At 60.2% G+C, this 47,788-nt stretch carries 35 protein-coding genes and 3 pseudogenes (1 of these 38 running past the window's edge); 28 read left to right on the forward strand and 10 right to left on the reverse strand.

From position 1 onward, the window contains the following. Nucleotides 1-216 carry the beginning of an efflux transporter outer membrane subunit gene (locus NLX68_RS17665; protein WP_254285040.1) on the reverse strand. It extends 1,254 nt beyond the left edge of the window, so the window shows 216 of its 1,470 coding nt (coding positions 1-216); it begins with the start codon at nucleotides 214-216; its stop codon lies beyond the left edge, outside the window. Between the two features lie 112 nt (nucleotides 217-328). Between NLX68_RS17665 and NLX68_RS17670 the strand changes: the two genes are divergently transcribed. The 3 genes from NLX68_RS17670 to NLX68_RS17680 all read left to right on the forward strand — a co-directional run bounded on the left by NLX68_RS17670 (nucleotide 329) and on the right by NLX68_RS17680 (nucleotide 4,154). After that, on the forward strand, nucleotides 329-1,225 hold the full coding sequence (locus NLX68_RS17670) for a LysR family transcriptional regulator (protein ID WP_254285041.1): 897 nt from the start codon (nucleotides 329-331) through the stop codon (nucleotides 1,223-1,225). Between the two features lie 261 nt (nucleotides 1,226-1,486). Continuing rightward, entirely contained in the window at nucleotides 1,487-3,019 is a 1,533-nt protein-coding gene (locus NLX68_RS17675; protein ID WP_254285042.1) for a 4-hydroxyphenylacetate 3-hydroxylase family protein, read from the forward strand. 490 nt (nucleotides 3,020-3,509) lie between these two features. Then, a complete protein-coding gene (locus tag NLX68_RS17680) occupies nucleotides 3,510-4,154 on the forward strand; it encodes an acetyltransferase (RefSeq protein ID WP_254285043.1) in 645 nt (214 codons plus the stop codon). A gap of 39 nt (nucleotides 4,155-4,193) precedes the next feature. Here NLX68_RS17680 and NLX68_RS17685 read toward each other — a convergent pair whose 3' ends face one another. Further along, a complete protein-coding gene (locus NLX68_RS17685; RefSeq protein ID WP_254285044.1) occupies nucleotides 4,194-4,712 on the reverse strand; it encodes a DUF1993 family protein in 519 nt (172 codons plus the stop codon). Between the two features lie 196 nt (nucleotides 4,713-4,908). On the opposite strand from NLX68_RS17685, the pseudogene NLX68_RS17690 reads away from it, so the two are divergent. Together NLX68_RS17690 and NLX68_RS17695 are read left to right on the forward strand one after the other, a co-directional pair. After that, nucleotides 4,909-5,052 (forward strand): annotated as a pseudogene (locus NLX68_RS17690) (transposase); the annotation flags it as partial. 271 nt (nucleotides 5,053-5,323) lie between these two features. Continuing rightward, nucleotides 5,324-6,316 carry a hypothetical protein gene (locus NLX68_RS17695; RefSeq protein WP_254285045.1) on the forward strand — a complete coding sequence of 331 codons (993 nt, stop codon included), beginning with the start codon at nucleotides 5,324-5,326 and terminating at the stop codon, nucleotides 6,314-6,316. Nucleotides 6,317-6,642: 326 nt separating this feature from the next. Here NLX68_RS17695 and NLX68_RS17700 read toward each other — a convergent pair whose 3' ends face one another. Next, nucleotides 6,643-6,849 (reverse strand): YceK/YidQ family lipoprotein, encoded by a 207-nt coding sequence (locus NLX68_RS17700; protein ID WP_010225486.1) that lies wholly within the window; start codon nucleotides 6,847-6,849, stop codon nucleotides 6,643-6,645. Nucleotides 6,850-7,029: 180 nt separating this feature from the next. On the opposite strand from NLX68_RS17700, the gene NLX68_RS17705 reads away from it, so the two are divergent. From NLX68_RS17705 to NLX68_RS17715, 3 genes are all read left to right on the forward strand, one after another. Beyond that, nucleotides 7,030-7,284 carry a helix-hairpin-helix domain-containing protein gene (locus NLX68_RS17705; protein WP_254285046.1) on the forward strand — a complete coding sequence of 85 codons (255 nt, stop codon included), beginning with the start codon at nucleotides 7,030-7,032 and terminating at the stop codon, nucleotides 7,282-7,284. Nucleotides 7,285-7,379: 95 nt separating this feature from the next. Beyond that, entirely contained in the window at nucleotides 7,380-7,574 is a 195-nt protein-coding gene (locus NLX68_RS17710) for a hypothetical protein (RefSeq protein WP_254285047.1), read from the forward strand. A gap of 100 nt (nucleotides 7,575-7,674) precedes the next feature. Further along, the gene (locus tag NLX68_RS17715) at nucleotides 7,675-8,082 is read left to right on the forward strand and encodes a MerR family transcriptional regulator (RefSeq protein ID WP_254285048.1); all 408 of its coding nucleotides are present in this window, start codon (nucleotides 7,675-7,677) and stop codon (nucleotides 8,080-8,082) included. Here NLX68_RS17715 and NLX68_RS17720 read toward each other — a convergent pair. Next, the gene (locus tag NLX68_RS17720) at nucleotides 7,997-9,040 is read right to left on the reverse strand and encodes an NAD-dependent epimerase/dehydratase family protein (RefSeq protein ID WP_254285049.1); all 1,044 of its coding nucleotides are present in this window, start codon (nucleotides 9,038-9,040) and stop codon (nucleotides 7,997-7,999) included. The two genes, NLX68_RS17715 and NLX68_RS17720, sit on opposite strands and share 86 nt — an antisense overlap. Before the next feature lie 515 nt (nucleotides 9,041-9,555). On the opposite strand from NLX68_RS17720, the gene NLX68_RS17725 reads away from it, so the two are divergent. From NLX68_RS17725 to NLX68_RS17775, 11 genes are all read left to right on the forward strand, one after another. Further along, nucleotides 9,556-10,884, forward strand: coding sequence for a DUF1302 family protein (locus tag NLX68_RS17725; RefSeq protein WP_254285050.1), 1,329 nt, complete (start codon nucleotides 9,556-9,558; stop codon nucleotides 10,882-10,884). 52 nt (nucleotides 10,885-10,936) lie between these two features. Beyond that, nucleotides 10,937-12,616, forward strand: a complete 1,680-nt coding sequence (locus NLX68_RS17730; RefSeq protein ID WP_254285051.1) for an AMP-binding protein — start codon at nucleotides 10,937-10,939, stop codon at nucleotides 12,614-12,616. A gap of 64 nt (nucleotides 12,617-12,680) precedes the next feature. Continuing rightward, nucleotides 12,681-13,103, forward strand: coding sequence for an acyl carrier protein (locus NLX68_RS17735; protein WP_254285052.1), 423 nt, complete (start codon nucleotides 12,681-12,683; stop codon nucleotides 13,101-13,103). Nucleotides 13,104-13,296: 193 nt separating this feature from the next. Then, nucleotides 13,297-23,298, forward strand: a complete 10,002-nt coding sequence (locus NLX68_RS17740; RefSeq protein WP_254285053.1) for a type I polyketide synthase — start codon at nucleotides 13,297-13,299, stop codon at nucleotides 23,296-23,298. Between the two features lie 34 nt (nucleotides 23,299-23,332). After that, nucleotides 23,333-26,614: a beta-ketoacyl synthase N-terminal-like domain-containing protein gene (locus tag NLX68_RS17745; protein ID WP_254285054.1), complete on the forward strand. Its 3,282-nt coding sequence runs from the start codon at nucleotides 23,333-23,335 to the stop codon at nucleotides 26,612-26,614. A 30-nt stretch (nucleotides 26,615-26,644) separates the two neighbouring features. Then, complete coding sequence (locus tag NLX68_RS17750) at nucleotides 26,645-27,271, forward strand: HAD family hydrolase (RefSeq protein ID WP_254285055.1); 627 nt, start codon at nucleotides 26,645-26,647, stop codon at nucleotides 27,269-27,271. 15 nt (nucleotides 27,272-27,286) lie between these two features. Next, nucleotides 27,287-28,954 (forward strand): FAD-dependent monooxygenase, encoded by a 1,668-nt coding sequence (locus NLX68_RS17755; protein ID WP_254285056.1) that lies wholly within the window; start codon nucleotides 27,287-27,289, stop codon nucleotides 28,952-28,954. 52 nt (nucleotides 28,955-29,006) lie between these two features. After that, nucleotides 29,007-31,547, forward strand: coding sequence for an MMPL family transporter (locus tag NLX68_RS17760; protein WP_254285057.1), 2,541 nt, complete (start codon nucleotides 29,007-29,009; stop codon nucleotides 31,545-31,547). A 46-nt stretch (nucleotides 31,548-31,593) separates the two neighbouring features. Next, nucleotides 31,594-32,325, forward strand: a complete 732-nt coding sequence (locus NLX68_RS17765; protein WP_254285058.1) for a thioesterase II family protein — start codon at nucleotides 31,594-31,596, stop codon at nucleotides 32,323-32,325. Nucleotides 32,326-32,350: 25 nt separating this feature from the next. Beyond that, on the forward strand, nucleotides 32,351-33,178 hold the full coding sequence (locus tag NLX68_RS17770) for an outer membrane lipoprotein-sorting protein (RefSeq protein ID WP_254285059.1): 828 nt from the start codon (nucleotides 32,351-32,353) through the stop codon (nucleotides 33,176-33,178). 185 nt (nucleotides 33,179-33,363) lie between these two features. Continuing rightward, nucleotides 33,364-33,789 carry a DUF3224 domain-containing protein gene (locus NLX68_RS17775; protein ID WP_254285060.1) on the forward strand — a complete coding sequence of 142 codons (426 nt, stop codon included), beginning with the start codon at nucleotides 33,364-33,366 and terminating at the stop codon, nucleotides 33,787-33,789. A gap of 110 nt (nucleotides 33,790-33,899) precedes the next feature. Here NLX68_RS17775 and NLX68_RS17780 read toward each other — a convergent pair whose 3' ends face one another. Beyond that, nucleotides 33,900-36,029, reverse strand: a complete 2,130-nt coding sequence (locus NLX68_RS17780) for a TonB-dependent siderophore receptor (protein ID WP_254285061.1) — start codon at nucleotides 36,027-36,029, stop codon at nucleotides 33,900-33,902. A gap of 454 nt (nucleotides 36,030-36,483) precedes the next feature. Continuing rightward, complete coding sequence (locus NLX68_RS17785) at nucleotides 36,484-37,983, reverse strand: sensor domain-containing diguanylate cyclase (RefSeq protein ID WP_254285062.1); 1,500 nt, start codon at nucleotides 37,981-37,983, stop codon at nucleotides 36,484-36,486. Between the two features lie 296 nt (nucleotides 37,984-38,279). On the opposite strand from NLX68_RS17785, the gene NLX68_RS17790 reads away from it, so the two are divergent. Next, nucleotides 38,280-38,585, forward strand: a complete 306-nt coding sequence (locus tag NLX68_RS17790; protein ID WP_254285063.1) for a hypothetical protein — start codon at nucleotides 38,280-38,282, stop codon at nucleotides 38,583-38,585. A gap of 1,027 nt (nucleotides 38,586-39,612) precedes the next feature. Here the strand turns inward: NLX68_RS17790 and NLX68_RS17795 are convergent. After that, nucleotides 39,613-40,065, reverse strand: coding sequence for a hypothetical protein (locus NLX68_RS17795; RefSeq protein ID WP_254285064.1), 453 nt, complete (start codon nucleotides 40,063-40,065; stop codon nucleotides 39,613-39,615). Nucleotides 40,066-40,171: 106 nt separating this feature from the next. Between NLX68_RS17795 and NLX68_RS17800 the strand changes: the two are divergent. Together NLX68_RS17800 and NLX68_RS17805 are read left to right on the forward strand one after the other, a co-directional pair. Beyond that, a pseudogene (locus NLX68_RS17800) lies at nucleotides 40,172-40,417 on the forward strand (nickel/cobalt efflux protein RcnA); the annotation flags it as partial. Between the two features lie 268 nt (nucleotides 40,418-40,685). Then, on the forward strand, nucleotides 40,686-40,817 hold the full coding sequence (locus NLX68_RS17805; RefSeq protein ID WP_103143276.1) for a YHYH domain-containing protein: 132 nt from the start codon (nucleotides 40,686-40,688) through the stop codon (nucleotides 40,815-40,817). A 124-nt stretch (nucleotides 40,818-40,941) separates the two neighbouring features. Here the strand turns inward: NLX68_RS17805 and NLX68_RS17810 are convergent, their stop codons facing one another. The 3 genes from NLX68_RS17810 to NLX68_RS17820 form a co-directional block, all read right to left on the reverse strand. Beyond that, on the reverse strand, nucleotides 40,942-41,274 hold the full coding sequence (locus tag NLX68_RS17810) for a hypothetical protein (RefSeq protein ID WP_254285065.1): 333 nt from the start codon (nucleotides 41,272-41,274) through the stop codon (nucleotides 40,942-40,944). Nucleotides 41,275-41,492: 218 nt separating this feature from the next. Beyond that, complete coding sequence (locus NLX68_RS17815) at nucleotides 41,493-42,062, reverse strand: DJ-1/PfpI family protein (protein WP_254285066.1); 570 nt, start codon at nucleotides 42,060-42,062, stop codon at nucleotides 41,493-41,495. Nucleotides 42,063-42,370: 308 nt separating this feature from the next. After that, entirely contained in the window at nucleotides 42,371-42,652 is a 282-nt protein-coding gene (locus NLX68_RS17820) for an excalibur calcium-binding domain-containing protein (RefSeq protein ID WP_254285067.1), read from the reverse strand. Between the two features lie 229 nt (nucleotides 42,653-42,881). Here NLX68_RS17820 and NLX68_RS17825 point away from each other — a divergent pair, with 229 nt between their 5' ends. The 6 genes and pseudogenes from NLX68_RS17825 to NLX68_RS17850 all read left to right on the forward strand — a co-directional run. Next, nucleotides 42,882-43,691 carry an isocitrate lyase/phosphoenolpyruvate mutase family protein gene (locus NLX68_RS17825; protein WP_254285068.1) on the forward strand — a complete coding sequence of 270 codons (810 nt, stop codon included), beginning with the start codon at nucleotides 42,882-42,884 and terminating at the stop codon, nucleotides 43,689-43,691. Nucleotides 43,692-43,788: 97 nt separating this feature from the next. Next, nucleotides 43,789-44,085 carry a hypothetical protein gene (locus tag NLX68_RS17830; RefSeq protein WP_254285069.1) on the forward strand — a complete coding sequence of 99 codons (297 nt, stop codon included), beginning with the start codon at nucleotides 43,789-43,791 and terminating at the stop codon, nucleotides 44,083-44,085. Beyond that, complete coding sequence (locus NLX68_RS17835; RefSeq protein ID WP_254285070.1) at nucleotides 44,078-45,232, forward strand: cysteine desulfurase family protein; 1,155 nt, start codon at nucleotides 44,078-44,080, stop codon at nucleotides 45,230-45,232. The genes NLX68_RS17830 and NLX68_RS17835 overlap by 8 nt, the downstream gene beginning before the upstream one ends. A 20-nt stretch (nucleotides 45,233-45,252) precedes the next feature. Continuing rightward, the gene (locus NLX68_RS17840; protein ID WP_254285071.1) at nucleotides 45,253-46,179 is read left to right on the forward strand and encodes a DMT family transporter; all 927 of its coding nucleotides are present in this window, start codon (nucleotides 45,253-45,255) and stop codon (nucleotides 46,177-46,179) included. A gap of 109 nt (nucleotides 46,180-46,288) precedes the next feature. After that, nucleotides 46,289-47,029 carry a LuxR family transcriptional regulator gene (locus tag NLX68_RS17845; RefSeq protein ID WP_254285072.1) on the forward strand — a complete coding sequence of 247 codons (741 nt, stop codon included), beginning with the start codon at nucleotides 46,289-46,291 and terminating at the stop codon, nucleotides 47,027-47,029. Nucleotides 47,030-47,211: 182 nt separating this feature from the next. Further along, nucleotides 47,212-47,467, forward strand: a pseudogene (locus tag NLX68_RS17850) (integrase); the annotation flags it as partial. Between the last annotated feature and the right edge of the window lie 321 nt (nucleotides 47,468-47,788).

Genomic DNA, 47,788 nt, shown 5'->3' on the forward strand with positions numbered 1-47,788 from the left:
GCGATCGAGGTCGGCGTCGTTGAAGCTCAGCCACCAGCGATCATCCGCCTGGGATGCGGGCTGGGTCGCGGCGTGCTCGATGTCCAGACCGGCTTCGAGCTGTTCGGGTGACAAGGGTTTTGGCGGTTCGGGGCTATGCCCAGGGCTGACGCAGCCGGGCAATGCCAACAGCAGACAGACCGCCAGCCAATGCTGAATCGAATGAGAGGGTTCCATCACAACATCCTTGGAGGGTTGGGTTGCAACGGGATGATAGGTAGCCCCTGGCATATTGAAAATTGCAATTAACCGAGACTAGACTTGCGTTTCTTGCAACAAGGAGCGTGCAATGAACCTACCTGATCTGAACCTGCTACTGACCTTCGATTCGATGCTGCGCGAAGGCAGCGTCACCGGCGCCGCCGAGCGCATGAACCTGAGCATCCCGGCCATGAGCCGGCGCCTGTCGAACCTGCGCGAGGCCATGGGCGACCCGCTGTTCGTGCTTGCCGGACGCCGCCTTGTGCCCACCCCCCTGGCACTGGAATTGGCGCCTCAGGTGCACAACCTGCTCGAAGAGGCGCGCAATGTGCTGGGCACCAAACAGAAGCTCAACCTGGGCACGGTAAAGCGAGTATTCACCCTGCGCACCGAGGACGGCTTCACCGGTGCCTGGGCCCTGCGCCTGAGCCAACGGGTGGCGCAACAGGCCCCGCATGTGACCTTGAGTTTCATGTCCCAGGGCAACGAGGATGTCGCCGCCTTGCGCGACGGCCTGATCGACCTCGACATCGGCATCGCCGGCCCCCTGGGGCCCGAGGTCTACAAGCAGCGCCTGTACATCGACACCTTCGTCGGCGTGGTCAACAACCAACACCCCCTCGCGCGCCAGAGCAGCGTCAGCGCCGCGGACCTGGTGGCCTTCCCTCACCTGTCGGTGTCACGCCGCGGCCGCACCCGCGGGCCGCTGGACCTGGAGCTGGAAAAGGTCGGCCTGCAACGCAAGGTGCAGTTGGTGGTCCCGGGCTTTCAGGCGGCCATGCAACTGGCCAGTTCCTCGGACATGATTGCGGTGATCCCGCGACGCTTCGTCGAATGGTCGCTGCCGCTGCTGCCGCTGCACATTTTCCCGCTACCGCTGGAGACCCCCGGCGGCGAGTTCTGCCAGGCCTGGCACCCACGCGTGAACAACGACCAGGTACATCGTTGGTTGCGCCAACTGGTGCAGGAGTGCTCCTGCAGCTAAATCGGCTATTCTGCGATGGGCGCCAAATGCGAGCGCCCCGCAGCCACCCCCTCAGACAAAAAAACCGCCCACAGTAGCCAGCGACAAAAAGCGCCCACAACCCCTCCTCCAAGCAATCGTAGATTGCGTGTTTAGAAATTTACATACCGTCACACTTCTCTCTAAGTTGTCGTCCGTGCAAACCAGCATTAACCCCATAACAACGGCGCGCCGCCAATGGGCAACCAGTGCGCGTGGTTTTATTGATACCGGAGCAGACTAATGATGGATCGTAATGGCTTCTCTCTTGATCGTCGGGGCCTTCAAACCTCGCAGGAGTACCTGGCAAGCCTGAGGGATGGCAGGGAAGTCTGGATCAACGGCGAGCGGGTCGAGGATGTCACCGAACACCCTGCGTTTCGCAACGCGGCGCTGATGAATGCGCGCTTCTACGATGCGCTGCATGACCCCAAGCTGCGCGACAAACTCACCATTGAGATCGATGGTGCTCCCGGCCTGCGCTGCCACCGCTTCTTCCAGGCGCCGCGCACGGTCGAAGAACAGGTCGCCGCGCGCGATGCGATCGCCGAAACCGCACGCCTGAGCTATGGCTGGATGGGCCGCACCCCGGATTTCAAAGGCGCCTGGATCGGCACCTTCGGTCCTAACCGCGACCTCTATGGCGAGTACGCCGAGAACGCCACCCGCTGGTACAACTTCAGCCGTGAACGCCTGCCGTTCATCAACCATGCCGTGGTCAACCCGCCGGTGGACCGCAACCAGGACCCGAACACCTCCAACGTCTTCGTACGCGTCGACGAAGAAACCGCGGACGGTCTCTACATCAGCGGCGCCAAGGTGGTGGCCACCGGCGCGGCACTGACCCAGTACACCTTCGTTGCCCACTACAACGTCATGTACCAGGACAAGAAGTACTCGCCGATCTTCATGATCCCCACCGGTGCCAAGGGCGTGAAGCTGATCTGCCGGACCTCCTACGAGCAGGCGGCGAGCAAGAACGGCAGCCCGTTCGACTACCCGCTGTCGAGCCGCATGGACGAGAACGATTGCATCCTGATCTTCGACCGGGCCTTCGTGCCGTGGCAGGACGTGTTCATGTATGGCGTGGAGATGTCCAACAGCTTCATTCAGAAATCCGGCTTCTTCGGCCGCACCCTGATGCACGGCTGCACCCGCCTGGCGGTAAAGATGGACTTCATCTGCGGGCTGTTCCTCAAGGCCGTGGAAATCTGCGGTACCCGTGACTTCCAGGGCGTTCAGGGGGCAGTGGGCGAAGCCATCGCCTTGCGCCACATGCTCTGGGGACTGTCCGACTCCATGGCCTATCGCACCGAAAACTGGAACGAGGAATTCCTGCTGCCCAACCTGGAATCGGCACTGGCCTACCGCGCCACCGCTGGCGATGCCTACAGCCGGGTGATCAACCTGATCCGCAAGACCGTGGCCAGCGGCCTGATCTACCTGCCGTCCCACGCCAAGGACTTCCTCAACCCCGAGGTGCGACCGTTCCTGGACCAGTACGCCCGCGGCTCCAATGGCATCGACGCCGAAGAACGCGCCAAGACCCTCAAGCTGCTGTGGGACGCGATCGGCACCGAATTCGGTTCGCGCCACGAACTGTACGAGGTCAACTACTCCGGCAGCTACGAGAAGAGCCGCCTCGACACCCTGCACATCGCCAGCCATTCCGGGCGCACCGAGCAAATGCGCGCCCTGGCCGAACAGTGCATGGCCGAGTACGACCTCAATGGCTGGACCGCCCCGGACTTCAAAAAGGCCTACGCGGCACGTTGAGGCCGCCGCGTAACTGAACGTTCGTTGTCGTCGAGGGGCTGCCGCCCACAGGCCAATCCCGCCTGTGGATGCAGCCCCCTCACGCGTGCACCGCACGCTTGAGTGTATGCACACCTCCATGTGTGAATCCTTTCAGCGCTGCTGATGAATACACCTTAGAAGAACATTTCCAGCTTGTCGGCTGCGTTCTGTGCAAAAGTCCATTGCACGGTTGCAGGCGGTGCAACGTAGCGCCTGAACGCCGTCGCTCTCCCTCGCCGCACCCTACCCGCCCTATTGCCATCGACGCCCTGGCCGATAACCCCTCCAGGCCCGACTGCCGTGCAAATTGAACCTGATCGGCGACCTGGCCAGGACGGCTGCCTTGCGCCCGGATGGCGGGCACCGGGTAAAAACCATACAATTTTGCTGGCAGCATCAATAGGCTCATCGCTGATCAAGCAATAACAAACTCCTGTATTTTCTGTTTATACAAATAGAGCAGCAATCCATGCAAAAAATGATTGGTATTTATGGCGCAGGCGGTTTCGGCCGCGAAGTTTTACCCTTGGTTCGCGCGCAATACCCAGATGAGCAACTGTGCTTTATCGTTGACGAAGCAGAAGAACAACAAGCCAACGGCTGCCCGGTCTACACCTACCAAGAATACGTGGACCTGGCCCACACCGGGAAATCTGTAATCCTTGCCATTGGCAGCAGCACCGCCCGTGAAGCGCTCGAAGCCAAGTGCCGGCAAGACCACCTGGACATCGCGTCGGTAACAGCATCCAGCTCAATCATTTTAGATTCGGTCGAGCTGGGCGAAGGCGCAATACTCTGCCACTTCACCCACCTGACCTCCAATATAAAAATAGGCAAGCAATTCCACGCCAACATTTACAGTTATGTGGCGCATGATTGTGTCATCGGCGATTACGTCACCTTTGCCCCAAATGTTCATTGCAATGGCAATGTGCACATCGAAGATCATGCCTACATCGGCACAGGTGCGATCATCAAGCAGGGCACCTCAAGCAAACCGCTGGTTATTGGCAAAGGCGCTATTGTTGGCATGGGTGCCGTTGTGACCAAGAGCGTTGCCGCTGGGGTAACCGTAGTGGGCAATCCGGCCAAACCCTTGCTGAGAACCACCTGAGGCGGTTGATGGATGAGCCTCGCATGGGCAAGGGCGGGGTCACTGTCGCAGGTAGGCGAACATGTGCGGTACGTAATCGGCTTTCCCCAGCGGTACGCCGTTATGACGCAGAATGTTGTATGCCGTGACGAGATGAAAGTAGAACTGTGGCGTGACCCAATTCACTGCGTATTCGTTGCCTGTCATGTCGAACGTGATGCCATTGGCGAGCTCGATAGCGATCGGGCGCTGCGCGCCTGCCTCTACCTGGGCGCGATCCACAGTAGCCAGAGTCACCAGCGTGCGCTCGATCAATGCCTGCGCTGCCGCCATGTTTTCAGGCGTAGCGAGCGCTTCCAGAGGCTGTTGGGTAAGCCGCTGAACCGCCTCCAGCGCTTGAGTACACGCATACTGAACTTGCCGGGCTAGCGTGTGCATATCCGCTGCAAGCCTGGCTTCAAGCAAAATCTGCGGGTCGTAGCCGCGCTCGCCGGCGCAAGCCTCGCCTTTGGACAAAAGCGTTGATAAGGACCGCAACATCTGTGCAAAACAGGGGATGGTTACTGAGTAGACCGACATACCTCTTCCCTAAGTAGTCATTTTCAACGCAGGCTCAAGCGATCAACCTTTCTCACTGCCAGCCAGCGCGTTGAATCCTAGCAGAGGGCTGTGGCTCACGCGCCAGTAGTGGCTGGGTTCTGCATGAAATCCTTTGAAACCTCTGCCGCCGCACCTAAACGCTGAGATTCGTTAGAGTTCGCGCCCATCGAAGGCGATGGTCAAGCGGTACAAAATCCCTGATGCAGCCTGGGAGCTGCTTGCAGATCTCTTCGTGCAGCCCAGGCGCAGCGGACGCCCGAGAGCAGGTGACCGACTGATGCTCAACGGTGTGCTGTGGGTAATTTGCTCCGGTGCCGCATAGCGGGACATGCCCGAGCGTTTCGGGCTCTGGTCAACGGTCTAGCAGCTGTTTTAGTTGGCTTCATTTTAGTGAATACAAAATCAAAAAAGCGTCTATGCTATTTTGAGTGATCGGCTACCAAGTGACACCGTCAGGGAACGGTAGGCGATAGACTGGAAAGCGGATGATGGAGTTTTCCGCTGAACACAGCCAGATAAATTAGTAGTGAAATTGTGATGCAGCCTGTTACGAATTCGTGATACATGGTACTTACTAATAGTGATCGACTATGGCTATTAACGGCATCATCAAGGGCACCAGAGGTATATTGCGAGGCCTATGGGGATTTTTCACCGGGGTAGTGGTGTCGGTCATAGCTTTTGCAGCGAATTTTACGGATTTCAAACAGCCGGACGTGACAGTTGAAATTACGTCTGTCACTACCACTAGTTCTAAACCACTAGACCTGGCAAGAATCCCTGAACTATCTGATCTGGCCGTCGTTCTCGGTATAGATTCAAGTCGTAGTTTTTTCTTTATCAAGCAGGACAATGGAATTGCGGTAGAGGAAATCCAGCGTCAGATGCAAATTCGGAAATCGTCTTTCGCGGCAACGCTGGCCGAAATGGATAGAGTGGAGCGTCAGGTTAATTCGGCTGTCGATTCAGGAACCGACAAGGAAAATGTGTTGAGCAATGCAATAAGACGATATTCGGACATGGATTTCACGCCTTTCCCTGGGGAAGGGGATAAAACTCAGGAGTTGCTCGAAATATTTCGGAAAACGATGAAAGACAATAGGGAGAAGGTGGCTGAATCTATAGCGAGATTTGAGAAAGCCGAAAAGCAGTGGGCTGTATACCAAGACACGACTCTTCCTGACTTGGCGAGGCTTGAAGTTACTGCAGCAATTGGTAACAGAGGCTCTGGTGCGACATCCCTGAAGCCTCAAGGCTTATTGCGCGCAAATCTAGGAGACGGGAATTACTTAGACGTCACGATGAAATTGAGCGGTTATGAAAAGTCAGCAGACATGGCTGAACTTCAATCAAAAACATTTAAAGTGGTGCGCTTTCAATCCGAAGAATTGCAGTCAATGAACCCTGCAGATCGACAGCGATTCAAGACTTTTCTGGGCAACGTATCCCCCGCTACTATTTATGTCGCTGATGTTCGGGGTAAGGCATATTTTTCAAACTCAGTTCCTTTTTCTCCTGGGGTGTATGAGCAGAAGGTATATGATTCCCTGAAGCAATTTGCGACAGAGGTTTCACGTAAATAATATCTATAATAGTGCTGCATGGGTACGGCGCCCCTGATGCAGCCTGCGAATTGGTTGCTGATCGTTTTGGGAAGCATCTGCTGGTCTGTATTTCAAGCATTACAGTCACCTAAGCCGAAGGTAGTTCACACTCCCCCTCGCTCTCCACAAATAACCATACTAAATAATCACTTGACCGAGCCACTATCATTTAAGATAAATGGGTGCGAGTGTGTGCTGAAGAACTCTCACGCAACGATATGCTGGCATCCTCTCCTAGAGTACCTAGTACGCTGCATGAGCCTCTCGAACTGCGCCGACAAGAGGGCCAGGGATGCCCATTGTGATCAGTACCAGCACAGCGGTAGCGAAACGGTATCGGCAACGAAGGTGAACGGCAAATCCAGGAGCACAAGCGGACCAATAAACTGTGCGAGCTGATATTCAACCTCGAGCCCCTCATAGCAGTCATACGAACCGTGGGAAACTGCTGCAGTCCAGGCACAGCCACCCACTTGTGAGATGGCCAAAATCAACATGAGCTTCTGTAGCATGTAATGTCCTTATTACTTTTCCGTTGTCTGTCCTATAGACGCTATCGTGAAAAATTAGTCACCCACCTTGCCCCCCACTGCGCACCCAACGGCAACCAGCGATCCAGACTGCTCGGCTTGAGACAATCTCAAACATAGGGCAGTCTTTCAGAGACTCATGCCCAGAAAAGGATTTCTCAGATGCCATTTCCACCGAGGGAGCGAACCGCACTGCTCGCGCTCAAGGGCGTAGGCCCAACCGTTATTAGCCGCCTCGAGCAAATGGGTATTGAATCGCTGGCAGCGCTCGGCAAAGCGGACGTCAGTGACATCCTGGCTCACGCATCAGCCGCACTAGGCTCGACCTGCTGGAAGAACAGCCCTCAAGCCCGAGCAGCCATTACCGCCGCCGTTGACCTTGCGAGACGCACTCCAGAACACTCGCCCGCCGGTTAGCCTGGTTCGATCATCTGCGCAGGTGCCAACCAGCGCCTTTCCAATGGTGACCAGATAACGTTCAGACGGGGTTATCGACGGTAAAAAGGCAACGCATGGACCTGCAATTCAAGCGACTCAGTGAAATCAGCAGCGCCGATATCATCGATCTCAACAACAACCCCGGTGTCTTGCGCCACATGCCCTTGGGTTTCGCCCTGATGGAGAAGTCGAGGTCGGCGGCACACGCTTCGTTCGCTACCGGCTTCTTGCGAGCGCGCGCGCTTGATTCCAACGACGGTAACGGGTGATTTTCTGCGGCTGATTGCCTATGGATTTTCTCTCCCGTGGGGGCCCCGCCCCCGTGCAAACGGCCGTAGAATCTGCAGTTTCTGACAAAGGAATTATTCGATGTTCATTGGAAGACTCGCCGAATTGACTGGCTGCACACCGAAAGCCATCCGACTGTACGAACAGCTGGGCCTGATCAACGAGCCAGAACGTCAGGGCCGGTACCGCCTGTACAATGCCCATCACCTGGAAATGGTCCATCTCATCCGCAAGGCACAGACCGCCGGGTTCAAGCTGGCAGAGATGAGCCCCCTGATCGCGGCAAAAAACGCACTGAAAACCTTCCCGCTGGCGCTGGCCAACGACGCTGTCGACGCCAAGCGCCAACAGGTCAGTGAGCAGATCGCAACGTTACAGGCGCTGGACCGCCACCTGGTCGAACTCAAAGGCGAGATGAACGCGCTGTTCGGCCAGCAAACCCAGGTATGTCCTCGTACGGCTGGATCGCTCGCCTGCCAAGATAGCTGAACGCCGACCTCAGGCTATCGTCCGGGGACCGCGGGCTGAAGCCCAGTTCCCGGCGCGCCTTCGCGATGCTGTACTCCTGGCGCACATCATGGAACAGGCGTACCTGGCTCAGCAGCAGCTGAGCCGGCCTGCCGGTCAGGCTCGCTATCCGCTCCTGTACCCAGGCGACACACATCAGCAACCAGCGCGGTGCTCGCGGTGGCTGACGATACCCCGGCACCAGGGCATTGGCCGCCTCCAGCAGATCGGCCAGTGACGAGGAGCGCTCGTTCGCGAGGATGTAGCGCTGCCCTGCCCGGCCCTTTTGCGCCGCCAGAATCAAGCCCTGGGCGACGTCACGCACATCGACGAAATTGAAGTGAAACCCCGGGTCCAGTGGCATCTGATGTTGGCGCACGGATTCGAGAAAGTTCATGGTGTCGGTCAGTTGCGTCGCATTGGGCCCGATCATGGCCGAGGGCAAGACCGAGACCATCCACAGGTCCAGTTCCCGGGCAGTCTGCCAGGCCATTCGCTCGGCGAGGATCTTCGACTTGTAGTAAGCGTTTTCGGCCTCGTCGTTCCAGGTGTCCTCATCCAGCGGTTCACCATCATGCCCGATCGCGGCCACCGAGCTGACGTACACGACCCGTTTCACGCCCGAGCGAGACGCTGCCTGCAACGCATTGCGCGTACCCCGCACATTGGGTTCGACGATCTCGGCTTCTGGCCGCCTGGCCCAATGCCTGAAAACCGCAGCCACCTGGAACAGCACCTCGACCCCCGCCATGGCCTTGAGCAGGGACGGTTCATCCTGCAATTCAGCATAGACGAGCTCGCAATCCAGCCCGTCGAAGGGTTCGGTCCTTGTCGTATCGCGCACGCCGGCCCGCACACGGTAGCCCTGGTCGAGCAACGCCCTGACCAGAGTATTCCCCAGATGCCCATTGGCACCTGTCACCAGACACAACTTGCTCACTAAACCTCCTTGTGACGCAACCCTGCCGCATTCAATCGCCACAGCTTAAAGTCTGTCCCTAGGGGCATAGTCAAGCGCCTACTGGGACAGTAGTTCTAACTTCATGCCAAGAAACATTTTGATACATCTACAGTGCAACTTATTTATAAGAGATAATATGAGACGACCGTTCCAAGTAAAAATAAAAGCCATATAAAACAGGGCCTTGAGCATCTGCCCTTAAGGGCAGATGAATGCGGTTTTTCACTAAAACATTTCGAAACACACCGATTGAGTTAAGTCGGCGCCACTGATAGCATTTCGACACAACTCGATTCCCCCTCTCGCTGACTGACAATGCACGGACGCATCAATGGCTTGCCAACCTTATAAACACGTCGATCTTTAGCGCGTCACACGGACGTTCCTACGTCATCCAACAATAATTGCCACACCGCTAGTTTGCGCAGGGTTTCGCTGCGCGGCATCGGCGTGTGCAACATAAAAAGGCAACACTTCGTTCCAAGGCGTGCTTCATGTTAAAAGCATTAACTTTCGCTCTTTCAGCGTTGCCTGTAACTGTGCTCGCTGGAACGCTCGACATCGACTCAAAAATCTCTTACCAGACCGCCGAAAACCTGGCGATGAAAAAACTTTCAAAGTCAGAACTTCGCTTTTACAACGCCCTGTCTTATCAAACCGATAACGATGCCCGCTTTTTTCTTTCCACCCGACTGCGCTGGAACATGAGCGGCCAACTTGAACCGGGAGCACCCGATCAAACAGCACTTTCGCCAATCAGCGACGGCCGTGAAATCTACGACAACTACCCTTTTCAGTTCGAACTGCGCGAGGCCTACTTCAGAGATACGCTAGGCGAAGAAGGCACCCTGACACTTGGCAAGCAGCAAGTGGTGTGGGGTCAGGCGGACGGCGTCACGGTGCTGGACATCGTCAACCCGATGAATTACCGGGAGTTCATCCTGGAGGATCCGGAGGAGGCGCGGATTCCCCTGTGGATGGCCAATGTCGTGGTTCCTGTGGGCCCGTTCGACATGCAGGTCCTGTGGATTCCGGACCAGACCTACACTGACTTTCCGAACTACAACGAAGGCGAATTCGCCATTCGCTCGCGCCGTCTGATCCCCCAAGCGTCTGCTGGCCTGGCGATCCCGGTCAACCGGCGAAAGGCCGAACGTCCCGATCGGCCGTTCAAGGATTCCGACATCGGCCTGGCCCTGACAACCAGCGTCGAGTCATGGGACTTCTCGCTCAACTACATGTATCACTACAACGACGCGCCGTTCTTCGAAACACGCCTGGCCCTGGAGAACATGAGCCCGGTGATCGTTGTGCGCGAACGCTATGAGCGTACCCATACGTTCGGTGCAAGTGCCAGTACGTCGATCAATGACTTTGTCTTGCGCAGTGAACTGGCGCACGCCACCCACCGTTCGGTTATCGACTATGACCCGACCAGTGTCAATGGCCGATTTCGTACCAACGAGACCAGCTACGTAGTGGGCCTGGATTATTACGGGGTCACCGAAAGTGTTCTCAGCGCGCAGTTCTATCAAAGTATCCTCGGCGACCACAACGACGACTTGCCGCGCGATAAAGTCGACAACATCATGACCTTTCTCTACCGCAAGGACTTGATGCACCAACGTGACACGTTCGAAGCACAATGGCTGACCAACATAAATGATGGCGATGGCCTCGTTCGCCTGGAATATGCGTCAAAGTTTTCGAAAAGCTTCAAAGGCACGATTGGCCTGGACATCTTCCATGGCGACCCGAATGGCCTGTTCGGACAATTCCATGACAATGATCGCCTGCAGTTGAAACTCGACTATTTCTTCTAACACCGTTCTCACCTCCCCCTTAGTTTCGGCATCACTGCCTGCGAGCGCAAACATGCATACCATCAACGATACCTTCAAAGATGCGGTTATTCAGAACACAGCGGTGTGGACATTCTGCGACACTAATCGCGCTTACCCGATTGCCGAACTGGACAGCCTGGTCGATACCTGCGCCGCGAAACTGAGTGCTCTGAACCTTGCGCCGCAAAGTCGCGTGGGGCTGGTGTTGAACAACAGCATCGAATTGGTCACTTACCTCTTGGCCTGCTGGCGCCTGAACCTGGTGGCCGTGCCCCTGCGGACCAAGTCGGGCAAGTACCTGAACTACGCCGAGTTCCTTGCCGGTTGTAACCGTTCCTGCACATTCAGCCTGGTGTTGTGCGACGCCAGCATCAACGCCGAAGACATCGCCGCGTGGCGTTCGCAAACCGGCCTGGCCATCCATTCGGAGCCGGCTTTCGACCCACAACGCCCTGCTGGCCGGCCGACACCTGCCCAAGTGCAGCCGACCGATATGGCGATCATCCAGTTCTCGTCGGGCAGTACGGGCTTTCCCAAGGGCGTCATCGTCACCCACGAAATGATCATCAACCAGCTCAGGCATATCGAACGTGCTCACACCGCCAGCCGGGATGGCGTTGCGCTGCGCAATTGCGCCTCATGGACGCCGATCCATCATGACATGGGGCTGTTCACCGGGGTGCTGCTACCCATCTACAGTGCCTGCAACCACCTGCTAGCCACCCCGGATTACTTCATGCGCAACCCGGCGCGCTGGTTCAGGCAGTTGTCCGAGCACCAGGTGGACCTGAGCTTCATCACCAACTCGGCGCTGGTCGCAGCCCTGCGCACGGTCAAGCGCCTGTACGGCGATGAGCAGATCGATCTGTCGCGCCTGCACCTGTACATCTCGGCGGAAAAAATCAGCGCGCAGGTGCTGAAAAAGGTCAAGGAGCGTTTCTCGCCACTGAAGCTGTTGGCAGAGCATGTCCATTCAGCGTATGGCATGGCGGAAAACAGCCTGGGGGCAAGCTGCAGCAAACGCGCCGAGCTGAACATCCTTGCCGTGACGATCGGCGCCAATGGCGATGTTCAACTGACCAGCGCCGGCGCAGAAGGCAGCGTCGAGCTGGTTTCCTCAGGCTTCGCCAACCTGCATCACCGGATCACCGTGCGTGACGCTGACGACCAGCCGCTGCCGGAGCTCAAACTGGGTGAAATCAACATCGAGAGCGATTGCCTGACCCCCGGCTACCTGAACATGCCGCAAGCCACCCAGGCCAAGCTCGCCGGCGGCCGTTTGCGCACAGGCGACCTCGGCTTCTTCCACGAGCAGGAACTCTACTTCTACAGCCGCCTGGACGACCTGATCGTCATCGGTGGTCGCAACATCGTCCCCGACGATATCGAAGAGACCGTGGAGAACTTCGAGTTCGTCCGCGCCTCCGGTAGCGCGCTGTTGTCGATGGAAAACACCCAGAGCGGGTTGATGGAGCTGCACCTGGTGCTCGAAGGCGATGCGAACGACAGCACCGAGGCGCGCGCAGAGATGCAAAAAACCCTCACGCTGGCCGTGCTGGACACCCACGACACCCTGTTGAACCGGATCCATTTCTGCCCCCGCGGCAGTGTCGAGAAAACGTCGAGCGGGAAAAAGCGTCGTCGGGTGATTCGCCAACGCCTGCTCGACCAGCAGCTCGTTCCCTTCGCGGCCCAGGTGCCTGCGTCTTGATCGATCAACGGCTGCCCGCTACCGAGACTTCATTACCAACGCTCACACATGGATCAGTGACCCGATGAACACTTTCGCAATGGCCCCCTTGCCTGCCCTCTCAGCGCTTACCCAGACAACCGTCAGCGAGTGGATTTCCTACTGGTTGGCGGAGCGCGATTACGACGAATACCTGTCGATCTGTGCCGACACACCGTTTTCCGAGATGGGGTTGAGCTCCATCGATGCCGTTGAGCTCGCCACCGAGCTTTCGCACGCCTCGAAGGTTCCGCTGGACGCCACGATCGCCTGGCAGTACCCGACCCCGGCCACACTCGCCGGCTACATCGCCGACGCGGCAGCGTCCCGTCAGCCAGACGACGCCGTGCACACAGCGCCGCCCGCCGTTACCGATAATCCCGCGTTCCAGCACCTGGATGAACAGGCGATGGCCGACCTGCTTGAAAGCCTGCTCAGCCCCGCAGGCAAAGCACTCCAGGTCCGCTAGCAGCGCAATCACCGCCCGGTGTTTCCCGGGCTTTGCGGCTACAGCACTCGAACGCCATCCGCTTTCCACCGGGTGGGCCCCTGACTGCGGCTGATCGCTTGCCGCGGCCGGCCCGTGCTCGCGCCCAGGGGAACACGCATAACGTTCAGCTCGCAGCATTGCGAGTGATGGTTAAATTCTTGAGAGTACAACATTGAAATCGACAGACACTCAGCCTTCGGGCATCAAGGCGCTTCTGGAAAACTCTGTCTCTGAAATCCTCAGCCTGAGGCAGAAAGTCGAGCATTTGCAGACTGGCGTCGACGAGCCGGTCGCCGTCGTCGGCATGGGTTGCCGATTCCCTGGCGGGGCCAATACGCCCGAAGCGTTCTGGCAGTTGCTCAAGGAAGGTGGCTGCGCTGTCCGCGACATGGGCGACGAGCGCTGGTCAACGGCCGATTACTACCATCCGGATGCCGAAGTCGCCGGCAAGCTCTACAGCCAGCATGCCGGTTTGCTCGACCGGGTCGATCATTTCGACGCCCAGCGCTTCAAGCTTCCAGCCCATGAAGCGAACGCGATGGATCCCCAGCAGCGCCTGTTGCTGATGGTCTGCTGGGAAGCCCTGCGTAACGCCAACCTGGACCTGCCCGGGTTGAAAGGCAGCAAGACCGGCGTGTTCCTGGGCATGAGTACCAGCGATTACGCGCGTCTGGCCATCGACCCCCTGGCACCGCAAGATATTGACGCCTATGCGTGCCTCGGCAATGCGCACAGCGTTGCGGCGGGGCGCATTTCCTATCTGTTCGGCTTCCATGGGCCGGCGCTGGCGCTGGACACCTCCTGTTCCTCTTCGTTGCTGTCCGTGCACCTGGCCTGCAAGAGTTTGCGAGCGGGTGAATCGACGATGGCCCTGGCCGGAGGGGTCAATCTGATCCTGTCCCCGGAGAACAGCATCGGCCTGTCCAGAATGCAGGCCTTGTCCCGCCGCGGACTCTGCCGGACCTTCGATGCCGAGGCCGACGGCTACGTGCGCGGCGAAGGCTGTGGTGTGGTCGTGCTCAAGACCCTGAGCCAGGCCCGCCGCGACAATGATCATATCTACGCGGTGATCCGTGGCTCGGCGGTCAACCACGACGGCGCCAGCAATGGCCTGACAGCACCCAACGGGCGCATGCAACAGGAGGTGATCGAGCAGGCACTGAAGCAGGCCCGGCTCAGCCCCGGCGATATTCACTATGTGGAAACCCACGGCACCGGCACGCCCCTGGGCGACCCCATCGAAGTCAATGCCCTGCTCCGTGCCTTGCGCCAGGCACCCGCCGATAATCCACTGGTCATCGGTTCAGTGAAGACCAATATCGGTCACCTCGAATCGGCCGCCGGCATTGCCGCGCTGATCAAGCTCTGCCTTTCGCTCAAGCATCAACTGATCGTGCCGCACCTGCATTTCACCAAGCCCAATCCGCATATCAACTGGGCGGATGACAAGCTGGTGGTGCCCACCCAGTGCTGCGCCTGGCCACGGCAGGATGCCCTCAACCATGCCGGCGTCAGCGCGTTCGGCCTGAGCGGCACCAATGTCCACATGATCCTGTCCTCGGCCGAAGAAAGCGCACAGGCGCCTGCGCCCGGACACTTCCCGGGCCTCCTGACCTTCTGCGCCTCGAGCGCCGAAACCCTGAAGCAGACCAGCGTGCGCTGGAGCGACTTCCTGCGTGACAGCCCCCTGCCCTTTGCCGAAATCTGCAGCAGCAGCAATACCTACCGGCACAACGCCAAGCACCGCTTGAGCGTGGTCGCCGACAGCACACAGGACGCCCAGGCGCTGCTGCAGCGGTTTGCTGCCGGCGAGCGCCCCGCGCAGGTTCATCAGGGGGTAATGCCTGAGGCCAGCGCCGCGCTGTGCATGCTGTTCACCGGCCAGGGCTCACAGTACGCAGGCATGGGCCAGCAGCTCTACGCCACCCAGGCGGTCTTTCGCGAAGCGCTGGAGCAGTGCGATACGCTCTATACCGAGATGCAGGGTCACAGCATCAAGGACATCCTCTGGGGCGAGCGCACCACGGAGCTGACCCAGACCCAGTACACCCAGCCTGCGATTTTCTGCATTCAATATGCCCTGACCCAGCTCTGGGCCAGCCTTGGCATAGCCCCCGCGGCCGTCATCGGGCACAGCCTGGGCGAGTACGCTGCCGCCTGTGCTGCCGGGGTCTTTTCAGTGGACGACGGCCTGCGCCTGATCATCCAGCGCGGCCGGTTGATGCACAGCATGACCGCCGCTGGCAGCATGCTCGCCGTACAAGCCGGGCGACAGACCGTCGAGCAACTGATCGCCCCCTTCGCCGCGCAGGTTTCCATCGCCGCAGACAACGGCCCCAATGACCTGGTCATCTCCGGCAGCACGCCCGTGGTCGAGCAGATCAAAGCCGACCTGGAGCAGCGCGGTATCCGCACGACCGCCCTCGCCGTTTCGCGGGCGTTCCACTCGGCCCTGATGGCGCCGATGCTCGACGCCTTCAAGGAACACGCCGGGCAGGTCCGCTACAGCGCCCCTACGGTACCGTTCTACTCGACCGTGCTCGGCCGGCGCGTCGACGTCGAGCTGTGCGACCCGGCCTACTGGGCCCACCAGGTGGCAGCGCCGGTGGAATTTCACCAGGCACTGCTGACCCTGGCCCAAGAGCAACCGCACGGCCTGCTGGAAGTAGGGCCGAGCCCTACCCTGGTCGATCTGGCCAGCCGCAGCCTGCCGGCGGAGGATCAACGTGCGGCGCTGTACTCGCTGCGCAAGGGCCATGATGAGCAGCACCTGCTGCGCGACAATCTGGCCCGGCTTTATGTGCAGGGCCTGCTCACCCGTATCCCTGGCAACGACGGGCGAAAGCACGCCTTGCCGGTCGAGGTGCTCGACGAAAAACCCTACTGGGTCAATGGTGGGAAAATGACGCCCGTCAGGCGCCGCGATGCCCGCCCGTCAAATTCGCCCCAAGTCGTGCATCTGCGGGCCCAGCGCCAATGGCACGTCAGCGCCAGCCTGGGCCAGGGGCAACAGCCCCTGGACGGGCGCTGGCTGATGGTCAGTGAGTCGGCCGATTTTCTCGCTGCCGTCGAGGATGGCGCAGTGTGCAAAGTCCTCGCCAGCGATGTGGACAGCGTCCTTGGCCAAGCGCACGAGCGGTTCGACGGTGTCCTCTACGTAGCCTGCGCCAGCAGCACCGACATCAGCCGCGCGGCGTCTGAATACATCAACCACTTCATCGCGCTGAGCACCCGGATTTGCGCGGCCGGTTGCCTGGCGGCAGGGGCGCGCCTGGTGGTCGCACACTACAACAGCGACCCGATGGTTCGCCTGATGCACAGCGGCGGCGTCGGCGTTACCAAGACCCTGGCGCAGGAATACCCGCATTTGCGCTTCAGCCAGGTCGACCTGCGGCCCGCGGACTCACTGGCCGACGATGCCCGACGACTGCTCGCCTGGGTCGCCCGCTCGGCCGGCACCGGCGTGCCGTTCGAAGTGCGCATCGAACAGGACAGCGTCTGCGAATGCCGCCTGGAAGATCTGCCGGCAGCCAGCCCAGCCACGGCGATTAGCCTCAAGGCCGGGCGCAGCTACCTGATCACCGGCGGCCTTGGCGCTCTGGGCCTGACGATCGCCCAAGGCCTGGCCAGCCGCGGCGCCGAACAAGTGCTGCTGGTTTCCCGGCGTAGCGAACCGAGCGATGCCCAGCAGGCGTTGCTCGACGCGCTGCGCGAACAAGGTTGCGATGTCAGGCTGTGCGCTGTGGATGTCTGCGATCGTCTGGCCTTGAGCGGCCTGATTGCCGCGTGCGGTCAGTCATTTCTGCCCCTGGCCGGTGTCGTGCATGCGGCCGGCGCCCTGAGCGACGGCCGGCTCGAGCAGTTGACCGCGGCCACCGCAGCGCCGGTGCTGGCGCCGAAAATTACCGGTGGCTGGCATCTGCATGAGCTGACCCGCCACCTGCAACTGGACTTCTTCGCGCTGTTTTCTTCCGCGTCGGCGGTGTTCGGCAATTACGCCCAGGGGGCTTATTGCGCCGCCAACAGCTTCCTCGACGAACTGGCCGCCTACCGGGTTGCCCAGGGTCTGGTCGCCACCAGTTTCGCCTGGGGGCCCTGGGCCGGCGCCGGCATGGCCAGTGCAGACACTGCCGCAGCCACGCTGCGCGCCCAGGGCCTGGCGATGATCGAGCCGGATGAAGGGCTCGAGCTGTTCTTCAGCCTGCTGTCGCGTGACGCACACAACCCGGTGCTGCTCGATCTTCTGCCCCAGGCACTGGAGCACCTGCAACTGGATTCGGCGAGCCCCGCGCTGCTGCGCCTTTATGGCCAGGCGCACAGCTCGGTACCCACTCAGGCAGCGATCGCCCACTCGCCCCTGCAGGCCTACCTGGAGCGCATGCACCCGGTATCGCCGGCAAAAGCAATCGAAAGCCTGCTGCGAGACAGCATCGCCGAAGTTTCGGGCCACGAAGTCCAGGCCGACTTCAGCAGCGACTCACCGTTGATCGAGATGGGCCTGGATTCGTTGATGGCCGTGCAACTGCGTAATCGTCTGTCGACATTGACCGGCGAAGCGCTGCCGGTCAGCCTGCTGTTCGACTACCCGAGCCTGGCCCGGCTTGGCGACTACCTGCTGTCGCTGCACAACGCCAGCGCCGACACCGCAACGCTGCCGGCGTCTGACGCCGGCCAGCGCGCCACGGCCGTGCAGGACATCGCGATCATTGGCATCGGCTGTCGCTACCCTGGCGGGGTTACCGACGCCGGGTCGTTCTGGCAGTTGCTGGTCGACGGCGTCGACGGGATCGGCGAAGTCGGCAACGCGCGCTGGAACAACGATGAATACTTCGATGCCGACCCCGATGCGCCGGGGAAAATGTACAGCCGCTGGGGCGGTTTGCTCGACGACGTCAGCCACTTCGACAACCGTTTCTTCAACATCAGCGCGCAAGAAGCCATCAGCATGGACCCGCAACAACGCCTGTTGCTGGAGGTCGGCTGGGAAACCCTGGAAAACGCCGGCATCACCCCGGCAGCGGTGGTCAAAGGCGGCATATTCGTGGGCTGCGGCCCCAATGAATACAGCCACATTCTCAATGCACCGGGGGCGCCGCAGACCAGCGCGTATTTCGCCACCGGCAACTCGATCAGCGTCAATGCCGGGCGTCTGGCCTATTTCCTCGGCTGGGAAGGCCCCGCCATCGCGATCGACACCGCCTGCTCATCGAGCCTGGTCAGTGTCGCCCTCGCCTGCCAGAGCCTGCGTAACGGCGAATGCTCGGTGGCGTTGGCCGGCGGGGTAAACCTGACGCTGTCGCCGCACACCAACATCGCCTTGTCCAAAGCGCACATGCTGTCGCCCGATGGGCGCTGCAAGACCTTCGACCAGAGTGCCAACGGCTACGTGCGTTCGGAAGGCTGTGGGCTTGTCCTGCTCAAGCCGCTTGAAGATGCGCTGCGCGAGGGTGATCAGGTGCTGAGCGTGATCAAGGGCTGCAGCATCAACCAGGATGGCCGCAGCCAGGGCCTGACCGCACCCAGCGGGCCGGCTCAGGAGCGCGTCATGCGGGCCGCGCTGGCGCAAGCCGACATCGCCCCTGCCCGCATCCAGTACCTGGAAGCGCATGGCACCGGTACGCCGCTGGGCGACCCGATCGAAATGCACTCCATCGAGGCGGTCTACGGCCAGCGCGATGGCAATGCCCCGCTCTATGTGGGCTCGGTCAAGACCAATCTGGGCCATACCGAGGCGGCGGCCGGTGTCGCCAGCCTGATCAAGTTGTCACTGATGCTGCAACACCGCACCATCGTCCGCAACTTGCACCTCACTACGCTGAACCAGCACTTCAGCGCGAACCTGCTGGGCCAGGCCCCAAGCGTGATCGTCGCCGACCAGCCACGCCCCTGGCCGGCAACCGCCGGGCAGGCGACGGGTGCCGTCAGCTCGTTCGGCTTCAGCGGCACCAACGCTCACCTGATCCTCGCCGCAGCCCCTCAAGTGCCGCAACCGGCGCCTGCCCAGGCCTCCGACGAGCCTTGCCTGCTGGCGCTGTCCGCACGCAGCACGGCGGCACTGGAAGCGCTCAAGCGCCGCTATCTCGAACGGCTACAGGGCGGTGTCAGTGACCTGCCCGGCCTGTGCCACAGCGCCAGCACCCGGCGCGCGCATTTCGAGGTGCGCCAGGCGTTTGTCGCCAGCACGACCGAAGCGCTGTGCCAGCAGTTGCAACAGCCCACTGGCGAAGCACCGCGGCGCAGCGCCAACAGTGCCGCTCGCGTGGCCTTCCTGTTTACCGGCCAGGGCAGCCAGTACCTGGGCATGGGCCGCGCGCTCTATGTGGAGGGCTCGCTGTTCAAGCAAGCGCTGGACCAGTGTGCAGCGCTGATGCAGGCACATCTGCCGGGATCGATTCTCGACGTGATTTGGGCCGACGATACACAACGCCTGGACAATACCTACTACACCCAACCGGCGCTGTTCGCCCTGCAATATGCCTTGGGCAGGCAATGGATGGGTTGGGGGGTAGTGCCGGATTACGTACTGGGCCACAGCGTCGGCGAATACGCCGCCGCGTGCCTGGCCGGCGTGATGAGCCTGGAAGATGCAATCGCTCTGATTTGTGCCCGGGCACGCCTGATGGTCGAGCTGTGCGAAACAGGCTCGATGCTGGTGGTCCATGCCAGTTGCTCGGCAACCCGGGCTTTGCTGGCCAGGCTCGGCGACGTGCAACAGCAACTGTCTATCGCCGCCCACAACGGCCCGGCGAACACCGTCGTTGCCGGTTGCTCGCAAACGCTGCAGCGGCTGATCGAGCTGTGCGCCACCCTGGGCGTCGACACCCAGTCACTACGCGTTTCCCACGGTTTCCATTCGCCGTTGATGGCGCCGATGCTCGAGGCATTCCGCCGCGTGGCAGCGGCGATCCGCTTCAAGCCGGCCGCCATCACCTTCGTCTCGACGGTCACCGGTACGGTCCTGAACGATGAAAACGCTTGTGCGAACTACTGGGTCGAGCATGTCCGCGCCCCGGTGCTGTTCAATGAAGCCTTGGCGACCCTGGCGACCCTGGCCCCGCAGGTCGGCCTGGAGATCGGCCCGGGCACCCAGCTCATCGGCATGGCCAAGCGCTGCCTGGAGGATGCGCCGATCGTCTGGCTGTCTTCGCTAAAGGCCAAAGCCGAGGCTCGACAGCACATGCTCAGCGCCCTGGCCGCGCTCTACGCCCAGCAAGTCACCCCCGTCTGGTCGGCCGTATTCCCTTCGACACGCACCTACCCGCGTATCGCCCTGCCCACCTATGCCTTCCAGCGCAGCCACTTCTGGCCGCAACAGCAAGGCCCGGCGCTGTTCCCTGGGCACCTTTCGCAGGGCAACAGCCGGCCAGCCGAGCTGTCGGCACTGGGGCAGAAAACCGTCAGTGCCACGGGCGATGTGATCTACCAGACCCGCTTCGACGCGCAGGCCCCGTTCCCGATCGCCGACCATCGACTCTACGGGACGGTTGTCATCGCCGGTGCCACGCACCTGGCAATGAGCGCCCTGATCGCCGAGAACCTCGATCTGGCCCTGGGCTACGAATTGAGCGACGTCACCTTCCCGGCCGCGATGGTGTTCGCCGATGACGAAGCCAAGCAGTTCCAGTACCTGATCACCCGCCTGGCCGACCAGCGCCTGTCGATCGCCGGCTATAGCCGCACCGAGGGTGACAACGGTTCCTGGCAGCAGCACTTCACCAGTACGCTCACCCCGCAGTTGCCCGGGCAACCGGCCGCCAACGCGCACGGCTTCGACCCCGAGCGTCTTTGCCTGGACCTTGACCAGCAACTGGACGGCGACCGCTTCTACGCCGAGATGGCCGCTGCCGGCTATGCCCTGGAAGGTGGTTTCCGCTGGGTCGAGCGCATCTGGCGGCGCCCCGGACAGGCGCTGGCACGCTTGCGTGCCCCACAAGACGCAGAAAACGCCTACATCGTGGCGCCAGGGCTGATGGATGCATTCTTCCAGACCAGTGCCGCAGCCTCTTATGACCAGCACCTGAGCCTTGGCGGCCGTGACACGCTGTACATTCCGTTCGCCATCGATGCCATGCGCGTCTTCAAGCAGGTCAAAGGCCCGCTGTGGTGTCATGTCCAATGCCTGTCCGCAGCGCCACAAAGCGCCAACGAGGCGGAGCTCGAGGTGTACAGCCATCGGCTGACGGTCTATGACCAGGCCGGCGAACCCGTTGTGGCCGTCGAGGCCCTGCGCAGCAAGCGCGCACCGAAATCGGTGTTGATCGACTCGCTCAAGCAGAAGCCGTCGCTTGCCTATCACATCGACTGGGTGGACGGCACGGCGCCCATCGCCCCTCAGCCGCTGGCGGCACTGGGCAGCGAACCGCTGTGGCTGATCCTGGCTGACCGCAGCGGTCATGCCGACCTCCTGCGACAACGACTGGAGCATGCCGGGATCCGCTGCCTGCTGTTCAACGCCGAAGCAGGCAGCGAGCACCCCGGCCAGGTGCACTATGACCTGGATCGGTTGCCAGAAGGCCTCGCGACGCTGCTGGAGCCGTTGTCCCGGGGGCAAACGGTCCAGCAGGTCATCAACCTGCAAGGCCTTGATCATCTGCCGGCCGACGCACACGACCTGCCGGCGCATCAACGCGCCCTGCTGCTGCCTGCCCTGGCGGTCCAGCAGTACTACCTGCATACCGGGGTCGAGCCGGACTGGACGTTTGCCGCCGCCATCGACACCCACGCCGACGCCACAGCGCCGATCGCAGGGATGCTGCGCGGGCTGGCCAAAGTGTTGGGCGAGGAACATCCCCAGGCTCGCATCAAGCATGTCAGCGTAACTGCACAGACGCTGCAGGCACGTGTCGATTGCCTGTGCAGCGAGCTTGGGCTGGACGACGACGAAAGTGAAATCCGTTACATCGACGGGGCCCGCCAGGTCGCCCGGTTGAGCGCACTGGCCTACCAACCTGTCGACCCGTCGCAGGCGGTATTCCACGCCGACCGCAGCTACCTGATCACCGGCGGGCTTGGCGCCATCGGCCTGAGCCTGGCCGAACTGATCATCCAGCGCGGTGGCCGGCATCTGGTGCTGGTGGCACGAACCGCCGAGGCGGCGCAGCTTGCGCCACAGCTTGCACGCTGGCAGGCAATGGGCGCGTCGGTGCTGATCCGGTCTTGCGATGTCGCACAGCAGCCCCGGGTGATGGCCCTGATCGATGAGATCGATCGTACCTTGCCGCCGCTCGACGGGGTCTTCCACTGCGCCGGCACCCTGCGTGACGGTTTGCTCGGTACGCAGACCTGGGACGACTTCCAGGCACCGCTGGCGGCGAAAGTCCATGGTGCCTGGTGGCTGCACCAGGCAACCCGGGCCCGTCAGTTGAGCTGGTTCGTGCTGTTTTCCTCGGCGGCCACCGTATTCGGCTCCCCGGGCCAGGGCAACTACGCCGCGGCCAATGCCTTCCTCGACCAGCTGGCCATCAGCCGCCGGGCCAACGGCCTGTGTGCGCTGAGCATCAACTGGGGGCCATGGAACGGTGACGGCATGGCCAACGCAACCGGGCGCGTGGCCAACTTCCAGCGCGCTCCCGGCGTGGGCCTGCTGCCCCCCCAGGAGGCGCTGGAGGCGATGCTGGCCCTGGCCGGTACGGCGCACGCCAACCCGACGGTGATAGACATCGACTGGACGCAAATCCATGCGGCGGTCAGCCAACGCGCCCAACGTTCACTGCTGTCCGGGTTGGTCAGAAAGCCGGCTGACAGCGCCCGCTACCTGGCCGACCTCGCCGCCCTGCGCAGCGAGTGCGATCAGCTGGCCGCGCCGCAGCGTCGGGCCTGCATCGAGCAATTCGTGTTGAAGATGGCCAGGGACATCATGGCCATGAACGACCGCCAACTGCTGGACGTCAACGAGCCACTGCAATCGGAGGGCCTGGATTCGCTGATGGCGTTGGAGCTGCGCAACAAGCTGGCGCACATCCTCGGCAGGAAGCTCCCCGCCACCCTGCTGTTCGACTACCCGACCGTGCGCGCCATGAGCGCGTTCATCGCCGACCAACTGTACCCGCCGAGCGCCGCGCCGCTTGAGGCACAAGCCGCTTCGCGGACCCCGGCCGCCCCCGTCGACGAAGACAACTTCAGCGATCTGAGTGATGACGAACTCCTGGCCATGCTGGCCGATGAAGCCCTATGAGCCGCCACGAACCCACGCGAAAGGAAATCCACGCATGACGCAACAAAACGACAGCCGGGCGCTCATGGAGAACGCGCTGAGAAAAATCAAACGGCTCAACCATGAACTGGCAGAGCTGGACAGCCGTCAGCACGAAGCCATCGCCATCGTCGGCATCGGTTGCCGGTTCCCCGGCGCCGACAGCGGTGTCGAGCAGTTCTGGAACAACCTCTGCGAAGGGGTCGACAGCGTATCCCCGCTGACCGACCAGCGCTGGGACCAGCAACGGTATTTCGACCCGCAGACGCCGCTGCCAGGCAAGACCTACTCACCCAGCGCCGGGTTGCTCGACGACGTGCTGCGCTTCGATGCCGAGCTGTTCGGGATCACCCCCCGTGAAGCCGAGTGCATGGACCCGCAGCAGCGCATCCTGCTCGAAGTCACCTGGCAGGCGCTCGAAGATGCCGGCATGGCGCCCGACACCGTGCGCGGTGCGAATGCCGGGGTGTTCACCGGGATCATGAACAAGGACCACTCCGACCTGCTGGTTCGCCATCTGGGCCTGCATGAAATCGCCGCGCACATGAATGCCGGCAATCATGAGAGCGTGCACTCGGGCCGGGTGTCGTACACCTTCGACTTCAAAGGGCCGTGCATCACCCTCAACACCGCCTGCTCGTCTTCGCTGGTCAGCGTGCACCTGGCCTGCCAGAGCCTGCGTCAGAACGAGTGTGACTTCGCGCTGGCCGGTGGCTGCAATGTGATCCTCGCACCGGCCACCTCGATCGCCCAGTCCCAGGCGATGATGCACTCGCCGCAAGGCCAGTGTAAGGCCTTCGATGCTGCGGCCAACGGTTATGTGCGCGCCGAAGGCTGCGGTGTGCTGGTGCTCAAGCGCCTGTCCCGGGCGATTGCCGAAGGCGACCGCATCTATGCCGTGATCCGCGGTTCGGCGGTGAATCAGGATGGCTTGAGCCAGGGCATCATGGCGCCGAACGGGCCTGCGCAGGTCCGGGTCATTCGCAGTGCGCTGGAAAATGCCCGGGTCGCCGCCAAGGACGTCGCTTATGTCGAAGCACACGGCACCGGGACCAAGCTCGGCGACCCGATCGAACTGCAAGCGCTGGGCAGCGTATACGGGCGGGCAGCGGAGCGCGCCGCACCATTGCTGGTGGGTTCGCTGAAGACCAACATCGGCCACAGCGAATCCGCTGCGGGCGTCGCCGGCATCATCAAGGTGGCCAAGGCCTTGCAGCAGGGGCTGGTACCGCCTCAACTGCACTTTCACAACGCCAACCCGTTCGTCGATCTGAACGCCGAAAACATCCGCATCTGCGTCGAGTGCCAAGCCTGGCCTGGTTCCACCCAGCCGTCGCAGGCAATGGCCACCTCGCGCCTGGCGGGAGTCAGTTCGTTCGGGTTCAGCGGCACCAATGCGCACATCATCATGGAGTCCTACAGCCCGCCGCCGCATGACGACAGCGGCCCGGCGGACCTGCCCCATCTGCTCTGCATCAGCGCCCGCGAGGACAGCGCGCTCAAGACCTACGCCGGCAAGTTGCTCGACCTGCTCGCGGCCAGTGACGATCAGGCTGTCGCCGATCTCTGTTACTCGCAGAACAGCGGGCGCCGCCCATTCGACAAACGCATCGCCGTCAGTGGCAGCAACCGCACCGAACTGGTCCAGGCGTTGCAGCGATCGCTGGCCGGCGAGCCGGCTGCTGTTGGCCAGCACAGCGGTGCGGCCTTGACCGGCTGGGTCATCGGCAATCTCGACCAGCACAGCAGAATCCACTACCAGCGGCTGTTCCAGCGCCATCCGGCGTTCAGCCCGGCCGCCCGGGAGTTGCTGGACAGCGCACAGCGCCTGCTGGCCCGTGATCTGTCCGACGAAGGGCTGGAGCAGACGCACGACCACCGAGACCTGCGCCTGTTCGATGCCGCGCTGTTCTACGGGGTGGCGACCCTGTGGCGGTCGTTGGGGATCGAACCGCGCTGGATCCTCGCACAAGGCGCAATGGCGCCAGTAGCGGCAGCAATCACCGGCAGCCTGACGTTGCACCAGGCAATCACCGCGATCGACAGCCTGCCCGCCAATGCCCCGCCCCTCGCCAGCCTCTATGCAAGCGGCTCGCAGCGCGACCCGATCATGACGGTAGACCTGGGCCCGGCGGCGCTCGCGCACGCGCTGGCCAGCGACCCCGTCGGTAGCGTGCTGGTCATGGGCCAGGCGGGCGTCCAGGGCAGCGGGCTGGCTGCTCATCCCGGCACCCGCCTGGTGCAGGTCGCGACCACGCAACAGGAGGATGCCTGGGCAACCCTCGCCGCCACCCTGGCAGCCCTGTACCAGGCAGGCGCGGCCATCAACCCTGCGGCGTGGGACCAGCGCCCGCAACGGCGCAAGCAGGCGTTGCCCACCTATGCCTTCCAGGGGCGGCGTTACTGGCTCGACCCGCTGGGCGCGGCTGTCGACGACGCGCCAGGGGCAATCGCCCGGCCGCAAGTCGAGCCCGCGCTCGTCGCCCCGGCCAGCATGAATGCACGCGATTACGTGACCGGCCTGATTCGCCTGCTGGCGAAGATGGACGACCAACCGCTGCCAGAGGACAGTTTGCTGATCGACGACATCGGCTTCGATTCCCTGATGCTGGCGGAACTGCGCACCCGTGTCGAAAAGGCTTACCCCAACGCCGTGAAGATTCCCCTGGACCTGCTGCATACCGGGTCGCTCGCAGAGCTGCTGAGCTTTGTCGAATCGGCAGCGGGCAACGCCCAGGCACACTCGCTCGAGCAGGGTAGCGATGGCCGGGGCCGGGCGCTCGCCTGGCTGGCCAAGTGGAAAGACCCACGCCAGCCTGGTCAGGCCGAACGGATGGACAAGCGGCACGTACACAAAGCCTGTGAGCGCAATGTGCTGCTCGGTGACATCGCCGCCATCGACGACAGTGGCTGGTATGCCGCAGAACTCTTCCATGACGCCGCCCACCCGTTTTTCTACGAGCATGCCCAGGACCATGTTCCCGGTCTGTACCTGATCGAGGCGGCCCGCCAGTTCGGGATCGCCTGCAGCCATCTGTTCCAGGGCGTGCCCCACGAATTTCCGTTTGTCCTGGATGACATGCGGATCCGTTTCGACGCCTTCGCCGAGCAGGACAGCCCGGTCTATCTGCTTGCCGAATACACCGACCTGATGTTCAAGGACGGCCACCTGCATCGCAGCCACAGCCGTTGCCACATCGTCCAGCACGGCAATGTGCTGGGAACGATCGAAGGTCACGGGTTGATTTTGCAACCTGCCGATTATCGATCGGTGCGCACCCTGGAAAGCGCCCTTTAACTTTTCAACCCCTTCCATGGAGGATCATTCGTGCAAGCAAAAACGCTCGAGAAACCCGTCGTCGCCATCTTCGACTTCGACCGAACCCTTACCGACCGCCATACCTTCTGGCGCTTTCTGCAGCGCCTGGTGGGCACGCCGCGATTCATCCTGGTCGCCATCAGCCTGATTCCCACGGCGCTGCTGCTGGCCCTGAAGGTGATTCCGCTGATGGCCGCGCGTGAAGTGATGATCCGCCGCTGCATGACCGGCGTCAGCGCCGAGAAATATCGGGCGCTGGGCCAGGTGTTCGCCCGCCAGGACATCGATGCCTGGGTAAAGCCGCAGGCCCTGGCGCGTCTCAAGTGGCACCAGGCTCAAGGCCATCGGTGCCTGCTGATCAGCAACTCCGCGGACGTCTACCTGGAGCCCTGGGGCCAGGCCGCAGGGTTCGATGGCATCAGTGGCTCCCGTTTCAAGGAGCACGACGGTGTATTGACCGGCGAACTGGATGGCCCGCACTGCCAGGCCGAGGAGAAGGTCATCCGGGTCCGGCAGATCCTCGGCAACCCGAACGACTACGTGATCCACGCCTATGGCGACAGTGACGGCGACCGCAATCTGCTGGACATCGCCCAGTACCCCTACTACCGATCGTTCGAACACTGCACCCAGTGACCAGGGAGGTCATCCATGAGCCATCCAGAGAACAACGCCACGCCAGTGCTGATCGTCGGTGCCGGCCCGGTCGGCCTGTTGCTCGGCATCCAGCTGCAACGCTTCGGTCTCCCCCATCGGCTGATCGACAAGCGCCTGCAGCGCCAGCCGTTTTCCAAGGCATTCGCGATTCATTCGCGCACGATGGAAATCTTCGAGGACCTGGGCCTGCTCGACGCACTGCTCGAACGTGCCGTTCGGGTCGAGCAGATGCACATCTACAGCAAGCGCAAGCGCTTGATCAGCTATGACCTGAGCCGCCTGGAGGTACCCTTTGCGTTCACCGCAAGCATTGCCCAGAACACCATCGAGGAAATCCTCGAAGCCCGTTATCGGCAGGCGGGCGGGCACGTGGAGCGCGGAGTCGAACTACTCAGCCTCACCCAGGACGAGCAGGCCGTGTACCTCACCCTGCAAGGCAGCAACGCGAGCCGGCAGCAGGTGCAATGCGACCGGCTGGTGGGCTGTGACGGTGGCCAGAGTGACGTCAGGCAACTGACCGGGATTACCTTCGACGGTGGCAGCTACCCACAGCCCTACATCATTGCCGACGGCACGCTGGCATGGAACGGCGACAACGCCAGCGGGCATGTGTTTACCTCCGGTGACGGCTACCTGATGCTGTTCCCGCTGCCCGGGGGCAGGCATCGGGTGGTGATCAACTGCCAGGACCCCACCCTGACCAGCGCCGACCTGACCACCGAGAACGTCAACGCCAGCCTGCACCAGCGCGGTTTCACCGACATCAGCCTGAGTGACCCGGTATGGCTGTCGGTCACCACCTTCCAACATCGCCTGGCCAACCGCTATGGCGTGGGCCGTGTGTTCCTGGCGGGCGATGCTTGCCACGTTCACAGCCCGATCGGCGGCCAGGGGCTGAACACCGGTTTTCAGGATGCCTACAACCTGTCGTGGAAGCTCGCCCACACGCTCAACTACGGCGCCCGGCAGGCGCTGCTCGACAGCTACCAGGCAGAGCGACGGCCGGTCGCGCAGACCGTGCTGAAAAACACCAGCCAGCAAATGCGCATGCTCAACGTGAAACGCCCGCTGCTGCGTTTTCTGCGTGACGCCGTGGTAGCCAGGCTGGCCCGCACCGCGCGCTTTCAAGCGCGCATCGTCAACCAGGCCACTGGCTTTCAGGTCGACTACCACGACAGCGCCCTGAGCGTTCACGCCTCGGCCTCGGACACATCGCGCCTCAGCGCCGGGCAACGGATGCCCGACGCCGTGCTGCGTGATAAAGCCGGCAACACCCGGCGCATTTTCGATCTGCTCCAGGGCACCCACTATTCGCTGTTCGTGTTCACTGGCCCGGCCGCTGACAGCAAGGGCCGAATCGAGCACATCAAGCGGGCGCTGGATGTATCGAGTTGTCCAGACAGTTTCCTGCGGACCTACCTGATGGGAGCCCCAAGCCTGATGACCGCCGCGGCCAGCTATGAACTCGATGACACCCTGCTCGAAACGTTGAATGTCGAGCACGGCCGCCTGCTGCTGGTGAGGCCCGATGGTTACCTGGCGTTGCATTGCCCGCTGGAAGAGGTCGAGCAAGTGCAGCGCTATTTCGCGCTCTTCTACCCCTCCAGCCGCACGCCGAAATACAGCTGCGAAGCCCTCGCGGCGCTAGAGGCCGGCGAATGAGCTACCCCGCGCGCGCCTGCCCTCTTCACCTATCACGACAAGGAATCGTTCTGTGACGTCCTATTCTCAGCGCTACGCTGCTTTCATATTGAGGCACAAGAAGGCCACCCTCGGGATTCTGGGCCTGATCACGCTGTTCTTCTGCGTCCAGCTTCTCTCGCTACAAGTGAACCCGTCTTTGTTCCTGTTGGGCAAAGACTTCAAGGGCCGCGTACTGATGGCCGAGGCGCGCCAGCACTTCAGCGGTTCAGGCGAACAGATCCTGGTCGGTGTCGTCACCTCCGAAGAGAGCATCTTCAACCCCCGCTCCCTGGCAGCGATCAAGACCCTGACCCAGCAGTTCAGCGCCCTGACGCTGGTCGACGAGGACGACGCACAACAGCTCGACAGCGCCGCACTCGATGCGCAGAGCCAGGCCATGGTCGGGCGGATTCTGGCCGGCGGTATCACTGCGCAGGACAAGAACGACCTGAAGGCGCTGTCGGCCCATCTGCAAACCCTCCCCAACTGCCCGCCGGCAGTCAAGGAGTATGTGGCGGACCTGATCATCCGTGCCGCCCCGGTAGTGAATGTCAGAAGCCTGGCCGACGTCGAGAACATCGAACTCGATGGCGACGCGCTGGACGTTCACGATCTGATGACAGACGTGCCGGTCGACGCCCTGGCCCTGAGTAATCTGGCAAAAGAAGTCTTCGGCAACGAGATGTTCGTCAACTCGCTGATTTCTCCCAAGGGCAAAGCCTCGATGATCCAGATCGAGCTCGCCGTGGATGAAGAGGACTCGCGCAACCTGCAACGCGCCTATGCCGAGGTGCTGCGCCAGGTCGGCGAGATCTCGTCGCAGGATGCCTTCCCGATCGGTGGCACCGCCACTTACTACGCCGCCATCACCGACATCGTCGAGAAGGACAACAACACGTTTCTACCCTTCGTGGTCCTGGTGATCTCGCTGCTGCTGTACATCAGCTTCCGGCGCTGGCAAGGCGTGTGGATTCCGCTGCTGATCTCAGTGCTGTCGCTGGTCTGGACCATGGGCCTGGTCAGCGCGACGGGGTTCAAGCTGAACATCATCACCAACATGATCCCGGTGTTCATCATCTCCATCGCCGTGGCTGACTCCATCCACTTCATCACCGCCTATTACGAGCGCGCCGCCGAAAGCGATCCGCACACCGCGATCGAAGACACCATGCACCACCTGCTCGTCCCGATGAGCATCTGGTCCTTCACCACGGTGGTCGGCTTTGCGGCAATGGCCTTCACCAACCTGACCTTCATCAGCGAATTCGGCATCTTCGTGTCCATCGGCGTGGCCTTCGCCTTCGCCATCACCATTACCTTGCTGCCGGCCCTGCTCCCTTACCTGAAGGTGCCCAAGCAACAGATCAGGAAAGCCAACGACAACAGCTTCATGCTGCTCGTCGACCGGTTCAGCAGCGCCGCGAACCGCTTGTCCCGCAAGGCACCGTGGCGCCTGATGAGCCTGAGCCTGGTCCTGCTGGTGGCGGCCACCTATATGAGCTTTCAGGTACGCGTCGACAACGAGAACATCTCGTCATTCTCCAAGTCCACCGCCGTGCGCCAGGACAACGACGTGCTCAACCGGTACTTCGGCGGCACCGTCCCGGCCTCGATCTGGCTGCGCTCGGAAACCAAGGACATGGTCAAGCGCCCGGAATTCATCAACGCCCTGCGCCTGATCGAGCAACGCCTGAAAAGCCACGCGCAGATCGGCTACACCCTTTCGCCGGCCGACTACCTGAATCGCATCAACGAGTTGATGGCCGACGACATGAACCCGCGCCTGCCTGCCGACGCCTCGGAAGAGCTGATTTCGCAGTACTTCCTGCTCTACGAGTTCGGCAACGGCAGCGAAATCAAAGACGTCGTCGACTACAACTACAGCAGCGCCCGGATCATCGCCACGGCGTACACCGACCGCGGCACCACCTGGGAAGCGATCATCGAAGACGTGCGCAGTTATGCCGCGACTGTCGTACCCGAGGGCGTCACCGTCGAGGTCTACGGTACCGGCGAACTGCAGGCGAGCAATATCCCCGAGATCGTCAAGAGCCAGGCCTACAGCTTCGGATTCTCCTTCCTGATCATCGCAGTGATGATGCTCGCCATCTTCCGTTCGTTGAAAATGGCCATGATCAGCATGGTGCCCATGACCTTCACCCTGGCCCTCATCGGCACGCTGATGCTGGCCCTGGACATCCCACTGGACATCGGTACGGCGATGATCTGCGGCATCTGCTTCGGGGTGGGCATCGACTACACGATTCACTTCCTGAGTGTCTACAACACCTACGCGCAAGTACCCGGCACGAATCATGACGACGTGCTGGCCAAGACTGTCGTGTCCGTGGGGCGCCCGATCCTGATCAACTCGCTTTCACTGGCCAGCGGCTTTGCCGTGCTGTGCCTTTCGAGCTACGCCGCCATCGTCAACCTTGGCTTGCTGACGGCGGTGTCGATGGTGGCCTGCGCCTTCTTCACGATGCTGCTGATACCGGCAACGCTGCGTGTCTGCGTAACCTTTGTAGCCGTCGACCAGGGAGATGATCGCCGTGAAGCCGTTGCCAGCTGATCACCACCAGCGGCCAGCGCTGTCGACTTCGACGAGGACCGTCGCCATGAACCGGACCCTTGTGGCGTTCAGCGAGCGGTCCCCGAGTGCACCTGTACTGGTGTGCTTCGGGCCAGCGGGCTGTGGCCCGAGCTTCTATCGCCGCTGGGCGAAGTTGCTCGATTCACCGACGCAGCTGCTGGCCGTCCAGCTTCCCGGCCGCGAAGGGCGCCACCGTGAGGCGCGCGTCACCGACTTCTCGCAGTTGGTCACCGCGCTGGCCGATGATATTCACGCCCAGGTCAGTGGGGAGTACTCGTTTTTCGGGCATAGCCTGGGCGCCGCGCTGGGCTTCGCCGTGGCCCAGGAAATGGAACACCGGCATGGGCGCTACGCCAGGAAAGTGGTGATTTCCGCACGTACGGTGCCCGATGAAACCCGCCTCACCGACGTCGACCCCGAGTGCTCGAACCAGCAACTGATCGCGTTCCTGGTTTCCCTGGGCTGCTTGCCGCCGCAACTGGCGGCCGACACCGAGGCGATGGCGATGTATCTGCCGATCATCCGCGACGACCTGCGCCTGAACCTCAATGCCCAAGGCCACCGCTTCGCCCGCCTCCATGCCGACCTGGTTGCCTTGGCAGGCAGCGGCGACACCCTGGCGACGCCCAGGCAGATGCAACGATGGGCACAGCATACCCATCGACACTTCGAACAGCATGACTGCCAGGGCGGGCACTTTTTCATCCTGGAGCAGGAGCGACAGATCATCGACCTGTTGCGCCGCCTCGTCCTTTAATTACAAACAATGGAACTGTAAAACCATGAAAAAGCTCAACCTGACCGCACTGCTGTTCAGCGTCGTACTGCCTTCAGCCTTTGCCCAGACCTACACCGGCGAGCAAGTCATGCTGCTCAACGAAGACTCGCGCAAAGGCCTGACCGAAAGCAGTGACGTGTTCATTACCATGACCGACGCCCGCGGCAATGTGCGTGAGAGGACCTTGAAGCTGCGCATCGACGACGGTGACAAGGCTGCACGCAAATCCTACCTGGAGTTCGTCGAACCCAAGGATGTGAAAGGCACGCGGGTATTGGCGCTGGAGAACGCCAATGCCGATGAAGACGCCGATCGCTGGATCTATTTGCCGGCGCTGCGCAAAGTCCGGCGAATTGCCGGCGCGGACCAGACGCAGAGTTTTGTCGGTACCGACTTCACCTATGAGGACATGTCGATCAGCGATGGCGTGGTCGGGGTCAAGAACCACAGCTACAAGATCCTGCGCGAAGAAACCATCAAGGACAACAGTGGCGTAGACCGTCATTGCTGGGTGGTCGAAGCCATCCCGACGAGTGCAAAACAGATCTCGCAAGGCCTGTACAGCAAGCGGATCATCTGGGTCGAACAGCAGTACTACACCGCTATCCAGGAGCACTACTTCAACAAGAGCGGTGAACACTTCAAGATCCGCACCAGCTCGGACATTCGCTCGTTCCCGGCCGCCGGGGGAACGACCGAGTGGCGGCCGAACCTGTTCTCGATGAAGAACCTGGAGACTGGGCATAGTACCCTTGTCCGCTTCGAGCAAGTGCTCGATCAACCCATCGACGCCAAGATATTCACCCGCCGCTTCATGGAGATCGGCCTGTAATGATCTTGGCAGCGCTACAGATGGCTGAGCATCGGTAGGAGCCCGCGTTACATCACCAGCAGCTCTGCACGCTCACTCGCCGGCGCGGCCGGCGAGCGAGCGTGCAGAGCTGCCGTGCTTTTTGGCTCCGTGCGTGCGGTGGAATAGAATGAAAACTTCACTCAATTGGATAGAGACGACTGTGAATGGACGCGTTAGCCACTTTTTCTACTAAGCATTTCAAACCAACCGGCCTGAGCCCGACCCCCGAGATTACTACCAACTTGCCGGTGTCTATCAGCACCATGGAGAAATGCTACTCGGGAGCTATCGACGGTGTTTCCTCGACAGTTTTTACTGCCGCATTCGACCAGACGACCCGAACGGGCAGTTACATCGCGATTGAGAGCTTCAAAGGTACGGTGAATGGCAAAGAAGGCACCTTCAATTTCATCCACTCTGCCTCCACAACCGGCACTGATCGGGCAGATGAGTTTTTCTGCATAGTCGCAGGCAGTGGTACGGGTGACTTGAGCGGGATATCGGGATCTGGCGGGATCAAAATCGACGCCGATGGCACGCACCATATCTGCTTGAACTATCAACTCGAACAGGTCAGAAACGGCCTCTAGAATCTGCGGGGGCGGTCATGCTGCCACTCTCCAGAGTGAGGAGGTCTGCGTTACGGATACGGAGGCCTCGCCGGGTGCAATCGGTCGCACCCCGTCAGCCCCCCCGCTGATCAGAACGTGTAGGCCACTCCTGCCTGCACCGTGCGCGGCGCCCCAGGGTAGACATAGCTATTGAAGGCCCCTTCGTCATACCCCTTGTTGAACACGTTCTTCACGTCCAGGTTCAGGCGCACGTGCTCGTTGACCTTGTAGAAGCTCAGCAGGTCCACCACGCTGTAGCGTTCCATGGTGTAGGTCAGCGCTTCGGTTTGGCCACTGCGATCGTCCACGTACTTGACCCCCACCCCCAGGCCCAGGCCCTTGGCCAAACCGTCCTGGAACTCATAGGTGTTGAGCAGGCTGAAGCTGTTGCGCGGGATGTTGGCCAAGCGTGTGCCGGTAGGCAGGCGATTGTCCTTGGTCACCTCGGCATCGACGTAGGCGTAGCCGCCGATCATCCGCCATTCAGGGGTGATGTTGCCCGCCACGTTGATGTCCAGGCCACGGCTGCGCACCTCGCCGGCCGCCAGGCTGTAGTCGGTGTTCAGCGGGTCGCGGGTGAGCACGTTTTCCTTGACGATGTGGTACACCGCGGCATCGACACTCAGTTGCCGATCCAGCGCCTCCCACTTCACGCCCAGCTCATAGGACTTGCCTTTCTCCGGGTCGAAACCACCGCCGCCGGCCGGCGTGCCGGTGTTGGGTTTGAACGAGCGGGCGGTGTTGGCATAGACCGCGACCGTGTCGGTCAGGTCGTAAAGCAGGCCAAAGCGCGGGGTGACGCCGTTCTGCCCTTTGCTGAAATCGCGGCTGTTGACGAGCTTGTCGTCATAGTCGTGCTCGAAGCGTTCAAAACGCACCCCGGCGAGGGCCTTGAGGCGCTCGGTCAGGGCCACCTGGTCCTGGATGAAGAAGGCCCAGGTCTGCAGGTTCTCCTTGTCCCAGGTGGTCACGCGGGTCAGCGCCGGGCGCGCCTGGCCAAGTACCGGGTTGTAGATGTCGATCGGGTAAGTACCGTTCACCGCCGAGGAGCGCCGAATGATCGAGTTGTAGTCGTAGTCCTCGTACTCAACGCCGGTCAGTAGCGTATGGGCGAAGCCGCCCGTGTCGAAATGACCGGTAAGGTTGAGCTGCCAGTCGCGGTCGCTCCACTCCAGCTTGCGGTAGTTGAAGTTGCGTTGCAGGGTGCGGCCGTCGGCCGGTGCGCCGTTGGCCTCCACGGCGTTGCCCTTGAGCGAGCCGTCGAGGAACTGGAAACCACCGCCCAGGGTCCAGTTGTCGTTGAGCAGGTGCTCGAAACGCACCTGGGCCATGTTGTTGTCGTTGTGCAGCAGGTTGTCGCTGCCTTTCTCCCAGATGTAGGTGTCGCGGGAGGCGCTGCCGGTCTGTGTGTTGTAGCGGGTCAGGCCGCGGTCGAGTGGGTGATTGTTGCGCATGAAATCGCCCTCGAAAACGATCTTCGTGCTCTCGTTGACCTGCCAGCTGATCACCGGTGCCACGTCGTAGCGTTCACTCTCGACATCGTCACGGAAGCTTTCACCGCCCTCACCGAGCACGTTCAGGCGGTAGACGAGACTGCCGTCCTGGTTCAGCGGGCCAGTGGCGTCCAGGGTGGCGCGGTGCATGCCCTGGTCGTCGAACTGGCTGCCCAGGGTGACCTTCGATTCGGGCAGCGGTTGCTTGCTGACCACGTTGAAGGTACCGCCGGGGTCACCGCGGCCATAGAGGCTGGTGGCCGGGCCGCGCAGCACTTCCAGGCGCTCGACGGTGTTGGCGTCGGGGGCGTTGGGGTAGCCGCGGTTGATCGGGAAACCGTTGCGGTAGAACTCGCCGGTGGTGAAACCGCGTACGGTGAAAGTGGTCAGGCCCTGGCCGCCGAAGTTGTTGGCGCGGCCGACGCCGCCGGCATAGTCGAGGCCATCCTGCAGGCGGGTGGCGCCGGTGTCCTCCAGGACATCCTTGGGCACCACGCTGACCGACTGCGGGGTTTCGTGCAGGGCGGTGTCGGTGCGTGTCGCACTGGCCGAACGGTTGGCTTTATAGCCCTCTACAGGTCCATCGGCACGCTCGTAATCGATCGCGTCAGCATTGATGTTGACTGCTTCTAGCTGAATGTTACCCGCCGCAAGAGGCGGTTCTGAGGCCCAAACGAATGAAGGCGCAGCGTGGAGCAGACACAGCGAGACGATCGTGCGACGCATCGATTGCGATTCCAGAACAGGGAAGAACGGACAGTGAGGTTAAAACGCGGAGATGGTATATGGTAACAATTCGTATTAGCAATAATTTTCTGCAATCCTCCCTCCCCTGGCGAGTCTCCTCTGCTGAATGAACGTCCGGGTTCACGCCACCGCTGCTTACAGCTCCACAGGCGAATGTACTGATTAATACAGGTCCTATTTCACTAAAGCTTGATACTGCGCAGGCTTGAAGCCCTAGCGCATTATCCAAACGGGCAATTGCAAGTACGGCATTATGATTGAGATGAACACCATCGCCGTAAACGACGGTATCTGGAAGTTGGGTCGCCCGGAGGGTTACGCAGGGCCCGTTCGCGACGCGCATTTTCATGAGTGAGGGATTGAAGATGCGATCCGATTACACGTTCTCGATGGCCTGATAGTACGAAATATTGTTCCCGTGCAGCGTTCCAACTCAGCCAACAGCCAGACGATTGCGCCCAGCCGCTTTGGCGATGTAAAGCGCCTGGTCTGCTGTATCGAGCAACGATTGCCATTGCTCCAGGTTCGCTCCCGGCGTGGAGGTGAGGCCGATGCTCACGGTAACATGCCCAAAGGGACTGCTTTCGTGAACGATATTTTGTCCGTTCAACCGATCAAGCATCAGTTGTGCAACCACCGTCGCGCCTGCAATGTCGGTATTGGGCAGGATCACAGCCATTTCCTCGCCACCGTAGCGGGCCAGCAGATCGGTTGGCCGCCGGATACATTCTGCAAGCACACTAGCGACTTCCCTCAGGCACGCATCACCCGCAAGATGACCATAGGTGTCGTTGTACCGCTTGAAATGGTCGATATCGATTATGAGTAATGCCAAGAGGGTCTCATCCCGCTGGGCTCGATGTACTTCCATGGCCAGCGTCTCGTCGAAACAGCGCCGGTTCGCCAGACCGGTCAGCGCATCGTTCATTGCCAATCGCTCGAGTTGCTGGTTAGTGTCGAGTAGTTGCTGCTGCGCCACCAGCAACACCCCTTCTATCTCGATCCTGCGTCGGATATCGCGGATCAGCATCCACCCGATGATTCCGGTGACCCCAAGCAAGCCGGACACCACCAACAGCGACAACACCGCTTCGAGCTTCCAGGACGCCAGCGCCTCGCGCTTGCCCAGTGCAACTGTGGTTACCAGCGGGAGCCGATCGCTTTTGCGAAAAGCGTAAAGCCGCTCCACCCCGTCCAGGCTGGAGGTGAATGAAGCAGTTCCCACCGTTTTATCGACCAGGTACTTGGCGTAGATCGGAGACGTTGAAAAATTGCGTCCCATGTCCTGCTCGCGAAACGGATAGCGCACCAGCATCGAACCGTCGGTGTAAGACAAACCGATTGCGCCTTCCTGCCCTAAATCGATCTTGCCGAAGAGCCGCAGAAAATTTTCGACCCCCAGGGTAACCGCCACCACTCCAGCAAAATTGCCCTGTGCGTCATTGAATCGACGGCTAATGGTGATCACCCATTCCTGATTGGATCGGCTGCGGATTGGCAGGCCGATAAAGGGCTCGCGGGAAGGGTCGTTGAGGTGATGAATGAAGTAAGCCCGGTCGCTGCTATTGGCGCCTGCCGGAATCGAGCGGTTGGATGACATCAACCACCGGCCTTGCTTGTCATAGATGGTGACGCCGCTCATCTGTGGCATCAGCGGCTGCTGACGGCTAACGAGCAGACTCAGACGATCGATCTGCGCGGGGTCGCTGCCTTCCGTCTCCAGACGTTCGACCAGGCCAAGCAGCAAAAGCGAGCTCTGCCTGACGATGCCGTCAGCATAGGTGGCAAGCGCCTGGGTCAAGTTCAATCCATGAATGTTAATTTCTTCCAGTGCTCGATCTCGCGAGGCCACCACTTTCCACAAGGTCAGCGATGCCAAGGAACAGCCAATCACCAGTAACAAAAGAATAACGAGGTGGATATCACGCTTCACGTCAGTACCTGATGGAGAGTCCGGATTCTCGCGCGGGCTGTCTAGGGCCGCAGCAGAAGGCAATTCCTGGCCTTGGCCAACAATACAAGGAGTGCAACGAAAGCGCAGCAGGGAAAGGCTGGTGGCATGTTTTGTCCATCGTGATCATTTCGCTTTTGGTGAGGATCAAAAGAAACCCGGTCGCCAAGCCGGGGTCTTCATTGGCCGCCATTCGTCCATTGCGCGGCACTCCTCACGGCTTTAGCACCTCTGAATGTTAAGCGTGGATGTCCCGCGCATCAGAACGGAGAGCCAGCATGGAAATTGACGAGAATGCACCTGGTCACAGGTCGCAGCAGAACGTAACCCGAACAACAACTAACGAAACCGGCCATGATTCCCGGCGTGATGAGCCTGAGGTCCCTCTGCCTCCGGATGATGAGACACCTGTCGAGCAAGAGCTTTCTGACATGGATACCAACCATTCGCAACCAACTGAGCGTCCGCAAGCAGTCAATAAGGGCCGCACCGATCAGCCTGACGCCGACTCACAGATGAACGATCAGGATGAACACAAGGAACCCCGCGGCGTACCTGCAAGCGACCCTGAATCGGGCGCCTGAGTCTATTCAAACATTCCGATTGCCCGCTCAGCGCGGGCATTTTCATGGCTCAAACTTACTGCAGCCAGGGTAGCCTTCGGGAGGCCTGGCCCCTGATAAAGCAGTAGTACAATGCTATGGAACAACACCGGCAGCCCGCGCACCTACTGCGCTTGCAAGCTACTCAGGTACTTTTTGCAAAAATCAGATTCCGCAATTCTATCGGCTCGCCCTTCCCAACCTTTATACGGAGCGTCGGGGGTGCCCATTATTTCATCCTTGACCTTGTCAGTCATGGTGGTTAGCTCTGCAACGCTTTTATTGATACCGTGCGCTCGCATGTACTGCCCGGTTTCGAGGGCCGCGTTGGTGACGACTGATGGGAACGCCAGTTCAATTCATCAAGAAGGCGATCGCAAAGCGGAAATCTCAAGAAACGGTGGAGCTGAGACACCCTACCGGGTGAAGTCTTTTGGACAATCCTTAGCCTGCCCAGACGCGCGCGAAATATTGTCACGGTATCTTGCACCCACTAAAAGAATCGACTGCAGCCCGTCCTTTTCAAGCAATAAGGCAGAGCAGCCCAAGTTGCAAGATTCGCTCGATGTAAAGCAGACGTTCTGACCCGTGAACCGATAAAGATTCGCCGGCCAACCCGAGCAATCATACATCCCCAGCCCGGGGCAGAAATACTCTTCAACCTCTCCGGCAGCGATGATATTGGATCCAATAGCATCCTGGAGGCTCCCTGCCGCAAAAACAGGTATACATGTAAATGTAGAAGCAAGGAAAAAGAGTGATCGTTTTAGCATGTGCAACTCTCAAGCAGACTTAAATACAACTCTGTTCTTAAGATAGCTAATTTATATTCCAAATCAAACAATACCGATTGCCCCCTGCCGTGGTGTCCGGCAGCGCTCGATGAGACGCAACGCCAAGCCCGGCCTTGCGCCGGGATTGTCATGCCTGCCAATTGCAAAAAGCCCAGCACGGGGCTGGGCTTCGTCGACGTACTCAAATGGCCTTGGACACGCTGCAGCGAATCGTATCAACGATCGTTCTTGGAAGACGACCTGACCGCGTTGCTCAGCCCTTTAGCATTATGATCACCCGGCGTGGTGGCGGATATTGCAGTTGACTTGGACAAGCCGCGGGTGTCCTTGGAATGAGCGATGCCGGAAGTAGAAGTGCCATGACCATTATCGTCATTGCGGTCGCTGCCGTAGCGGTTACCACTCACGCCGTGATCACGTGTCGCCTTACCGGCATGATCGCCGCCAAAACTGGCACCGTTACTTTTACCTCCATGGCTGCCATTTCCTGCACCCATGCCGCCACCGTGGCCACCTCCGTTGCCGCCTCCGTTTCCACCGCCGTGGCCACCGCCACCCCCTTCACCCCTTGCGTAAGCTGAGCCGATAGGAGAGAGATCGGCCGGCAACAGCGCCGCCGTCCCCATCACAAATGCACAGGCAAAAACGGCCACCAGGGTTTTCTTCATTTTTTGTACGGCTCCAGAGGTAGGATTGAGTACCTGGTGAGACTGACCACGATCTCTTAAGTTCTTGCCCTGCCGACGAAATGCAGCTACCGCTACTGCGGGCTCGGTCCGGAAGTGCTTTACCAACCAGGAGGTGACATCGGGGCAGATCATCATGTTTGGCCTGACCGGTGGCCTTATTCCAGGCCCTGCAGCCATCACCGTATTGCTGCTCTGCCTCCAGGTTAAAGAGGTCGCACTGGGTGGCATGCTGGTTCTGTGCTTTAGCATCGGATTGGCGCTTACCCTGGTGGCCGTAGGAAGCGCAGCAGCAATTGGCGCAAGGCAAGCCTCCCGGCGTTGGCCATGGCTGGTCAGGGCTGAGCAGCTGAGGGGCCTGGTTTACGCCTATGTGGCTCGCTCCTCAGGCTGTGGTTGCTGCGTCATTGAGGGGGTTGTTTCTATCCTGGCCGCTGGGTCGCGTTGCAAGCTCCTCGCTTGTGTCAGTGAGGTACAAGATTACCTTTCATCGGCTACCCCATAGCTGGTTCCGTAGGCGCTTGTCGAATGAAGGCAAATGGCCATAACCTGTGTGTGGTGGAAGATTCCACTACAAATAAATACACATGGAGTCATGCCTGATGAACGTCGTTTCTCTCGTGATTGCCGCTGTCCTTTCGTTCTCTTCGGTCGCTGCGTTTGCGCACAGTGGTGGTACCGACGCCAAGGGTTGTCACACCAACCACAAAACTGGCGGCTACCACTGCCACTAATCAGCCGCAAAGCCCGGCAGTTGCCGGGCCTCCCCCTTGACTCACCCGAGGTCTCCGGATCTTCCCGGCAGTCCGAGTGCCGCGCTTGGCTGGACCTTGCGCTGTATTGCTAGAGACTTGGATGCTAAGCGCAGAAGTACCGGAGCCAATAGGCTTCCCGGCAGGCACTGTTAAAGCTGATATGGCAAGGGCTAACCGTTTTGTCGAGCGGCTGGCGAACGATTTCGTAGCTAATCCAGCATTCTGCGCAGGCTGCGTCGCTGGGAAAGTTATCCTGCTCCGCTAGCCGTTTGATGAGTGCACCGTCATCGAAGGCATAGCTGTGTGCCTCAGCGCTGACGGTGAATCCCTGGTCGAGCCAGGTTGCTTGATTCGAATGTTCAAGATGCGCGATGCGCGGCGAGGACAACCCCAGGATGGCACTGACGTAGTTGGCGAGGTGATCCAAGTAAGCCATGGGCTATGTCCACAGGTGGTTTAGAGCGGCTAGCGAAAGTGCCAAGGGAGAGGTGCGACTTTACTAACTAGGTTAGCGGCCCGACAAATCTGCGTAAGCATCCGGCGAAGTCCTCGACCCGGATGCTTACGTCGCATGCCTAGATAGTTGCGAGAAGTAAACCGATGGGCCAGTCCTCACACCGCGTACTCATGAGTTGCGGCTGTGGGACGACACGGTTATTCATGTTCAGCGGCCAACATTGATCTGAACTGTAAAACAACCTCTGGCGATAGCCCCGCAGCTTCAAACACTGCGCAGGTGAAGCTAACAGGTGCGGGGCCTGGTGCAGTGATGATCCGGTCTGCAACCATAGCGCCTGAACAGCTGTGATAAAGAGTCTCCCCTTTATAATTTGCGGCCTTCTGTTTTAGGAAATCAGCGCTGTTCGAGGTGTGAGGCGTCGTGTTGAGGAGGTCGGCCCTTGCCAGAGCCAGCGTTGCGCCACATATTCCAGCGATTGTCGCCCCCGCGAGTCGGCTAGCGCGAAGAAAGTCTCCGATATCTGGAGCTTCTGCTTGCTCCCAGACCATGCCTCCGACGATGACGACAACATCTGGTTTCCAGTCCAGGCATTGTTCCAAACTGCTATCCACCGTTACGGCCAACCCTCCCTGCGAGAAGAACTGCCCCGGAGCTGGGGCGAAAAAACGGACGTCGATTCCGTAAAACGGTGATGCGGTGCCTGCAATGAAAGCGTATTCCCAATCAGCAAAACCGGGTGTCAGTACCAAACCTATGCGTGCCATCTGTCAGAGTCCTCCTTGAATCCCGGGAACATAAAGCGGTAACAACCGGATTTCAAGGCTTGTTTTAGGCAGCTCTTTGCTGATCAAGTCGTCTTGGCTGCAGGGTCTCAACGCAGATATGCGACGATGCCGCTTGCGAACTTGCTCCGACCAGCGACAGGGAACAGGCCGCGAGCACTGGGCCAGACTGAACGCCCTGCCTCGCTACATGTTCCTGCTGCGCCCTTCTAGGCCTACGAACCTGCGCCGGCTTCAGCACTGCTGACAACTCACCGATATCTACCAACATGCCAGCTATCGGCGAGTTGTCACCGGCACCACTGCGCCTCACAGGGCACTCCGTCGCTGTCACCGTCCATCTCCATTCCTGGACAATTTTGCAGAAAGTTTTTGGCCTCTTGGCACGAAGTCATCTGGGAACAATATTTGCGCCCATCACATTTGAATGGAGGCGAAACAAGCTTCGGTGCAGCCGCAACTGAAGAGGTTCCGGTGGGAGGCGATAGCCGGACCTCAGCCAAGGACTGCAATTCAGGGGAAAGCTTCCAAGCCAACAGACCAACAACGAGCGCTACCAGAATCAGTTTCATTTTGATCCATCCTGTTGAGAGACCGTTTGCACTTGCGCGTTGCCTGCTTTTCAGCGTAACCCACTAATCCACGTTCAGCCTGCCGCTAGGCAGGCGAGAATGAGCCATGCCCTGCGGCGGTTTTGCAGCTCTCGCAAGTCCACATGTAGGATGCCAGCAAGCAACGGTCGGGCAAGTGGGATGCCCCCCTTGTCATTGAAAACATAACTTTCAAAGGAATTGAGCTGACATGAACACACTGGACAACGCTTTTCACAGCCTGCATCAGAGTGGACTACTGGTTTTGGCCAATGTGGCCGATGCGGGCGGGGCGCGCATCGTCGAACGCCTGGGTGGCAAGGCCGTGGCAACCAGCAGCGCGGCCATGGCCTGGTCCCATGGTTATCAGGATGGCAACAAGTTGCCTCTCGACCTGCTGAGCTCCACCGTCAAGTCGATGACACGGATGATCAGCGTGCCGCTCTCGGTGGATATCGAAAGTGGCTATTCGGATGATCTGGCGCAGGTCAGCCAAGTGATCAGCACCGTCATCGCCGCCGGGGCGGTCGGGATCAACATCGAAGACGGTCTGGGCTCTGCGGAGCTGCTTGTTCGCAAGATCGACGTCGCAAGAAAAGTGGCGAACCAGGCGGGTGTCAAGCTGTTCATCAACGTACGGACAGACGTCTACCTGAAAAACCTGTTCCCTGCCGAACAACGTCTGGAAGAGCTCCTGAAACGCGCCGCACTGTATGCTGGCGCCGGGGCGGATGGGCTGTTTGCCGCAGCCGTGGTCGACTCGAACGAAATTGCCGCGATCTGCCGGGATACCAAACTGCCGGTCAACCTACTGTCCTGTAACGGGTTGCCCTCCCCCGACAAATTGCAGCGTCTGGGCGTTAGACGACTCAGTGCGGGTTCCAGTATTGCCGAGTTTCTGTTCGGCGCCATGGGGGGATTGATCCGCAGCTTCCTGGATAACGGCCAACTCGATACCCTCGCCTTGAAAGCCCATACCTACGGTGAAGTGAACGCCTTGATGGCGGCGAAGACCGAGTAATGCCGGCTCCCCCTGACGAGGCCAAGCGCCTGAGCGCTCTCGGTGATCCGCTGGGGGAGTTGTTGGATTATGGATACCGCACCTGCCTGATAAAGGGATGGCGAAGCAGCCGCATTTACGGATTCGCTGGAATGCCAAATGCCCGGTGATCATGGGAGGTTACTACGCTTACCAATTGATCGCGCTTGGAAAAGGCAATCTACGCCCCTCCCTGGTCATCGACTTATGTGCATTCAGTGATAAGGGCAAGGTGCAGAAAGGTGCAGAGGTTGCACTCAAGCTATTGGGCTACCACCGCCCCGAGCAGGACGTGGTCATGCCAGTGTTCTGCGACCCTACCTGTTCGCTGATGCTGCCACAGGCTATTTATGATGAGGAGCGTCGCCATGCCTGATGCACGGTTCATTTACTTGGATTATCAAGCAACCACGCCACTGGACCTGCGAGTCCTTGATTCAATGCGGCCTTACCTAAGCGAGTGCTTTGGTAATCCTGCCAGTTTTCATGCCCGGGGGGTAGAAGCGGCCATGGCAGTGGAGCAGGCCCGAAAATCCGTGGCACGCGAGCTCGGAGTCAAGGCGAGGGAAGTGTATTTCACCAGCGGCGCCAGCGAAGGCAACAACTTGGCGCTCAAAGGTGTGGCCAGGCGGTTTGGAAAAGGCCATATCATCACCTGTCAGACCGAGCACAAATGCGTACTCAATGCCTGCTTGCGCCTTGAACACGAAGGCTTCGATGTCACCTACCTCGGTGTCGACAGCCGGGGCCTGATTGATCTGAATCAACTGGCTGACGCCATTGGTCCCGATACGTTCATGGTTTCGATCATGTATGGAAACAACGAAACGGGTGTCCTCCAGGACCTTGCCGCAATTGGCCGGCTGACACGCGAACGAGGATTGATACTTCATTGCGATGCGACCCAGGCCATGGGCCAGGTATCGCTTCGTCCTGCCGAACTGGGGGTAGACCTCCTGACCTTCTCCGCCCACAAACTGTATGGTCCCAAGGGTGTGGGAGCGATCTACATCGGGCAGCGTCTGCTTGATGAGCACCTTATTGCCTGCGAAATAGACGGTGGTGGCCAGGAGTTTGGGCTGCGTGGCGGCACGCTGAACGTTCCCGGCATTGTCGGTCTGCGCAAGGCGCTGGAAATCGCCAGACTGGAGCAAGCCCAGTCGACTGAACGACTTGCAAGTCTGCGCAAGGTGCTTCTGGAAGGACTGGCCGATTGCGATTTCATTTGCAACACACCGCTGGACACCAGCCTGGCGCATTGCATGAACTTGTCATTCCCAGGTGTCAACGGTCAAGGATTGTTGCAAAATCTCGGCAGCCTGGCCATTTCGACCGGTTCTGCCTGTAACACTGGCTCCCAGAAACCTTCCCATGTACTCACAGCCATGGGGGTGGCGACTCATCTGATCTCCTCGAGTGTTCGGCTGAGCGTCGGGCGACCCACCAGTGAGGCCGACGTACAAGTCGCCGCAGGACGAATGGCAGAGGCGATAAAACGGGCAAGACGCCCGATACCTGCCTGAACGATATGTAAGGATCATGGATGATTGAGGTGAAGGATGTATCGCCCCCAGTTGGGCGAAAAGGGCAATACCAGGCCGAAGCATTACTGGTGTTCGTGGCCTTGGGATGGGGCCTGGGTTTTCCGCTGATGAAAGAAGCGGTGACCGGCAACCCGGTCCTGGTAATCCTCTGGCTGCGTTTCGCGCTTGCGGCGCTGGTGGTGCTACCTTTCGCCTGGCGCAGCCTGAGCCAACTTACCCGTGCAGGGTTCGGCGCCGGCGTACTGCTCGGCACGCTGTTGTTCTGCTCATTCTTTTTACTGATCTATGGCCTGCAGTACACCACGGCGGTCAACACCGGCTTTCTTGCCGGGCTATGCGTAATCTGGGTACCGCTGCTGGCCGGCCCACTGTTCAAAGTACCTACCGGTACGGGCACCAAGATCGGCGCGGTGCTAGCCCTTGCGGGGATCTTCGTAATGTCCGGTGCCGACGTGCAACAACTGCACAAAGGCGACCTGCTGGTGGTGTTTGGCTCGATATTCACAGCGTTGCACATCCTGGCCCTTGACCGACTCGGTCACAAGGCTGGCAGCGCGGCTATGGCCTTTATCCAGATCGCTACCATGGCCATTCTGGGCCTGCTGTGCAGTGTGTTCATGGTGGGTCAGGTATTGCCGACACATCTGGATGCAAGTGTTGTTCGAGCGGTGGTGATCACCGCCGTACTGGCAACAGCATTTGCGTTCTGGGTTCAGACTCGCTTTCAACAACGGACAACCCCGGCACGAGCGACCTTCATCTATAACCTTGAACCGGTGTTCGCTGCGGTATTCGCAACACTGATTCTTAACGAGTCGTTGAGCCCGACGGTTTTTCTCGGCGGTGCAATCATTGTGCTGGGTATTGCCCTGTCGGAGTACTGGCCGGCCCTTCGCGGATATTGGCGCAGGCAAGCCGCGCCCTGACTGGGCGCACGCAAGAAGACACAGAAGGAACTGTGACCGCCTGAGCGCCAAAGACGCGCAGGTGGTAACCGCGCGCAGGCGCGAGGTATGGAAGTGAAACGGAGACCGTATGCTGTTGACGCTGGAGTCGTCTGCCGGCCAGGAGTATCTCTCAAGGCTCAGGGCCGCACTTGAAGTTGAGCTGCGTAAAGTGGGCCTGTCCTGCTATACCGTAATGTTCATGAACAAGCAGCGGCACATCGAACCATTTATCTTTTCGAATTTCCCACAAGGCTGGCTAAACGAATACCGTCAGGGCAGTTACCACCTTCAGGACCCGGTGGTGCTTTATGGGCTTCGCCGTTTTTCTCCATTCTTCTGGGAGGAAGCAGTGAATGCCTTCAGTAACAGCGAAGCCCCACTCGGAGAGCTAATTCAGGAAAGAGCAACGAACTATGGATTGACAGCAGGTTATGCGCTGCCCCTACATGACCCCGAAGGCCACCTGGCCTTGCTGAACCTGAGTTTCGACTTCGACAGCGGGGTTCCACCTAAACTTCAAGGGGATGGCCACCACAGATTGCAAATGGCCTTGATCCGCTTCTATGAAGGGTTGCTGTCCCACGTCAAGCTTTCACCGGAGGCGACTTCAGAGGCTCTGGAGGACACGCCTAAACAGAACGTCCTAAGTCAGCGGGAAGTCGAAATCCTGCGTTGGGTAGGCATGGGTAAATCGTACTGGGAAGTGGCGCAGATCAGCGGCGTGGTAGAGCGTACGGTAAAATTTCACATGGCTAATGTGGCTTTCAAGCTTCAAGTGTGCAACGCCAAACAAGCGATCTACAAGGCCAAGGCACTAGGACTGGTCTGAATTCTTGGTTGGCTTCCTGGTACGCGAAGTGGATCAGCAAGGACAACAGCCCGGATGTGGTGAGCCAGTTGAACCAGGCGCTCAGGCTGAACTAAAGACTACAAAAAAGGGGGCGCAGCAGACTGCGTGAAAACCTGGCAATCTGCCTGGCCCTTTAAGAAAATGCTCCGCAGCGAAAGAGGGAGCGGATGTCAGCTTCGCTGCTGCGCAACCGCCAGGACGAAGCAAGAGAGCTTGCCAAGTCGGCTGCGCTCGATGCAGGAGACAGCCTCCTGGGCCACACGGATCGCTCAGTTCCAGTTCCGCGATATCCGTCCGAAGGCCGCATCGGAAATCAAGGACATTAAGGGCGCCAGCCTGCTGTTGGGGCATACCAAGAGCGGCATCACTGAGAGGGCTTATCGGCGTGTTGGAGCGTTGGCGAAACCCACCAAGTAACCGAAGCGGCAGAATCGAGCGCCTGATGGAGCCTGTCCGACGCCAACATAAAGAGCGTCACCTTGAGAACTAGTAGCTGGGTGGTTGCTCGCCAACCTGGGGAGGAATGCCGCCCAAGGCCTAGAGCTTGTGGCAAAAATGAGAATCGTCTGATTTCGAATTCGAGGTGGCGTAGGTAGCTTCACCTATCCTTTTTGAACTAGTACGAATTAGCAATGAACTTACACAATTCGGAATTAACGCAAAGCAAGCAAGCAAGCAAGCAAGCAAGCAAGCAAGCAAGCAAGCAAGCAAGCAAGCAAGCAAGCAAGCAAGCAAGCA

Origin of the sequence: Pseudomonas sp. SBB6 (assembly GCF_024213215.1) — a bacterium.
GTDB classification, from domain to species: domain Bacteria; phylum Pseudomonadota; class Gammaproteobacteria; order Pseudomonadales; family Pseudomonadaceae; genus Aquipseudomonas; species Aquipseudomonas donghuensis.

What these genes read in the sequence shown, in the direction of transcription:
- NLX68_RS17675 (WP_254285042.1), top strand. Translation starts at nt 1,487, where the DNA reads ATGATGGATCGTAATGGCTTCTCTCTTGATCGTCGGGGCCTTCAAACC.
- NLX68_RS17830 (WP_254285069.1), top strand. Translation starts at nt 43,789, where the DNA reads ATGGCGAAGCAGCCGCATTTACGGATTCGCTGGAATGCCAAATGCCCG.
- NLX68_RS17780 (WP_254285061.1), bottom strand. Translation starts at nt 36,029, where the DNA reads ATGCGTCGCACGATCGTCTCGCTGTGTCTGCTCCACGCTGCGCCTTCA.
- NLX68_RS17820 (WP_254285067.1), bottom strand. Translation starts at nt 42,652, where the DNA reads ATGAAACTGATTCTGGTAGCGCTCGTTGTTGGTCTGTTGGCTTGGAAG.
- NLX68_RS17725 (WP_254285050.1), top strand. Translation starts at nt 9,556, where the DNA reads ATGTTAAAAGCATTAACTTTCGCTCTTTCAGCGTTGCCTGTAACTGTG.
- NLX68_RS17710 (WP_254285047.1), top strand. Translation starts at nt 7,380, where the DNA reads ATGGACCTGCAATTCAAGCGACTCAGTGAAATCAGCAGCGCCGATATC.
- NLX68_RS17745 (WP_254285054.1), top strand. Translation starts at nt 23,333, where the DNA reads ATGACGCAACAAAACGACAGCCGGGCGCTCATGGAGAACGCGCTGAGA.
- NLX68_RS17705 (WP_254285046.1), top strand. Translation starts at nt 7,030, where the DNA reads ATGCCATTTCCACCGAGGGAGCGAACCGCACTGCTCGCGCTCAAGGGC.
- NLX68_RS17765 (WP_254285058.1), top strand. Translation starts at nt 31,594, where the DNA reads ATGAACCGGACCCTTGTGGCGTTCAGCGAGCGGTCCCCGAGTGCACCT.
- NLX68_RS17670 (WP_254285041.1), top strand. Translation starts at nt 329, where the DNA reads ATGAACCTACCTGATCTGAACCTGCTACTGACCTTCGATTCGATGCTG.
- NLX68_RS17680 (WP_254285043.1), top strand. Translation starts at nt 3,510, where the DNA reads ATGCAAAAAATGATTGGTATTTATGGCGCAGGCGGTTTCGGCCGCGAA.
- NLX68_RS17835 (WP_254285070.1), top strand. Translation starts at nt 44,078, where the DNA reads ATGCCTGATGCACGGTTCATTTACTTGGATTATCAAGCAACCACGCCA.
- NLX68_RS17805 (WP_103143276.1), top strand. Translation starts at nt 40,686, where the DNA reads ATGAACGTCGTTTCTCTCGTGATTGCCGCTGTCCTTTCGTTCTCTTCG.
- NLX68_RS17825 (WP_254285068.1), top strand. Translation starts at nt 42,882, where the DNA reads ATGAACACACTGGACAACGCTTTTCACAGCCTGCATCAGAGTGGACTA.
- NLX68_RS17840 (WP_254285071.1), top strand. Translation starts at nt 45,253, where the DNA reads ATGATTGAGGTGAAGGATGTATCGCCCCCAGTTGGGCGAAAAGGGCAA.
- NLX68_RS17795 (WP_254285064.1), bottom strand. Translation starts at nt 40,065, where the DNA reads ATGAAGAAAACCCTGGTGGCCGTTTTTGCCTGTGCATTTGTGATGGGG.
- NLX68_RS17730 (WP_254285051.1), top strand. Translation starts at nt 10,937, where the DNA reads ATGCATACCATCAACGATACCTTCAAAGATGCGGTTATTCAGAACACA.
- NLX68_RS17810 (WP_254285065.1), bottom strand. Translation starts at nt 41,274, where the DNA reads ATGGCTTACTTGGATCACCTCGCCAACTACGTCAGTGCCATCCTGGGG.
- NLX68_RS17790 (WP_254285063.1), top strand. Translation starts at nt 38,280, where the DNA reads ATGGAAATTGACGAGAATGCACCTGGTCACAGGTCGCAGCAGAACGTA.
- NLX68_RS17700 (WP_010225486.1), bottom strand. Translation starts at nt 6,849, where the DNA reads ATGCTACAGAAGCTCATGTTGATTTTGGCCATCTCACAAGTGGGTGGC.
- NLX68_RS17715 (WP_254285048.1), top strand. Translation starts at nt 7,675, where the DNA reads ATGTTCATTGGAAGACTCGCCGAATTGACTGGCTGCACACCGAAAGCC.
- NLX68_RS17755 (WP_254285056.1), top strand. Translation starts at nt 27,287, where the DNA reads ATGAGCCATCCAGAGAACAACGCCACGCCAGTGCTGATCGTCGGTGCC.
- NLX68_RS17695 (WP_254285045.1), top strand. Translation starts at nt 5,324, where the DNA reads ATGGCTATTAACGGCATCATCAAGGGCACCAGAGGTATATTGCGAGGC.
- NLX68_RS17775 (WP_254285060.1), top strand. Translation starts at nt 33,364, where the DNA reads ATGGACGCGTTAGCCACTTTTTCTACTAAGCATTTCAAACCAACCGGC.
- NLX68_RS17845 (WP_254285072.1), top strand. Translation starts at nt 46,289, where the DNA reads ATGCTGTTGACGCTGGAGTCGTCTGCCGGCCAGGAGTATCTCTCAAGG.
- NLX68_RS17770 (WP_254285059.1), top strand. Translation starts at nt 32,351, where the DNA reads ATGAAAAAGCTCAACCTGACCGCACTGCTGTTCAGCGTCGTACTGCCT.
- NLX68_RS17735 (WP_254285052.1), top strand. Translation starts at nt 12,681, where the DNA reads ATGAACACTTTCGCAATGGCCCCCTTGCCTGCCCTCTCAGCGCTTACC.
- NLX68_RS17815 (WP_254285066.1), bottom strand. Translation starts at nt 42,062, where the DNA reads ATGGCACGCATAGGTTTGGTACTGACACCCGGTTTTGCTGATTGGGAA.
- NLX68_RS17685 (WP_254285044.1), bottom strand. Translation starts at nt 4,712, where the DNA reads ATGTCGGTCTACTCAGTAACCATCCCCTGTTTTGCACAGATGTTGCGG.